The following is a 57,671-nucleotide window of genomic DNA, read 5'->3' as shown; positions in this document are numbered from 1 at the left end:
TGATAGCACTTGTTTGCTTTACAGCGGGCACGTTTGGCGTAGTTTCTGCCTTGGGAGTATTAGGCTTACGGCTGTTGCGGCGCTGTTGTTGTCGACGTGGCTTCTGCTCGCCTTCAGACTTCTGTTCAGTGTTCTGACGCTTACGGTTGTTTGGCTTTCTGTCGTTATTTGACTTATGTTCGTTGTCTGACTTCTGCTCGCCACGAGTTTTTTGTTCGCCACGAGTTTTCTTTTCGTTGCGCGGCTTCTGTTCCTTGTCTGTCTTCTGCTCGTTTGAGTTATTTTGCTCGCCAGTTGTTTCACCGTTCTCTGGTCGGCGGCGTGGCTTGCGGTTGCGCTTGTTGCGCGGCGTCTTCTCGCCATCGGGCTGGGTGTTGTCAGCTTTGTTGTTTGAGTTGTCTGGTTGTTGTGAGTTGCCGGTTGTTGGCTGCTCGGCATTGCCCGTTGTGGTGTTAGCAGACTGCTCAGCGTTGCTGTCAGCATTCTGTGGTTTGCGTCGGCGGTTGTTGCGAGGCTTCTTCTCGCCTTCAGCAGCCTGCTTGTCAGTTGTCGGTTTCTTGCCTCTACCACGGCCACGGTTGTTGCGGTCGGACTTGCCCTTGCCTCGAGGAGCATTGTAGTCGGGTGCTTCGCCCAATCCTTCGGGCAGTGCCACCTTCTCCACCTCGCGATCGAGGAACTTTTCAATCTGCTTAAAGCTGTATATTTCGTCATCGCTTACGAAGGTGATTGCAACACCGTCGCGCTCGGCACGTGCTGTACGTCCAATGCGGTGAACATAGTCTTCAGGGTCGTGTGGTACGTCGAAGTTAATGACCATAGCTATGTCGTCGATGTCGATGCCACGTGCTACGATATCGGTGGCTACGAGTACGTCGATCTGTCCGGTCTTGAACTTATAGAGAATTTCGTCGCGTTCGGCCTGCTCAAGGTCAGAGTGCATCTCACCCGAATTAATCTTCATCTGCTGCAGAGTGCGGTTGATGGCCTTCACCTTCTGCTTCTTGCCAGAGAAAATGATGACACGGTTGAGGTCGCCCTTGCGGAAAAGGTCTTTGATGATGCCAATCTTCTGTGTTTCATAGCAAACGTAGGCTGTCTGCTTGATTTTTTCGGCAGGCTTGCTTACGGCTATCTTCACTTCTACGGGGTTCTTGAGCAGAGTCTTGGCTAGTTCTTCAATCTTCTCGGGCATAGTAGCCGAGAACATGATAGTCTGGCAAGTAGGGGGCAACTTGCTTGCAATCATCTTTATGTCTTCAGAGAATCCCATGTCGAGCATACGGTCTGCCTCGTCGAGAACAAAGAAACTTACGCGGCTGAGGTCGGCAGAACCGAGTGAAATATGGCTGATGAGGCGTCCGGGAGTGGCAATAACCACATCTGCACCCATCTGGAAACTCTTGAGTTCCTGATCGTAGCGGTTGCCGTCGTTGCCGCCATATACAGCCACGCTGCTAACACCATCGAGATAATAGCCGAAGCCTTGCATGGCCTGGTCTATCTGCTGAGCCAACTCACGTGTAGGGCTCATTATGACGCAGTTGATAGCGTCCTTTGGGAATCCGCCGTCATCAAGACGCGAGAGGATAGGCAGCAGATAGGCAGCGGTCTTTCCGGTACCTGTCTGAGCTACGCCAAGAAGGTCGCGACCTTCGAGTATTGGCGGGATACATTGTTCCTGTATGGGAGTACACACGTCGAAGCGCATGTCGTATAGTGCATCAAGCACATGGTCGTTGAGTTGTGTTTCGTCAAAATACATTGTTAGAAATGTTGAGTGTTGAGTGTTGAATGTTGAATAGTTGCGGTATGACCGCAATGTTGAATTTGAAATGTGGAGTGTTGAGTGGCAATTAATTAAATCAACATTGTTTAATTTGTAATCGGCAAAGCCGACAATTCAACACTCCACATTCCTAATTCAACATTTTAATTTGGTGCCTTTCTATAGCAGAAGTATGCTACGATGGCGAATGTGATGTTTGGTATCCATGCTGCAAGCATTGGTGGCATGCCGGCGTTGATGGCAAATGTAGATGACACCGTCTGTAGGAGAATGTAGCCGAAGCTGAGTGCCAGACCGATGCCGAGATACATACCCATACCTCCCTTCCGCTTGCGTGACGACAGCGCGACACCGATTATGGTGAGGATGAATGAAGCGAATGAGGATGCTATTCGTTTGTGATACTCCACCTGATACTGCACTACATTGCTACTGCCTCGGTCTATCTGCTTTGAGATGTACTCCTTAAGTTCAGGCGATGTGAATGTTTCTTGCTGACCCTTTGAGTATACCAGGTCGGTTGGTTCCATTACTATCATGGTGTCGAGCTTTGAGCCGCTGGTGATGTGCTCCTTAAGTCCGCGCATTTCGCGTATCTTCCAGTTGCTTACGGTCCAATGATACTTGGAGTCGCTGATGGTATCATACTGCGCCTCCATAGCTGTGAGGTGGCTTACGAGTTTCTTGTTCTCAAACTTGTCGAGCGAGAATCCGTAGCCTTTCTTGTAGTTGTTGTCATAGTGCTGTATGTAGGCAATCACTCCACGGTCTACTTGCAGCATAACATTGTCGGCTGAGGTGTTGAGCCTCTTGTTCTTGTACATCGACTCGAAATTCTGCTTGACGATTGTGCCGTGTGGGATTATGTAGGATGCAAGGAAGAACGAGAGCGAGGAGATGAGTACACACGAAATCATGTATGGTCGCATGAGTCGCTTGAACGAAACGCCAGCAGCGAGCATAGAGATGATTTCGGAGTTGGACGCCAGTTTTGACGTGAAGAAAATCACGGCAATAAATACGAACAACGGACTGAACAGATTGGCGAAATATGGTACGAAGTTGGCGTAATAGTCGAATACAATGGCCTTAAGTGGCGCATGATATTGCGTAAACTTCGAGAGGTTCTCGTTGACATCGAATACGATACTGATTGATATGATGAGCGCAATGGAGTAGATGTACGTTCCGATGAACTTGCGTATAATATACCAGTCGAGTGTCTTGATGTAGCGCAGCGGATTGAGCACGCCGAGCACACGCAGAAATCTCAGCTTGTGTGCAGTCCACATAGCTGCTCTGCGTATCCATGCCGTGTGCTTGTGCATCCACCGTGCTGCATGCAGCAGGTGGCGCATCCGCTTTATGTTCTTTCTTTTCATCCTACTAAAACTAAATTCTTCTTCCGAGATTGTCTATGACGCTGCGTTTCCACTGCACGAAGTCGCCCTGCTCGATGTGCTGGCGTGCGTCGGTGACGAGTCGCAGATAGAAGGCGAGGTTGTGAATGCTTGCTATCTGCATTGCCAGAAGTTCCTGGGCCTTGAAGAGATGGTGCAGATAAGCCTTTGAGTGCAGACGATCGATGTCGCATCCGTCGGGGTCGATGGGTGAGAAGTCGTTTTCCCATTTCTTGTTGCGCATGTTCATCGTGCCGTTGTAGGTGAAGAGCATGGCATTGCGTCCGTTGCGGGTAGGCATTACGCAGTCGAACATGTCTACTCCGCGTTCTATAGCTTCAAGAATGTTTTGTGGAGTACCGACGCCCATGAGATAGCGTGGACGGTCCTTGGGTAGAATCTCGTTGACCACCTCTATCATCTCGTACATTACCTCTGTAGGTTCGCCTACAGCCAGTCCGCCGATGGCGTTGCCGTCAGCACCCTTGTCGGCTACATACTTGGCTGCATCACGACGCAGGTCTTTATACTTGCATCCCTGCACGATAGGGAAGAGGCTCTGCTTGTGACCGTAGAGCGGTTCGGTCTCGTTGAAACGCTTGAAGCAGCGGTCGAGCCATCGCTGTGTGAGTTGCAGACTCTTGCGGGCATACTCATAGTCGCTTTCACCGGGAGGACACTCGTCGAATGCCATCATGATGTCGGCTCCGATAATGCGCTCAGTGTCCATCACGCTCTCAGGTGTGAATATATGCTTAGAGCCGTCGATGTGTGATCGGAACTCGCATCCCTCCTCATGCAGCTTGCGTATACCGGTGAGCGAGAATACCTGAAAGCCACCCGAGTCGGTAAGAATCGGGCGGTCCCATGTGTTGAACTTATGCAGTCCGCCAGCCTTGCGCAGTGTGTCAAGTCCGGGACGGAGGTACAGGTGGTAGGTGTTGCCCAGTATTATCTGTGCCTTCACCTGCTCGCGCAACTCCTGAAAGTGTACTCCCTTGACCGAGCCAACGGTTCCCACGGGCATAAAGATAGGGGTCTTTATCTGTCCGTGGTCGGTGGTTATGAGTCCGGTACGTGCGTCGCTGCACGGGTCGGTATGTTGTAGTTCAAATGTCATTTGTCTTCTTTCTTTTCGTCGTCAATCTTAAAGCTTACCGGATTGTCTACCAATGTGTCGGTGAGTGCAAACTGCCATACGTCCTGCACGTTCTCGACATAATGGAACTGCACTCCCTTGCGGTAGATTTCGGGTATTTCCTCAATGTCCTTGCGGTTGTCGCGGCACATTACTATATCTGTTATGCCGGCGCGCTTGGCAGCGAGTATCTTCTCCTTTATGCCACCTACGGGCAGTACTTTGCCGCGCAGTGTTATCTCACCGGTCATAGCTGTGTTCTTACGTACCTTACGCTGTGTAAGAGCTGAGGCTATAGAGGTGGCAATAGTAATACCAGCCGACGGTCCGTCCTTTGGTGTTGCGCCTTCGGGTACATGGATATGTATGTTCCAGTTGTCGAATATGCGGTAGTCGACGCCCAAAGTGTCGATGTGTGCCTTTACATATTCGAGGGCTATCACAGCCGACTCTTTCATCACGTCGCCGAGGTTACCGGTGAGTGTCAGCTTGCCAGCCTTGCCCTTGCTGAGCGAAGTCTCGATGAAGAGTATCTCGCCACCTACGCTGGTCCATGCCAGTCCGGTCACTACACCGGCGTAGTCATTGCCCTGATAGATATCGCGATAGAACGGCGGTTTGCCGAGCAGGTCCTCAATCTCGTTTGGAGTAATCTTCTCATATGGCAGTTGTCCGTCGAGTGCCTTGCGATAAGCCAGTTTACGCAGCGCCTTGTTCGTCTGTTTTTCGAGTTGCCGCACACCACTCTCGCGTGTATACTGTTCGATGATTTTCTCTATGGCAGCCTTGTTGAACGTCGGCTTGTCTTCCTTGGCAGCCAGTCCGCAGTTGTCAATCTCGCGCGGAATGAGGTGGCGCTTGGCTATCTCTATCTTCTCCTCAGTGATGTATCCGCTCACCTCAATCAGTTCCATACGGTCGAGCAGTGGCTTTGGTATGCTGCCGAGGTCGTTGGCTGTAGCGATGAAGAGCACCTTCGAGAGGTCGTAGTCAACGTCGAGATAGTTGTCGTGGAAGGCGTTGTTCTGTTCGGGGTCGAGCACTTCGAGCAATGCTGATGACGGGTCGCCGTTGACGGTGTTCTGTGTCACCTTATCAATCTCGTCGAGTATGAATACAGGGTTTGACGAACCTGCCTTCTGTATGTTCTTGATGATACGTCCGGGCATAGCTCCGATGTATGTGCGACGGTGTCCGCGTATCTCGCTCTCGTCATGTAGTCCGCCGAGCGACATGCGTACATACTTGCGCTTCATGGCTGCTGCAATCGATTTGCCGAGCGATGTCTTGCCCACTCCCGGAGGTCCGTAGAGGCAGATAATGGGCGACTTGAGGTCGCCTCTGAGCTTCAGTACAGCCATATATTCGAGTATGCGCTCCTTCACCTTCTCCATTCCGTAATGGTCGCGGTTGAGTATGCGCTGCGCACGCTTCAGGTCAAGATCGTCCTTGGTGTACTCGCCCCAAGGCAAATTGATCATTGTCTGCAGATAGTTGAACTGAATGCTGTAGTCGGGGCTTTGTGGATTGAGCATGTCGAGCTTGTCGAGTTCCTTGCGGAACACTTTCTGCACGTCGTCGCTCCAGAGCTTTGTCTTAGCCTTTTCTTCCAGCTCCTTGCGCTCGGGCGAACCCTCACCGTTGCCCAATTCCTCCTTGATGTTCTTAATCTGCTGCTGCAGGAAGTATTCACGCTGCTGTTCGTCGAGGTCTTCGCGAGTCTTCGAGCGTATGTTCTGCTTGAGTTCGAGCAGCTGCATTTCCTTGTGCATCACGCGCAGCACGCCGATGACGCGCTCCTTGATACTTGATGTAGTGATGAGCGAAATCTTGTCTTCAAGGCTGAATGGCAGGTTTGAGCACACGAAGTCGGCAGCAATCACGTCGTTAGAGATGTTGCTCAGTGCAAACTGCGACTCGTCGGGTAGCTCCTCGTTCATCTGTATGTACTTTACAGTATTTGAGCGCAGGTCATCCATTGCGGTCTTGAACTCGGTGTCGTTCTCGTCGGGCATTTCTTCCATGGCAGGGCTGACCTTGCCGAGAATCATCGGCTTGTTGCTGACGAGTTCGTCGAGGTGGCAACGTCCCAGTCCCTGTATTATGGCTGTCACGTTGTTGCCTGGTCCAGGCATTTCGAGCACCTTCACCAGTTTGGCATATACGCCGTATTCAATGAGGTCGCCTTCACCTGGCAGTTCCACGTTAGGGTCTTTCTGGCAGAACACAGCAAACACGGCATCGCGCTCTTTGCTGATGTCTTTGAGCAACTTCAGACTTTGCTTGCGTCCTACAATGACGGGGCATATCACTCCCGGGAAAATCACCACGTTGCGAGTGGCAAGTACGGGAAGTGTACCCTCAAATTCCACATTGAGCAGGTTCTTTATGTCGCCGTCGTAGTCGGCAATCATTTGTATCGATGTATTGGATCTCTTGTTCATATTATATAATAATGTGTGGCGTACAGATGGTGTACGCTAATAGAGTATAGCAAAATCTGTGCAAAGTTACTCAAAAGTTTTCAGATAGACTTCTATTTTATATAATTTTGCAACGTGTACACCTCCATGGAATTGTTCATGTATTCAAAAGGAGTCGTTTTGGATTGTAAAAGGAGTCGTTTTAGGATGCAAAAGGAGTCCTTTTGGGTTGTAAAAGGAGTCGTTTTGAGCAGCAAAAGGAGTCGTTTTGAAAGTAGTGAGTAAAACAGTCGTTTTACTTACGGCATTATTTGCTTTTACCGCTGAATAAGGTTTTTTACCGCAAAACCGTTATAGATTGGAAAAAATATGCTAACTTTGTACGTGCATATTCTATGCGCAACCTAAATAAGAATGTTAGTAACTAAAACAATGTCAACTAAAACAATAATATGAGAAAAATCTTTTTCAGCGCCAAGAGCATGGTGCTTACATTATGTCTCTGCGCGACGTCGGCTCTGGCATGGGCGGGAGTGAATCCTAAACCTTTTGTAGTTCCCGAACTGAAGGAATGGCACGGTGCCGAGGGTCAGATGACCGTTTCGGGCAAGTATATCGTAAAGGGTGGTAAGGCTGCCACTGAAGTAGGACAGATGTTTGCCGCCGACTATGGCAGTTTGATGGGGGCTCAGCTCACATTGAAGAATGGCAAGCCTTCGAAGGGCGATATTGTACTTGTGCTCAAGGCTGACAAGGCACTTGGTCAGGAAGGCTACCGCATCAATATCGGCGATGTTACTACAGTCAGCGCTGCTACAGTCAAAGGACTGAAGTGGGGCACACGTACTGTGCTGCAGATGGCAGAGCAGAATAAATCCAACGGCGGCTCACTGCCAAAGGGCAATATTGTAGACTCGCCTGAGTATGGTTTGCGTGGATTTATGATGGACTGCGGTCGTAAGTTCATCCCGATGGACTATCTGCGTTCGCTTGTCAAGACCATGGCTTACTATAAGATGAACACCTTGCAGATTCATCTAAACGACAACGGTTTCCGTCAGTTCTTCGACAATGATTGGGACAAGACTCAGGCTGCATTTCGATTGGAGTGTGACACTTATCCCGGACTGACAGCACGCGACGGATCGTACACTAAGAAAGAATTCATCGACCTTCAGAAACTTGCCGAGCAGTATGGCGTCGACATCATTCCTGAGATTGACGTGCCTGCCCATACATTGGCTTTCACTCACTACAAACCGGAAATCGGCTCAAAGGAGTATGGCATGGACCATCTCGATTTGTTCAATCCCGAGACATATAAGTTTGTCGACGGACTCTTCAAGGAGTATCTTGAGGGCAAGAACCCCGTATTCCGTGGCAAGGTGGTGCACATCGGTACCGACGAATACTCGAATGCGAAGAAGGAAGTGGTAGAGAAGTTCCGCTACTTCACCGACCGCTATATTAAATATGTAGAGTCGTTCGGCAAGCAGGCTGCTCTTTGGGGAGCGCTTACTCATGCCAATGGCGACACTAAGGTGAAGTCGGACAATGTGATAATGAGCTGCTGGTACAACGGCTATGCCGACCCTAAGGAGATGAAGCGACAGGGCTATAAGCTCATCAGCATCCCCGACGGACTTACATACATAGTTCCGGCTGCTGGTTACTATTACGACTATCTCAACTGCGAATATCTCTACGACAAATGGACACCGGCACAGATAGGCAACGAGAAGTTTGACGAGCACGACCCGGCTATTCTTGGTGGTATGTTTGCCGTATGGAACGACCATGCCGGCAATGGCATCAGCGTGAAGGACATTCACGACCGTCTGTATCCTGCATTGCAGACTCTTGCTGTGAAGTTCTGGCGTGGAGCCAAGACGTCAATGCCTTATGCCGAGTTCAACACTCTTCGCCACCAGCTCAGCGAGGCACCTGGTGTCAACGTGGCTGCACGATGGACTAAGGGCAAGACATTCAGCATAGCAAAGCTTCAGCCAGGTCAGACTACTGGCGAGACAGAAGTGGGCTATGGCTATCGTGTCGACTTCAATATCAAGGGCGCTGCCGAGGAGAAAGGAACTGTGCTGTTTGAGTCGAAGAATGCCACATTCTATCTTGCCGATCCAGAGGAAGGTAAGTTGGGATTTGCACGCGAGGGCTATCTCAACAAGTTCAATTACAAGATACCCGAAGGCAAGAAGGTGAGCATCTCGATAACCGGCGACAACACCAAGACATGCCTTTATGTAGACGGCAAGCTGAAGGAAGAACTTGGTCCGCTCACCATCTACGCTATGAAGGCATCTGATCGTACTACATTCCAGAACGGCGACAAGAACGCTTGGCAGCCGGTGATGTACAATCCGCAGACCCGAATGTACTATCAGCGCACACTCGTATTCCCCCTTGCCAAGGCTGGAGCGTTCAAGAGCAAGATTACTGATGTGCGCGTGTCGCAGAAGTAATCGTCTGAAATAATTATTGTGAAGTGATGATTTCGTCCATCCTGATGTCGTGTTCCTCGGCTGGGATGGACGTTGTCATTTGAAACGGGAAGCAAACACCTATCTTATATGTATCGGGTATGAGCGGCAGAAAACGGTCGTAGTAGCCTTTACCACGTCCCATACGGTTGCCGTCATGGTCGAAAGCAACGCCAGGCACTATCGCCAGTTCTATGTTGGCATAGTCGGTGAAGAGTTCTCCCGTTGGTTCCATAATGCCGTAGGCTCCAATCTGCAAGTCGTTCGGGCCATTGTATCGGTGCAGTTCCATAGTTCCCTCGCCTGTAACGCGTGGCAGCAGAATGGTTTTGCCGCTCATCAGTAGCGAGTCGACGATGGTGTGGGTGTCCACTTCATCGGGCAGTGAGTGGTAGAGCATTATGGTTTTGGCGGATTTTACACGAGGGTGGGAGAGTAGACGTATGATAACAGCAAACGACAATTCACGCAGCTGCTGGCTGGTGAATTGTCGTTTGCTGTTTTTAATCTCTTTTCTGAGTTGTAGTTTGGTTATCATTTCTTGTTTTTCTTGATGGGCTTTTTGGGGAACGCAGTCTTGTTCTTAAACACCTGAAGAGCCCTTGTTACGGTCGGGTCGTCAAGGTTGAGATATTGTGTCAGTGCCTGTTCGTCGAGCATGTTGTATATCACGAGCTTGTTGAGATAGCGGTTGAGCAGGCTGTGCGACTTGCGTATCATCAGATTGCGGCGCTTCAGTCCGTTCTTGTCGGCATACGTAGCGAACTTGTCCACGAGATTCTGTGTGTTGAGATACTTCACCATGTCCATCATTTCGTGGAAGTTGTTAAGCTTCAGACGGTTGTTGTCGGTGTAAGTATAGGCGAATTGCAGAATCAGACCTGTCATGGCAGCCGCCTTATAGTATGATGTCATGCCCAGAGTATCCTCCGGAATGAATATGTCGGGAGTGATGCCACCACCGCCATACACCGTGCGTCCGATGCTTGTGTGATAAGCCGGGCCGTGGTGCTTGATGCTGTCTTGTGAGAAGAACTCTCCGTGCTGGTAGCGTGCCAGGATGTCTTCCTCATAGTCCTTGTTGTCGCCAGCTCTGAAAGGCTTCTGTATGCAGCGTCCAGAAGGAGTGTAGTAGCGTGCTATGGTGAGTCGTATCATAGAGCCGTCGGGGAATCCGAGCTGCTGCTGGACGAGTCCCTTGCCAAACGAGCGGCGTCCGATGATAGTGGCACGGTCGTTGTCCTGCATGGCTCCGGCAAATATTTCGGATGCTGATGCCGAACCCTCGTTGATAAGAACAATGAGCGGTATCTTCTGGTACGAGCCATGTCCGTCAGAGCGGAAGTCCTGACGTGGCGACTTGCGTCCCTGCATGTACACTATCAGCTTGTTCTTTGGCAAGAACTCGTTCGCCATTTGTACTGCCGAGTTCATGTATCCGCCTGTGTTGTCGCGCAGGTCGATGATGAGATTGCTGAATCCTTCCTGCGACAGTTGGGCAAGCGAGATGAGCATTTCTGGGTAAGTGGTCTCTCCGAAACTCTTCACCTTGATATAGCCAGTGTTCTCGTCGATCATGTATGTTGCCGAGATGCTCTTCTGTGGTATGTCACCACGTGTCACGGTGAAGTATTTTACACCTTTCTGTCCGTAGCGTACAACGCCGATTTTCACCTTTGTATCCTTCGGACCCTTCAGTCTTCGCATGGCTTCTTCCTGCGTAACAATCTTGCCAACGAACATTTTGCCGTCTACGCTTACAATCTTGTCGCCAGCCAGGATGCCTGCCTTCTTGGCAGGTCCGTTCTGCACCACGTTCTGAACATGGATGGTGTCCTTGCGAATGGTGAACTCTATGCCCACACCCGAGAACGAACCCTTAAGGTCGTCTGCCACAGCCTGCGCATCCTTTGCACTTATGTACACCGAGTGCGGGTCGAGGTCGGAGAGTATCTGTGGTATGGCTTGGTCGACGAGCGAGTCGATGTTCACCTTGTCTACATATTGGTCTTCGATGAGGTGGAGCAGATTGGTCAGTCGGTTCGAACCAGAATTGATGATGTTCAGTCGGTTGCCCGAGAAGTGATTGGCGTAGAAAGTGCCAATCAGTATGCCGATGACAACGCACATTGCCATTATCAGCGGCATGAACCGGTTAGACGTTTTCATGTTCATAATCGTCCGGATTTAGATATTTAACTTCTATATTGGCTCTCTTCAGCAGGTCGATACCGTCGGTGAGACGGTATTGTTCGCCATATATCACGCGTTTGATGCCAGCCTGGATTATCAGTTTGGCGCATTCTATGCATGGAGAGGCGGTGACGTAGAGCGTAGCTCCGTCGCTATTGTTCGAGCTGCGTGCCAGTTTTGTGATAGCGTTGGCTTCGGCGTGCAGAACGTAAGGCTTGGTGACGTTCATTTCGTCCTCGCATACGTTTTCAAATCCGCTTGGCGTACCGTTGTAGCCGTCGCTTATTATCATTTTCTCCTTTACGACGAGCGCGCCCACCTTGCGTCGCTGGCAGTAGCTGTTTTCTGCCCATATACGAGCCATACGGAGGTAGCGCAGGTCGAGACTGAGTTGCTTGTCTTTATTGTTTTTTGATTCCATTGCGTTCGAGTAATGCTTCGATTGTTGGTTCTTGTCCGCGGAAGCGCTTATATAGCGTCATAGGATGTTCGGTTCCACCCTTTGAGAGGATGTTGTCACGGAAACTCTGTGCAGTTTTTTGGTCGAATATGCCGTTGTGCTTGAACACGCTGAATGCGTCGGCGTCGAGCACTTCAGCCCATTTGTAGCTGTAGTATCCGGCAGCATATCCGCCCGCCATGATGTGCGAGAACTGTGTTGTCATGCATGTGTCGGGCAGCTGCTTCATCACCTGTGCCTTAGCCCAAGCCTGCTTCTCAAACGGTATGATGTCGTCCTTGAACTCATCCTTCTTTGTATAGTAAGCCATATCGAGCAATCCGAAGCTCACCTGTCGCATACATGCGTATGCTGCCATGAAGTTGCGGCTCTTCACGATGCGTTCTATCAGTTCGTCGGGCATCGGTTCGCCCGTCTGATAGTGGAACGCGAAGGTGCGCAGGAACTCCTTTTCGACAGCATAGTTCTCCATAAACTGAGACGGCAGTTCTACGAAGTCCCACCACACATTGGTACCGCTGAGGCTCTCGAATCGGGTGTTGGCAAACATGCCATGAAGCGAGTGGCCGAACTCGTGCAGGAATGTCTCCACCTCGCCCAGCGTCAGCAGAGCCGGTTTTTCGTCGGTGGGTTTGGTCAGGTTCATCACCACACTTACGTGCGGACGTACGTTCACGCCCTTGCGGTCGATCCACTGACCCTGGAATTCAGTCATCCATGCGCCGCCCTGCTTGCCCTTTCGCGGATGGAAGTCGGCGTAGAACACAGCCAGATACGAGCCGTCCTTGTCAAACACTTCGTATGCCTTTACGTCGGGATGATACACCTGAATGTCCTTGTTCTCCTTGAATGTGATGCCGTATAGGCGTGTGGCGAGTCCGAACACGCCATCAATCACTTTCGACAGTTCGAAGTAGGGGCGCAGCATCTCGGCATCGAGGTTGAACTCGCGCATCTGCAGCTTGTGCGAGTAGAATCCGAAGTCCCACGGTTCGAGTTCGAAGCCGTCGCCCTCGGCATCCTTTGCCTCGCGTTCTATTGCCTTCACCTCCTCAATGGCAGTAGGCTTGTAGGCCTCAATAAGGTCGTCGAGCAGTTTGTATACATTACCCACGTTCGACGCCATGCGATGAACGAGCACATAGTCGGCAAATGTCTCGTAGCCCAGAAGCTGGGCTATCTCGCGGCGCAGATTGATGAGGCGCTTGCATATTTCAAGATTGTTCTCGCTGTTGTCGTGCGTTCCCTCGGTGTTGCGTGCCATATACAGCTGCTTGCGCAGTTCGCGCTGGGTGCTGTAGGTCATGAACGGCGAGAAGCTGGGATAGTCGAGTGTGAAGAGCCATCCCTTCTTGTCAGCCTCTTTGGCTGCAAGGGCGGCAGCCTCGCGGGCCGTTTCAGGCAGACCGTCGAGCTGTTGCTCGTCAGTAATGTTGAGTGTGAAAGCCTTGTTCTCCTTAAGCAGGTTGTGCGAGAACTGCAGCGACAGCATGCCTGCCTCTTCAGTCAGCTTGCGCAGACGTTCCTTGCCCTCGTCGTCTAGCAGTGCACCGCTGCGTACGAATCCGTCGTAGCAGTTGTCGAGAAGCATCTGCTCCTCGGCGGTAAGCTCGCGATGGTGTTCGTATACGTATTTGATGCGCTCAAACAGGCGTCGGTTGAGCTTCACGTCGTTGGCGTGCTTGGTCAGGATAGGGCTGAGTTTTTGCGCCAGTTGGTCCAATTCGTCGCATGTCTCGGCGCTGAGCATGCACGAGAATACGGTCGACACGCGTGATAGCAGGTCGTAATATCCCTCGCCGTTCTCATTGTCAACGCGCACTATGGTGTTCTCGAATGTAGGAGGCTCGGGGTCGTTCACGAGTTTTTCGATAGCCTCGTCGTCGCGTCGGATACCCTCCATGAAGGCTTCCTCGTAGTCAGAAGTCTTGATGCGGTTGAATGGAACTGTATCGTGCGGGGTGTTGTAAGGTTCAAAGAATGGATTCTTTCTCTCCGGAGTATTTGTGTTATTTTCCAACATACTAAATCCTAAAAAATCTGTGTGATATATCAATATGCAAATTTACGGAAAATATTACAGATGCAAATATTGTAGTAGGGGTTTTTAACTTATATTATGTTAGTGCTTCGATATGATTTATTTCGATTATTCCTCGGCTGAATGTTAGCAGGTTTTCGTCTTGCATTGTGTTGAGAATTTCCGACACGGCACGTCTGCCCAGTCCGGTTTCTTGTGCAAGGCGTGTCATTTTGATTCGCATTGTTTTGGGTCCGGTGGGCGATGAGCAGTGTGTCTTGATGAAGTGTACTATCCGGTCGTGTGCGTCGGCTGGTATGGGGTGCCATAGTTTGCGTGTGGTCTTTTGTGACAGAGCCGAGATGTAGTTGACGAGATTCATTCGGAATATGATGAACTCGTCGGATATGCGCATCAGGTCGTCCTTGTCTATCTCCACAATGTCGCATGTAGTAGTGGCTATGAAGGTGCGTGTGTAATGTAGTTGCAGTCCGAACATACATTCGGGTTGCAGCGTATAGGGCGCTGCCACGTTCTCCTCAATCGAGTAGCCGTGGTCGTCGGCGTATGCTATCGACTTGGCTTGTCCGTTGACGACAAGCGCAAGGCGGTTGCATTGTTCGCCCTCTTTCTTTATAATGTCGCCAGCGGCAATCTTGCGGAATGTGAACTTGGTCTGTCCGATGATTTGCAGCAGATTGTCGCTGGTGAGTCCTTGGAATAGGGGCGAACTTTGCAGGCTGTCGTATAGCTTCATTGTCGATACTTGTTTCTATTTCAGAATCTTGCCCTTCATTGATGGCGAGTACCATACCTGCAGCTGTCCCTGATGGTCGCTATATATAAGGTATGCCATGAGTTCGGGATGCTTGTCGAGCACTTTCTTAGCCTTGTCGAGTCCCATCACCATGAATGCCGTGGCGTAGGCATCGGCTTCGGCGCATCGTTTGGCAAGAACGGTGGCTGAGAGTATGTTGTGCTGCACTGGATAGCCCGTCGACGGGTCGATGGTGTGGGCGTATTTCTTGCCTCCACGATAGTAGAAGTTGCGGTAGTTGCCGCTTGTTGCCATAGCCATATCCTTGACGTTCAGCACCGTCTGCAGTTCTTGGTCAACGGCGGTAGAGTCGTCTGTGGGCTTGGTTACGCCAATCTTCCATGGCAATCGTTTCTCGCTGATGCCGTGTGTCACCACTTCGCCGCCAATCTCAATCATGTAGTTTTCGATGCCGCGCCGTTCCAGCAGGTAAGCCACGACGTCGCAGCCGTAGCCTTTGGCAATGGCGCTGAAGTCGAGCATGGTCTTCGGGTTCTGCTTGAATATGCGGTTGTCGCGCAGCATTACTGTCTTGTATCCCACTGCAGAGCGCAGCGAGTCGATGGCGTGTCGGGTGGGAGGGGCGCCCGTCTTGAATCCGAATCCCCACGCGTTGACAAGCGGAGCCACGGTTATGTCGAACGCTCCGTCGGTGTTGTCGGATATTTCTTCAGCCAGCTTGAACACGCGGTTGAACATATTGTTGGTCTCGGCGTTTTCGCCACGGTTGATGCGTGCTATTATCGAGTTCTTGTTGAACATCGACAGCGCATCGTCCACCTTCTTCAGTTCCGCCATGATGTCTCCGTTGAGCGAAGTGTCGTTCTGATAGGTGATGTGGTAGTATGTGCCGAACACCTGTCCTTCGTCGTGCTGATAGGGTGTGTTGCGTTGCTGCAGTACGATGTTGATTGTTGCAATGATGAGAAACAGCAGAAACACAATCCGCCATCCTATTTTCTTCTTGCTCATAAGCTATGCTTTTTTTGTACTTTTTATTCTCAAACGTTTAGAACTCGACAGTCACGTTGAACGTGCCTGCCAGCTTCGACGACCCCTGCTTGCCAAATCCCGGCACATACCATGCGTTGCCCAGCTCTCCGTTGTCGTGAGCCAGTCGTCTGCGCCATCGTGCCGACCATCCCAGTCGGAGCGGTCCCCATATCTTGGCGTCCACGCCGAACACCGCTTCCATCCAGTGGCAGTTGGCCTTCACGCCCTGGGCGCTGAACTCCACGTTGTCACCCCATACCGGATCCTTCAGTCCTTCGGCATTCACGTCATACTTATAGTAGGTCATGGCGTAGCGTGCTCCTACGTATATGCGGTAGTCGTCGTGCTTGTTGCGCGCTATGTTGAAGTCCATTCCCACACGTGCATAGGGTGCCGAGGTTTTGTATTTCAGCCCGGTTGTCACTTCGTCGGCATCGGCTGTGCCGTATCCCACCTCCACTACGGGGAAGAACTTGTCCTTAAGGTTGACACGCAGTTGTGCCTCATACTGTCCGTGACTGCCCAGTATGGTTTCTGCCAGGCCTATCATGTCGGCAGACACGGCAACGCCTCGCAGCAATGGTATTGAGTCGGCCTTGACGGTAGTGTCGGTCTTGCTCTTGGCTGTAGGCTTCTTGCGTGCCGTAGCCGTAGTGGCGAGCAGTAGCAGCAAACTAATTATTGCTGTTCTTGAAATATATGAGTAGATGCGCCTTTGGGTCATTGTATGTCACCTTATTATAATTTACCTTTATGTCTTCGATGGCGTGCTGTGTGAACCGTACGCCTTCGATGTCGTGAAACATAGCCGGACTGCAGTCTACCGACTCAAAATGTTTCTCGTTCTGCTTGCTCACCCATACTGTGTCTACTGTCTTCAGCCGGGTGTCTTTCTGTACGAGTGTCAGGAAGTAGACATCCTCTGTGCGCGAGTAGCTCATAGGTATGGTCAGACTGTCCAGTCCGGTCTGTCGGTTGATGAGCACCGTGTCCTCGTCGGGGTTGTCGGGGGTGCGTTCGGCTGCTATGGTGAGCGTGTCCTCAAGCACCGCCTCGTTGCCGGTAAGCTTCAGCGACATATAGGTGCGGTTGTTGAGCGGACAGTCTATTGACGAACATGCCACTGCCGACATTGCCACGGCTGTTGCAGCTACGATTTTCGTTATCTTGTTTCGCATTGTTCTGTTTGTTGTTTCTGTCGCCGGTATGCGTTGTTGGTTATTCCTCGCATTTCAGCGTCTTCTCTATCTGATAGTCGTTGCGGTTTTGCGACGAGCGGCTCACGAGGTCGCCGATGAATCCGGCCAGGAACATCTGTGTGCCTATCATCATCATCGTGAGGGCTATGAAGAAGTAGGGCGAGTCGGTGATGAGTCGTTGCGGAATACCGTTTGACAGACACCACAGCTTGTCAGCGCCCAGAGCTACTACAGCCAGGAATCCGATGAAGAACATCAGCGTGCCCAGAAATCCGAACACATGCATAGGCTTGCGTCCGAAGCTTGAGAGAAACCACAGCGTGATGAGGTCGAGATAGCCGTTGAAGAAACGGTTCCATCCCATAAATTTCGACTTGCCGAACTTGCGTGCCTGATGGTGTACAGGCTTCTCGCCAATCTTGTCGAATCCGGCATTCTTTGCCAGATAGGGTATGTAGCGGTGCATCTCGCCATACACCTCGATGTTCTTTACCACCTCCTTGCGGTATGCCTTAAGTCCGCAGTTGAAGTCGTGCAGATTGTGTATGCCGCTCACCTTGCGTGCCGTAGCGTTGAAGAGCTTTGTCGGAATGGTCTTCGAGAGAGGGTCGCCTTGCTTGCGGTTCTGCTTATATCCCGACACGAGGTCGTAGCCTTCGTCCATAATCATGTGGTAGAGTCCCGGAATCTCGTCGGGCGAGTCCTGCAGGTCGGCGTCCATTGTTATCACAACGTCGCCCTGCGCTGCCTTGAATCCGCAGAACAGAGCCGGGCTCTTGCCGTAGTTGCGGCGGAACTTGATGCCCTTCACCTCTTCGTGGTCGCGTGCCAGTTGCTCGATTACGTCCCATGAGTGGTCGGTCGAACCGTCGTTGACGAATATCACCTCGTAGGTGAAGTTGTTGCTGTTCATCACGCGTTCGATCCATGCGTACAGTTCGGGGAGCGATTCGTCCTCGTTGTATAGTGGAATTACGACTGTTATATCCATAGTCTGTTGTTTGTTTGTTCGATTTTATTATGTATAGTTTCTATTATTTTCTGCGGCACACAATAGCTATAGGCAGACTTGCCAGTGCTCCGAGGAAGAAGTTCTGTAGCATGAACACGAACGACCATTGTATCGGAGTGAGCTGTGCCAGCATGTCGACGTTCTGGTTCAGTTCGGCACGGCTTATGCCGTTTTGCTCGTAAACCGGTGCCATTGCCTTCATCGTGTCGGTAAGCAGACCGACAAAACCGCCGTTGTCAATGAATCTGAAGTACACGAACTGCACCAGCGCAAAAGCCAATGATGCGTACACGAAGTTGTACAGACTGTATGCATAGGCTCGTCTAAGCGATATTCTGCCGTTCAGAACGTTGTTGCGAAACAGGCATGTGCGCCATCCTATAAAGAAAGGTGTAGCCATTGCAAGGAGATTGCCCATGGTTCCCGCCCCGATCATTGTGACGCATGCGAAGCTCACGGTCCATAGCAGGGTGAGCAAGAGTGCATCCACACGGGCGAAAGCCTTAAGTTGCATGAATTCTTCTATTTTAATCATTAAAATAATGTATGTGTTTTATAAAACTGTTGCAAACTTACTACTTTTTTTCCGAATACCTGTCATATAAGCATTTTTTGACATAATAAGGTTCGAAAGAAATGTTAAATAGGGAGTTTTTTGTGTCTGAAAATTTGCATTGTCAATAAAAAGCCTTACCTTTGCACTCGCTTTTGAAAAGACGGGTAAGTCTTACACGGCCAGCTCCCTTCGAATCCTCCAGGACGGGAACGTAGCAAAGGTAGTTGGTTGTAGCGGCGCGATGTAAGTAGCTTGCCCACCCGCCTCTTTAGCTCAGTTGGCCAGAGCACGTGATTTGTAATCTCGGGGTCGTTGGTTCGAATCCGACAAGAGGCTCAAAACAACACAAGGACAGTACTTCACGATTGAAGTGCTGTCCTTTTTTCGTTATATAAGATTTGGAAATTCAGTTTTCTCGCGATGCTGCAAGATTTTCCTCGCGAGGGAATAATTATTCTCTGCCGAGGAAATGGTTGTGGTTCTTCCGAAATTTGGAACAATACAATAGTTTAATGAATACTTAATCGTAGGAGGTTATGGCGTCCTCGCCATAACCTGAGCAGTCAACCCGCTCAAAGTTTCTAATTGATAATATGTGTCAACAGGCTGCGCAGGCTATGGCGGGGACGCCATAGCCTCCTACGGTTTGCATTGCCAACCATCGGTAGGTGAGTGCTGTTTATAGTGTTGGCAACGGGTAGATTTTCAAAACATTATAATCTTAATCTTCCACGCTCAATATTCCTCATTCCAACACTAAATATACCATATTCCAAAAGGACCCCTTTTGCCCTTCAAAAGGGCTCCTTTTACACAGCAAAAGGACTCCTTTTGCGCTCCAAAACGAGTCCTTTTGGAATGCAAAACGAGTCCTTTTTCTTGGCAACTATATTTTTAACCTGTTTAATACCTTGTTCCGTTAGCTTGCAATTGCGTTACGGAAACTTGTAAGCGCTTGTGCGTTAACTTGTTAGTACTTCTATGGTTGTTTAGAAGTTCACTCCGAAGTTGAACATGACGGCACCGTTGCGCGAACGGTCGAACGTGTCGTGGCAGATGTTGGCAAGTCCGATGTCGTAGGTCAGGTCGGCGTAGAACATGTCGTAACCGATGCCGCAACCTATGCGCAGACCGCCGTCCAGACGGCGGAAGTTGTTGCTGTCGAACGAGCTTTCAGCCTCGCGCTCGGCAAAGTTCTTTATCTTTCCGCCTACGCCCACAGCAAAGTATCCGCCCATGAAGGGTTGCAACGAGAAGTGGTCGTCCACCTCGTACTTGTATTTTACAACCGCCGGAATCTCCAGATAGTTCAAGTCGTAGGTCATCTTCTTGCCGTCGGGCAAATCCTTCTTGCCACCCTTTTCTATATACGACAGTCCCGTCTCAAGATACAGGGGCGCTGTGTCGGTGAGCGGAATGCCTGCCACTACGCCCACGTTGAGGCCCGTCTGCCAGTTGCCGCCGTCGAGACGTTCGTCGTCAGAGTTGACATACGAGAACGACGGACCGATGCGCAGACCGTAGTAGGGCACGCCGTAGCCGTGATGATTGTAGCCGTAGTCGAGTCGTCCGGTCTGTTTGTTGTAGTATCTGCTGTCGCGATAGTGTTGTGCCGAAGCCGGCATAAGAGCCAGGATTAGGGCAGCCATGATGAAAGCTAATCTTTTCATATCCATATTTTTATTGTTTATATATGTTCGTATTTGTGATAAGGCAGCTTATCTTATGCAAAGTTATAAATAAGACATTAATCAATCGTAGTGGAAATCCCTAAATGATAGGGGAGAAACCCTATAAGGTTATTCTCTTTTGGGGTTCATTCGTAATTTGGAGTGATTCAATTATGAACCTATAAGTAGCGGAGGTCTCTGGCCTCCGCATTACCAAGTCGAATACAAATCATCATTACTAATAATAGTATTTGTATCATTGATTGCTACGGAGGCCGGAGACCTCCGCTACTATGTAAACTTGTTACATTATAATAATAAATAATTATTATCACTCCATTTCCGGATGGACTCTTTTTTACCATATGGTTTGGTCGTTTTCTGCTTTTTGTGTAATTTTGTTGGAATAAAAAAACAAAAGCTTTAGATTATGAAAAAGATAGAAGTTTCGGAGTTGACCGACAATGTGTTTACAACAATCGGCAAGGAGTGGATGCTCGTTACGGCGGGCACCAAGGACAAGTTTAATATGATGACAGCATCGTGGGGATGCCTGGGATGGCTGTGGAACAAGCCCGTAGCCGTGATGTTCATTCGTCCCGAACGCTACACCCACGAACTGATAGAGCAGGGCGACAACGTCAGTCTGGTGTTCCTCGGCAACTCGGAGGAGGCTCGCAAGGCCTACGCCTTCTGCGGATCGAAGTCGGGACGCGACCATGACAAGGCTTCAGAATGCGCACTCACACCCGTAGCCACACCCGACGGACACATCACCTTCGGCGAGGCACGACTCACACTCCAGTGCCGCAAGCTGTACAAGACACAGATTCGCCCCGAGGAGATGATAGACAAGAGCATAGAGCAGTGGTATGGCGCCAAGGGCGGATTGCATGACGTGTATGTAATGGAAATAACGGCTGCTTATGAAGGTGAATAAATATAAGGTGCTGGCAACGCTGGTGCGCTCGTTTTTCGACGCTTTCTCGTCGGGCATTATCGACAACAATGCTGCCGACAAGAGCGGTACGCCTGCCGACAGACACATGCCAAAGGCTGTGAAGCAGATGATGCTCGACCACTATGAGCACATTGCGCCAGTATTCATGGACACGATGTTCTTTCCGCTTGCGGCAATGAACTATGAGTACTCCGACATAGAGCGTGTGGTGCGTGAGGCGCAGCAGCGAGGCGACGATATGATGGCACTGGTGCGTACGGCTTGCGGCGACGACGCAATGTACGAGGCAATGGTGAGCGAATACAAGCGCAACTTCGGCAATCTGTTGTCGGGACGCATGGCATCCAATGCCGACCATCTTGCAGCATACACCCGAGGCGGCGACGCTGAGGCTACATTGGCTGCGGAAAGAGCCGTCGAACTGACTGTACGCGTGGTGATGTTTGCCTACGCACGAGGCATGCGACAGAACGCCAAGGGCAAGGTGCAGCTGCGACAGGCCACTCTGTTCCGAATCATGCTCGACGCTATGAACGTACTGCTCAACGATGAGGCGGTTGGTGTGGACGATGCCGATGCTTCCGACTTGGGCACACTCTTCCTCAAGGTATGCCATACGCAGCAGATGTTCACGGCCATGACCGACGAGATGGACCGCACTTACGACGAACTGGTGCGCCGCGAGGGAGTGGAGCAATAATGCTAAAGAAAAACGAGACGCAGCATTACTAAAGTGTGTGAAAAATGTATGTGTTTCGTTTTTTTTCGGTAATTTTGTACAATCTAACATCATATTACGACAATTTTAAAACAATAATAAAACCGAATTAACCGAATGGAACCTAACAAAACTAACGGTCGTAGTCCCATTTCATGGGTGCCTACGCTCTATTTTGCCATGGGTATGCCCTTTGTGGTGCTCAACATGGTGTGCGTACTTATGTTCAAGGGTCTTGACGTGAGCGATGCCCAAATAGCACTTTGGACATCAATCATCATGTTTCCTTGGACGCTGAAACCGCTTTGGAGTCCGCTTCTCGAAATGTACAAGACCAAGAAGTTCTTCGTCATAGTCACCCAGATAGCTACAGGATGCATCTTCGGACTCATAGCGCTGGCTCTGCATCTGCCCGACTTCTTTGCCGTTTGTATCGCATTGCTCTCTGTGATAGCACTGAGTGGTGCCACTCACGACGTGGCTGCCGACGGTGTGTACATGGCTTCGCTCTCAAAGGACGACCAGGCGCGCTACATCGGATGGCAGGGCGCATTCTATAATATCGCCAAGATTGCTGCCACGGGCGGACTCGTTATGCTTGCCGGTGTGCTCATAAAGCACTTCACGGGCGATGTAAGTACGCTCGATGCAGCCGCAGCTGCCGTTGCCAAGCGTCAGGGAACGGTCATGGCATGGACTGTTATCATGGCTGTCATAGGCGTAATAATGGTGTTGCTGGGATTGTACAACGCCAAGTTTGTGCCTGCCGACCGTCGCGACACTTCTACCGAACGCCCTGGACTGAAGGAGACAATGGTGGAGCTGGGCAACGTTTTCGTCGACCTCTTCCGCAAGCGCCACATTATATATTATATATTGTTCATCATCCTCTATCGCTTTGCCGAAGGATTTGTAATGAAGATAGTTCCGCTGTTCCTCAAGGCCGACCGCGCCAATCAGGGATTGGGACTCTCGGAGGAGCAGATAGGATTGTGCTACGGCACGTTCGGAGCCGCAGCCTTCGTCATCGGCAGTATTCTTGCCGGCTATTATGTGGCTCATCGCGGACTGCAGAAGTCACTGTTTTCGCTCTGCTGCGTGTTCAACCTTCCGTTTATCGCCTATACTCTGCTTGCCATTTATCAGCCCGAAAGTCTCTGGCTCATCGGTGGCGGTATCGTGCTGGAGTACTTCGGCTACGGATTCGGATTCGTCGGCTTGACGCTTTTCATGATGCAGCAGATTGCACCGGGCAAGCATCAGATGGCACACTATGCCTTCGCGTCGGGCATCATGAATCTCGGCGTAATGCTGCCTGGCATGCTTAGCGGATACGTAAGCGACTGGTTGGGCTATCGCGACTTCTTCATCTTCGTGCTCGTTTGCACCATCCCGGCATTCCTCATCACGTGGTTTGTGCCGTTTACTTATCCGGATAAGAAGTAGAAAGCCCCATAACACCTCCGTAAAGCCCACAAAGCCCCACCCCCGACCCCTCCCCCGTAGGGAGGGGATTGATGTGCAAATTAGGCTATAGAATTAATCATTGCAAATTGAACGTTAATAATTACATGATTAATCATTGATAATTGAACATTAATAATTACACAATTAATCATTGCAAATTGAACATTAATAATTACATATTTAATAATTAAAACAATGAGCAAACTAATCATTTCTGGCAATCCTCTGCCCAATATGCCTTGGGAAGAGCGTCCTGAAGGTCAGCGCACTCCGCTGTGGCGCTGCTCGAAGAACCCGATTATTCCGCGCGACTTGCTGCCTACCAGCAACAGTATATTCAATAGTGCCGTAGTTCCTTTCGGCGAAGGCTTCGCAGGAGTTTTCCGTTGCGACGACACCAACCGCCGTATGGTGCTGCACGTTGGCTTCTCTAAGGACGGAGTCAACTGGAACATTAACGAGGAACCGCTGCGCTTCGAGTGCGACAACAAGGAGATTGGCGAGTGGGTGTACGGCTACGACCCGCGCGTGTGCTTCATCGAGGACCGCTACTATGTGACATGGTGCAATGGTTATCATGGTCCTACAATCGGTGTGGCTTGGACTAAGGACTTCAAGACATTCCATCAGCTCGAAAACGCATTCCTTCCCTACAACCGCAACGGTGTGCTCTTCCCTGAGAAAATCAACGGCCGCTTCGCAATGTTGTCGCGTCCGAGCGACACAGGTCACACTCCGTTTGGTGACATCTTCTACAGCGAGTCGCCCGACATGGAGTTCTGGGGACGCCATCGCCACGTTATGGCTCCTGCAGCATTCGAGTTGTCAGCATGGCAGTGCATGAAGATCGGTGCAGGTCCGGTGCCCGTTAAGACATCTGAGGGCTGGCTGCTGTTCTATCACGGCGTACTCCGCTCATGCAACGGCTACGTTTACGCATTCGGTTCGGCTCTGCTCGACCTCGAACAGCCCTGGAAGGCAACCCATCGTTCGGGTCCTTACCTCATCTCTCCGCAGACTCCCTACGAGTGTATGGGCGATGTACCTAACGTTTGCTTCCCCTGCGCCGAAGTACACGACCCCGAGACAGGTCGGATAGCTGTATATTATGGCTGCGCCGACACCGTTACCGGTCTCGCCTTCGGATACATTCCCGAAATCGTGGAGTGGACAAAGAAGAACAGCATCATCTAATTGATGATATGCACTCAATAGGAGGCTACGGCATCCACACCAGTAACCAGCGCAAACTACAATACAATAACATAGAAACTTGCGCAGGCTACGGCGAGGACTCTATAGCCTCCTTTTTTAGCAACTATATTTTTAAATTCTCAACTATACACTTCAAAATACTCATTACAGACCGCTGAATATTGTTTTCTGCAAATAAACTTTGATGTAAATGTATATTTTTTCATCAAATATCATTAACTTTGCAACACAAATCTTTTATAAAACACATCTGAAATTTTATGGGAGGCATATTCGGCACCATTTCCAAGAAAAGCTGTGTGACAGACGTTTTCTATGGAACTGACTACAATTCACATCTCGGAACGCGACGTGGCGGTTTGGCGATGTACAGTAAGGAGAAAGGATTCGTCCGCTCCATCCACAATCTGGAGAATTCGTATTTCCGCTCCAAGTTCGAATCGACGCTCGACCGATTCGAGGGAAGTACTGCGGGTATTGGTGTAATCAGCGACACCGATGCGCAACCACTTGTGATAAACTCGCATCTCGGACGATTTGCAATCTGCACTGTGGCAAAGATTGTAAATATCGAGGAGCTGACCAAACAACTGCTTGAGAAGAACATGCATTTTGCCGAATTGTCGCAAAGTGCTACCAACCCAACTGAACTTATAGCCTTGCTGCTTATTCAAGGCAAAACGTTCAAGGAAGGTATAGAGAACGTATACCATAACATCAAGGGCTCTTGCACCATGATGATTCTTAAGGAAGACTCGCTTATCTGCGCCCGCGACGCATGGGGACGCACTCCATTAATAATAGGTAAGAAGGAGGATGCTTACGCAGCTTCGAGTGAGTCTACTTCATTCCCGAATCTTGATTTCGAAACTGTTTATAATATCGCACCGGGTGAGATTATTGAGCTTAAAGCCGATAGCATGACACAGATACGCAAGCCTAACAAGAAGATGCAGGTTTGCTCGTTCCTGTGGGTTTACTATGGTTTCCCGACCTCAACATACGAGGGCAAGAACGTGGAGGAGGCTCGTTTCAGCAACGGTTTCAATCTTGCTAAGACCGACGATGTTGAGGTGGACTGCTGTTCGGGCATTCCCGACTCGGGCACAGGTATGGCTATGGGTTATGCTGCAGGCAAAGGCGTGCCTTATCAGCGCTGCATTGCCAAGTATACTCCGACATGGCCGCGCTCGTTCACACCGTCAAATCAGGCTATGCGTTCGCTTGTTGCCAAGATGAAACTCATACCTAACAAGGCTATGATCAATGGCAAGCGCGTGCTGTTCTGCGACGACTCTATCGTACGTGGCACTCAGTTGCGCGACAATGTGAAGGGTTTGTTTGATGCAGGACTTAAGGAATTCCATATGCGTATAGCTTGTCCGCCTCTGGTTTACGGCTGTCCGTTCATCAATTTCACATCTGCCAAGAGCGATATGGAGCTTATCACACGTCGCATTATCGAGAAGTTTGAGGGAGATGCCAATAAGGATCTCGACAAATATGCAACCACCGACTCACCGCAGTACACCAAGATGGTGGACGAGATACGTCGTCAGTTGGGACTGACCACGCTGAAGTTCAACACCATCAAGCAGCTTATCAAGGCTATCGGATTGCCCAAGTGTCAGGTGTGTACACACTGTTTCGACGGCTCAAGCAAGTATACGCTTGAGGAGCAGGCTGATGAAGATTAATGTTGATGCGATTGTTTTTAGTCGTATTTCGATAGGGATTGAATCCCCTATAAACCATATCCAGACCACCGTTGGTGGTGTGTGGGGCAATTAATGCATAACGTCCTGGAAGGGTAAAGCGCCAAAATGTTTCGCTTTTGCCTTTGCAGGGGCGTCTTAGTTTGTGTACGCTTTATCAGCAATTGATTTTTTTTAGTTTCGCAAGCTGAGGTAGTTAAGAAGCTAAGAGTTTTTCGCGTCCTATGGTCGCTAAGGTGTCAAGCCATTGTTTTTTTTGCTTAATTTATGGCATGAAGAGCATTAGGCTTAACTCCTTAACTTCTTTAACTTCTGAATTATTGTACTTTGCGAAAGTTCAGTTAATTATTTATTGATTTCACTATGAATAAAAAGGAACTCTGCTATATATTGATTGTAGTTTTACTGGGAGTGTCGCTGCTGTTGGGATTTGCCGTTGAAGTGTTCGGCATCGACTTGGGACCGGCTGCTTGGGTGGCAGGTTGGGTGTCGTCGCCAGTTGCTTTGGCTGTAGGTTTTGCGTTTGCAATGCTGTTTGGCAAGGCGTTTCCCGACTTCAACAAGACAATGTCGAAGAAGCTGTTGCAATACTCTGTCATCGGATTGGGCTTCGGCATGAACGTCGACAAGGCACTGGCATCGGGCAGCGAGGGTATGGTGTTCACCATCGTCAGCGTGTTTGGCACTCTTGCACTTGGTTGGTTGATAGGTCGTAAACTTCTTGGTGTCGACTCACACACCAGCTATCTGCTTTCGTCGGGAACCGCAATATGCGGCGGTTCGGCAATCGCTGCTGTCGGCCCGATAATAAAGGCACGTTCCGAAAGCATGTCTGTGGCACTGGGCGTAGTGTTTATTCTCAATGCCATAGCTCTGTTTGTGTTTCCTGTTATAGGCGATGCGTTGTCAATGACAATGAAACAGTTTGGCATGTGGTCTGCCATTGCCATCCACGACACCTCATCGGTGGTTGGCGCAGGAGCCGCTTACGACCAGATGTACCCCGAATTGGTGGCTTCGCAGGGTGTAAGTGCATTGGAAGTGGCTACAACTATCAAGCTCACACGAGCCTTGTGGATAGTAGTGCTTGCCCTTGTCACACCCTTCTTCTTCCGCAAGTCGCTTGCAAATACAGCTGATGGACAGTCGAAACCGTGGTATAACAGTGTGCCGCGATTCATCATCTGGTTTATTGTTGCAATACTTTTCAACACCTATATCCTCAGTAATGCTTCGCTGTTAGGCGACGGTACGGCTGCAATGGGTGCGCAATTTAGTGGTGCAGTCAACAAGTTGGCGAAGCATCTCATCACGCTTTCGTTGTTCTTCATCGGAGCTTCGCTCACTCGTGAGACATTACGTAGCGTCGGATTGCGTCCTCTTGTTCAGGGAATTTTGCTTTGGGTGAGCATAAGCTGTGTAAGTCTGGCGTATATATTCTGGCTGGAATAGGAAGAAAACGTTGATACATGTCATCTTATTGTTCCAAAAGTTAGTTTTCTTCTCCAATTGGGGGGTAAATATTAGAATCTTATTGTTATATTTGTTGTATTCGGGTTATTTGTACTATCTTTGCAAACAAAAGTGTAAAATACTGTTTTTGCAATTTGATTAATCTGAGGTCAAACATATATAAAGGTATAAGGAGTGTCCGCTTATTATGTGCGGATTATAGTCCTTAATATAAAAGGAACATACGGAAAGGTCATTATGAAATTCTTTTGTAAATTATCAAACTGGTATTTCTCCAGCAAGTCGCTTCCTTATTGGGGAGTGTTGTTCTTAGATTGTTTAATAGTGTTCTTCGCGGGATACGTTAGTGGCTATCTTGAACATGGTGGATTGGAATTTGCTCAGCATTTTTGGAGCATCACGGCAGGCAATATTTTATGCGTGCTGCTATTCGCTGTGGCTTTCCGTTTGTTTCATACTTATTCCGGAATATTGCGTTATTCGTCGCTTGTCGACCTCGAACGAGTAGGCATGGCATCATTCGTAGGTGTCTGCATGTCGTACGTTTTGGGTGCAGTTCTTGATGCGTTTGATGTTGAAAACGTTGTTATGCCTTCACTGTTCGGCTGCACCGTGATGTTTGTTTGTGCTTCAATGTTGATGTGGGTGGAACGAATGTTCGTTCGTGCAATGTTCGATGTGTTCAAATCGGACAAAGCTTTGCCCGTTGCAATATATGGAACGCAGAACGGAGGTGTAAGTCTTGCCAACAGCATCATGCTTATGAAGGACCAGCCTTATATGCTTCAGGCTTTCATAAGCGACGGCGACGATATGCGAAAGACCTATCTTCTCGGCAAAAAAGTATTTCTTAATCAGAAGGGAATAGCCGGTATTATGAAGGCATTGCACGTTAAGGTGCTGTTTGTTTCGCCTCTTAAGTCGGATGATTTCCGCAACAATCAGCAGATGGTTGACGAATTCGTGCAGGCTGGTATAAAGATAATGATGATGACGGCAGCCGAAGAATGGGACGGAAAATCAGACCTTTCGTTCAACCAGCTGCATGAGATTGAAATCGAAGACTTGCTGCCTCGTGACAAGATAGAGGTAGACATGAATGCCATTGGAGCTATGCTTAAGGGCAAGCGCGTGCTCATTACAGGTGCGGCAGGCTCAATTGGTTCGGAAATGGTGCGCCAGGTGGCTGTTTACAAGCCTGCCGAACTCACCCTTATCGACCAGGCTGAAACTCCTATGCACTCTGTACGCTTGACTATGGCTCGTCAGTTTGCCGATGTCAAGAACGAGACTATAGTTGGAAGCATCACCGACAAGGCTTTCATGGAGAAGATATTCGCAGATCATCGTCCCGAATACGTGTTCCATGCAGCGGCTTACAAGCATGTGCCGATGATGGAAGACAATCCTGCAATGGCTGTGCGCAACAACGTGAACGGCACTCGTATCATCGCCGACCTTGCCGTGAAGTACGGCACCAAGAAGTTTGTGATGATTTCAACCGACAAGGCTGTAAATCCTACAAACGTAATGGGATGTTCAAAGCGTATCTGCGAGATTTACTGCCAGTCGCTCAATAAGGCTATTGTTGATGGTAGAGTGAAGGGTGTGACACAGTTTGTTACAACCCGTTTTGGCAATGTGCTCGGTTCGAACGGTTCGGTTATACCTATATTCAAGGAACTTATACGCAAGGGTGGACCCGTTACTGTGACCCATCCCGACATAATACGCTACTTCATGCTCATCCCTGAGGCTTGTAAGCTGGTGCTTGAGGCAGGCACAATGGGCAAGGGAGGCGAGATATTTGTGTTCGATATGGGCAAGCCGGTGAAGATTGTTGACCTGGCAAGACGAATGATTTCGCTCTCTGGAGCCAAGAATATTGAGATTAAGTTCACTGGACTTCGCGACGGCGAAAAGCTCTATGAGGAGCTGCTTTCGACCAAGGAGAACACTATCCCTACGCAGAACCGCAAGATTATGGTTGCCAAAGTGCATGAGTACGATTATGAAGAAGCCAAGAAGAATGAAGACGAATTGCTCCAGATATCGTACACCCACGACGACATGGCGATAGTAAAGAAGATGAAGGAGATTGTGCCTGAATACAAATCGCAGGTCAGCAAGTATCAAGTGCTGGATAAATAGGGAAACAAATAGACATCCCCAAAACAATAAATAGACAATAAAAAACAACAATAACAACATTGTTTTCACATTTACTAATGTGCATTTACAATGTTGTTATTGTTGTTTTTGTGTATATAATTAATTACAAGGAAGTACATTCTGGCTGCTCAGGCTATGGCGGGGACGCCATAGCCTCCTACAATTATAACTTCCTTTTATTCCTTTATTATTTTCTTTTCATTCCTTTGTATACCAGGAATGCTATAACAATCGCTGCAAGACCCAGCAATACATATCCTATTTCGTGGCTGTATTTCACGGCTTGCAGATAGACATCTTGCGTTGTCTTGTAGTTGGTATACTTGTATATTCCCCAACCGATAAGAGCGAGCACCGTGTTCCAGCATCCTGCACCGAGTGTGGTGTATGTGAGGAACTTGCCAATAGGCATGCCCGAGAGTCCGGCAGGAATACTGATGAGCTGTCGCACGGCAGGAACCAGACGGCCGAAGAATGTAGACGCAGCTCCATGTTCGCGGAAGAAGGCTTCTGACTTCTCCACCTTCTCGCGGTCGATGAGGCACATATGGCCTATACGACTGTCGGCAAAGCGGTATATAATGGGTCGTCCGAGCCATTTGGCGAGATAGTAGTTGATGAGTGCTCCAATGTTGGCGCCTACAGTAGCGAATACAATCACCAGTATGAAGGTCATTCCGCTGTCTGGGTCCATGGATTTCCATGCAGCCGGTGGCACAATAACTTCAGACGGGAATGGAATGAACGAACTCTCTATAGCCATAAATAGCGTCACAACCCAATAGTTGAGGTTGTTGAGAATCCACAGGAAAAGATCGGCAGAATTCATTTTTGTATAGCGTTAATTATTAGTATTGTTACCCTTTAAGTATTAATTTTTTTGTCCATCCGACATAAGTCTCATCTCATAGTCGTAATAATCCTTCGGATCGAGCGTTTCGGGATAGAATTCGCCCAGAACCTTTTTGGTTTCAGCCGGATTGCGTTGGCATGCTATTTTAAGGCATTCGATGTATTCGGCTTTCTTGTTGAGCGTCTTGAGGCATGCTGCGAGATACGCCATTCCTTCGTCGCCGTGATTGTCGTGCATGTCGGTGTACGACTTGAACATGCGATAGGCGATGGCAGGATAGCCACAGTCGTATACCGAGATGGCAATGCGGAAGAATATGTCGTGCGAGAACGACGTAGACTGCAAGGCACCCAGAAAACAGCGTATTGCCTCCTTGACGTGTCCATGTTCCAATTGTATGTGTCCTTTCACAATCGTTATCTCGTCCTTATTGGCATCGGGCTGCTTCATAGCCTCGTCGATACACGCCAGCGCTTCGTCGCGTTGGTCGAGTTGTGAGTATGTGAACGCCAGGCATTGCAGCACTTCGGTAGTGCCAAGATTCTGTTTTTTCAATGCTTCGAGCGCCTCCTTGTAATATTGTAGTGCCTTCTCGGTTTGTCCGATATTGAGCAGACAGTTGCCGATAAACATCGTTGCGGCTCCTTCATCGGGACAAAGCTGGTGGAATCTTTCGTAAAACTTGAGCGCTTCGTTGAAGTTTCCCAGTGAGAACAGGCCGTTGGCTTTGTTGAGCAGAGCCTCCTCGTCGTTCGGGTTGATGGCAATGGAGTATTCGCTCGATGTTATCGAGTCGTTGATACGGTTGCCCATGAACTGCGTCGAGGCCAGCGAGTTCCAGTAACGACCCGAGTAAGGGTCTTCGTCGAGCAACTGTTCAAACAGCTGTTCGCTCTGTTCGTAGTCGCCTTTGGCAAAAGCGATGCGCGCCTTTATCTCGCGATAGTCCTGCAAGTCGTCCTCGTCAGACATGGTGAGCCATTCGGCTGAGATGTCAGGCAGTCCGTAGTCGATGAATATGGTAGCCACATCGAGCACAAAGTCGGGCACATCGTCCTCGTCAATGTTGTCCATAGCGTTGCGCAGGAAGCTGTTTGCCTCCTCCGGTTTGTCTTCGGCTATCAATATTTCGGCTTTCAGATAGAGGCAGTCGATGTCGTACGCGTCGCTGATGAGCGAAGCATAGTAGCGGGCTTTTTCAATGTCCTTCTCGTCGATGAGCGCTATGCGTGCCTTAAAAACAAGTGGAAGCACGGCTCCAGGGTGCAGCCGCATAGCATAGTCGAGAACGTATTCTGCCCTTGGTTTGTCTTTTTTGTCGTAGTAGTATTCGGCAATATCCGACAGTTCGTCGCTCTCGAAATATTCGTCCTTGCCCATTTGCAGGGAGCGTTCGTAGCGTTGCAGCAGTCGTCCGAATTCTGGACTGTCAAAATATTTCTTGTTGTTGTCCATCTAAACAATGTTTAATGAAAAATGTTTAATGTTTAATGTTATAACAGGTGTGCCCAATTAAACATTAAACATTAAACACTAAACATTAAGAAGTATTATTTATTTTGTTTTGCCCAAGTATCCTTCAGTCCGACAGTCTTGTTGAATATCAGGTTGTCGGCAGTAGAATCGAGGTCGGCCATGAAGTATCCGATGCGCTGGAACTGCAGGTATTCGCCCGGTTTGCGTTCGGCAGCATAGTTCTCCACGTAGCAGTTGTCGATAGTCTTGAGGCTGTCGGGGTTGAGCAGTTCGTGGAATTCGCGCTCATCAGCACCGAGGTCAGCCACGGTGAAGAGTCGGTCGTAGATGCGTACCTGCGCCTTCTGGCAGTGGTCTGCCGAAACCCAGTGCAGGGTTCCCTTCACCTTGCGGTTGGCACCCTCCATTCCGCTCTTGCTTGTCGGGTCGTATTCTGCTTGAATCTCGATGATATTGCCCTCAGCATCCTTAGTGCATCCGGTACACTTCACGATATATGCGTTCTTCAGACGTACCTCCTTGCCCGGAGTCATACGGAAGAACTTCTTCGGAGCGTCCTCCATGAAGTCGTCGCGCTCAATCCAAAGATTCTTCGAGAAGGTAATGGTGTGAGTGCCGTCAGCCTCGTTTTCGGGATTGTTGATAGCTTCCATCTCCTCGGTCTGACCGTCGGGATAGTTGGTGATGACGAGTTTGACGGGGTCGAGCACAGCCGACACGCGCAGCGAGCGCTTGTTCAGGTCGTCGCGAACGGCAGCTTCGAGCAGCGCCATGTCGTTAAGGGCGTCGAACTTGGTGTAGCCGATTGAGTCGATAAACTTGCGTATAGACTCAGGCGAGTATCCGCGGCGGCGCATACCCGACAGTGTCGGCATACGTGGGTCGTCCCATCCTGACACGACTCCTTCGTTGACGAGAGCCAGAAGCTTACGCTTCGACATCATAGTGTATGTGAGGTTGAGTCGGTTGAACTCGATCTGACGCGGGCGGAAGTCGTGTATGTTCTCAGTCTCGCCGCGCATCTCCTTCAGGTAGTCGATAAACTTGTCGTACAGTGGACGGTGTGGCACAAACTCCAGGGTACAAATAGAGTGGGTAACGCCCTCGAAGAAGTCGCTCTGTCCGTGAGCGAAGTCGTACATGGGGTAAGCGTTCCACTTGGTTCCGGTACGGTGGTGTGGTGTATGAATGATGCGATAGATGATAGGATCGCGGAAGTGCATGTTGGGGTTGGCCATGTCGAGCTTGGCGCGCAGCACCATACTGCCCTCAACAGCCTCCGGAGTGTTCATCTTGTTAAACAGTTCGAGGTTCTCCTCAACCGGACGGTCGCGGTATGGCGAGTTGGTTCCGGGAGTAGTAGGAGTGCCCTTCTGCTCGGCTATCTGCTCGGCAGTCTGTTCGTCGATATATGCGTGTCCGTTCTTGATCATCCAGATGGCAAACTCCCACAGCTTGTCGAAGTAGTCGGAAGCGTAGTATATGTTGCCCCACTTGAATCCGAGCCATGCAATATCGTTAAGGATGTTCTCTACATATTCGTTGTTCTCCTTTGTAGGATTGGTGTCGTCGAATCGCAGGTTGCACACGCCGTTGTACTTTTCGGCAATACCGAAGTCCATGCAGATGGCTTTGGCGTGTCCGATGTGCAGGTATCCGTTAGGCTCAGGCGGGAATCGTGTCTGTATGCGTCCGCCGTTCTTCCCCTCGGCAAGGTCCTGCTCAACGAGCTGCTCAACAAAGCTGAGGCTCTTCTTTTCCTCAATCGTTTTTTCTTCTGTAACTGACATAATATATTGTTTTTTTTGTTTTATACATATTATTATTATAGTAGTTTCAGCAGGGTTTTGACGTTGGTTTTCAAATGTAGTCCTTTTGGCTTGCAAAAGGAGTCCTTTTACTCTCCAAAAGGAGTCCTTTTAGCCTTCAAAAGGAGTCCTTTTGCAAGCCAAAAGGGCTACATTTGCCGAGCCATGCCATTCGGTTGGCCGAAACATAGTATTTATTATGTGCAAAGTTAAGCAAAAAACGTGGATTGAGCGTTATTCCTGTACGATTATTTTGTTTTCATAACTCTCAACCCTCAACTCTCAACTCACAACTCTCAACTACAGCAGTCGTCCCTGCCACGTGCCCCTTCGCGTCATCTCATTGACCAGTCGGTTGGTGAATTCATAGTTCTTCAGTCCCCACTTGGGGGCGATGAGCATGTCGGCAGGCGACTGGCTTACAAATCGTTCTACAATAATATCGTTGCGCAGCCGTTCAAGATAGCGTATGCAAAGGTCGATGTATTCGTCGGCGGAGTATAGCTTGAACGGCTCGCGGCAATATTCTTCGGCAAGCTGCGTGCCCTTTATAATCTGCAGCTGATGAAGCTTCAGAATGTCGAGCTTCAAATTTGACACCACCTCCGATTGCCTTATGTTCTCCTCGGCAGATTCGCCCGGCAATCCTAATATTATATGTCCGCACGTCAGAATGCCACGGTCGTGAGTCTCGGCAATGGCACGGCGTGAACACTCGAAGTCGTGTCCGCGGTTGACACGCAGCAAAGTCTGGTCCGACACTGACTCAATGCCATACTCCACAATCATAAAAGTCTGGCGGTTCAGTCGCTCCAGATAGTCCATCACATCGCTGCCTACGCAGTCGGGTCGAGTACCTATTATTATACCCACAACATCATCCTGGCTCAAAGCCTCTTCGTATCGGCGCTTCAATGTTTCTACCGAAGCGTAGGTGTTGCTGTAAGCCTGAAAGTATGCCAGATACTTCATTCCCGTATATTTGCGTGCAAAGAACGCCTTGCCCTCGCTTATCTGTTCGGCTATCGACTTCGATGGCTGGCAATAAGAGGGGTTGAACGTGCGGTTGTCGCAGAATGTGCATCCGCCGATGCCTACATGTCCGTCGCGGTTGGGGCATGCAAATCCGGCATCAATGGATATTTTCTGCACACGAAACGGGAACTTGCTGCGTATCCAAGCCCCATAGTCGTTGTATAATTGTGGTGTCATAGTCAAAACTTATTGGTTTAGGAGTGCAAATGTACGGAAAAAATTATAACTTTGCAAAATATAGATGTGCGGCTCGATGCAACGCTCCAGCCGACATCTATCAGCCCATAAAGACAATACAATTAATAATCAATAACTAATAATTAATAATTAATGAAGCGTTTAATCCTTATCTGTACAACATTCCTTATGATGTTTGTATCTTCAGTGTCGGCTGCCCAGAAGATTACTCTGGCAGACGTTACAGGCAGTAAGTTTGCGCCAAAGGTGGTGTCGGGCATCAATCCCATTGAGGGAACCGATACCTACGCCCGCATCAGCGACGACGGCAAGCGCATTGTCACTTATTCGTTCAAGACCGGACGCGAGCAGTCTGTACTCTTCGATGTAAACAACACGATGGGCGAGAAAATCTCTTCGTTCGACGGCTATACCATGTCGCCCGATGGAACACGTCTGCTCATACAGACCAAGACCAACTATATATACCGCCGCTCATACACCGCCGTACACTATATCTACACCATCGCCTCGCGCAAACTGGAGCGTCTGTCTGACGGCGGACCTCAGCAGGTGCCCACATGGTCGTCTGACGGTCAGCAGGTGGCATTCGTTCGCGAAGGCAACATCTTCCTTGTCAAGCTGCTCTACGACAATGCCGAGATACAGGTGACTAAGGACGGCAAGTTCAACGAGGTCATCAACGGTATTCCCGATTGGGTGAATGAGGAGGAATTCGGATTCAACCGCGCCCTCACCTTCAACGCCGACGGCACCATGCTTTGCTGGATTCGCTACGACGAGTCGAAGGTAAAGACCTATTCGTTGCAGATGTACAAGGGTATGCGTCCCGAACATTCGGAGTATACCGACTATCCCGGATTCTACTCTTACAAGTATCCCAAGGCAGGTCAGGACAACAGCGTCGTTACAGCGTGGAGTTACGACATCAAGAGTCGCAAGATAAATCGCCTTAATGTGCCCATCGATGCCGACGGATACATGCCTCGCATCAAGTCGACAGTCGATCCCAACCGCATCGTAGTGTACACTATGAACCGTCATCAGGACCAGCTCTGTCTCTATGCTGTCAATCCTCGCACCACCGTAGCCCAGCTTCTCATCAAGGAGTCGGTGCCCAAGTATGTGCAGGAGTCGGCAGTTGAAGCCATCAAGTTCGTTGGCAACAACATCATTCTGCCCAGCGACCGCTCTGGATACATGAATCTGTACATATATAATATGAACGGTCAGTTGCAGCGCACCATCGGTGGCAAGTTCGATATTACCGAAGTGTATGGCTACGATGCCAAGACAGGCGACGTATATTATCAGGCTGCCGCTCTTGCACCAACCGACCGTCAGGTATACGTAAATCATAAGAACGGCAAGACTGAGCGTCTCACCGATGCTGAGGGATGGAACTCGGCACTCTTCTCGGGCGACTATCAGTACTTCATCAACACTTGGAGCGACTACAATACACCTTATGTATATACTACACGCACACGTGCCGGCAAGGTGATATCTACGCTTCAGGACAACAGTCAGCTGCGTCAGACCATAAAGGAATACGGATTCTGCAAGCGCGAGGCTTTCTCGTTCACCACTTCTGAGGGCGTCACACTCAACGGATGGATGCTTCGTCCGCTCGACTTTGATGCTTCCAAGCGCTATCCGGTCATAATGCATCAGTATAGCGGCCCCGGCAGCCAGCAGGTCAAGAACGCTTGGAGCGCAGGTTCGATGGGTCAGGGCGGTGCTTACGACTCATATCTCGCACAGCAGGGCTTCATCGTAGTGAGCGTTGACGGACGTGGCACAGGCGGACGTGGCGCCGAATTCGAGAAGTGCACATATCTCAACCTCGGCGATTTAGAGTCGCGCGACCAGGTAGAGACAGCTCTCTATCTCGGAACGCTTCCTTATGTAGACAAGGATCGCATCGGTATATGGGGATGGAGTTATGGCGGATTCAACACTCTTATGAGTATGAGTGAGGGTCGTCCCGTATTCCGTGCCGGAGTTTCAATAGCTCCTCCAACCAACTGGCGCTTCTACGACTCGGTATATACCGAACGCTACATGCGTACTCCTAAGGAGAACCCCGACGGATATGCTACCAACCCGATAGAGCGTGCCTCTAAACTGCACGGAGCATTGCTTCTCTGCCACGGAACTGCCGATGACAACGTTCATCCGCAGAACATGTACGAATATTCGGAGGCTTTGGTTCAGGCAGACAAGGACTTCCGCGAACTGCTCTACACCAACCGCAACCACGGCATTTATGGTGGCAACACACGCAATCACCTGCTTCGTCAGGTGGCACAGTTCTTTATGACAGAGCTGAAGTAAAAAACAGCTTGCTGAACTTATTTCAATAAATAAACGGCAGACTCTCTGATGGGAGTCTGCCGTTTTATATATAGTATGTTATTGTTTCACCAATAAATATTCAATATAATACTTGTGTAATATCTCGAAAAGGTGTATTTTTGCATTGTAATAAATCTCAAAAAGGTGTATTACGTAATGATTGAATATCTCAAAAAAGTGTAAAGAGGTTACTATGAAGCGAAAAATATATCAACAACTCCTTGAGTGGAAAGAGAAAAGAAACGGTGAAGTGGCACTACTCGTAGAGGGTGCGCGGCGCATAGGTAAGAGTTATATCGTAGAGGAGTTTGCCAGGAATGAATATGAGTCATATATCCTCATCGACTTTAACAAGGCTCCACAGATGGTCAGAGACTGGTTCGACCTGTATCTGGAAGACCTTGATATGCTGTTTCTCTATCTGAGTCAGCACTATAAGGTAAGGCTACATGAACGCAAGTCGCTTATCGTTCTTGACGAGGTACAGTTGTGTCCCAGGGCGAGAGCTGCCATCAAGTTTCTGGTAAAAGATGGTCGATACGATTACATAGAGACAGGATCGCTGGTAAGTATTAAGAAAAATACACAGGGTATTGTGCTACCATCGGAAGAACGCCCTATACAGATGTATCCAATGGACTTTGAAGAGTTTCTTTGGGCTACCGGTAATGACATGCTGATGGACTTGATACGTAAGATGTATGCAGAAAAGAAGCCCATGGGACAAGCTTTCCATCGTCAGGCTATGGATGCATTTCGTCTCTATATGATAGTGGGAGGTATGCCACAAGCCGTCAAGAAGTATGTTGAGACGAAAGATTTCGATGCCGTAGATGCCGCCAAGCGCGATGTACTGACCATTTACCGTAATGACATCTTCAATTATGCAAGTGAGATAGCCGATAAGGTGGCTTCTATATTCGATCAGATTCCTCCTCAGCTGTCTAAGCATGAGAAGAAGTTCCGGCTGTCTGCTCTAAAACCTGGTGCTAAATATCGTGATTGGGACGATGCTTTCTTCTGGCTGAAGGATGCAAGAGTCGTCAACATATGCTACAACTCGACTGAGCCTAACATCGGACTGAAGATGAACGAAGACCGCACTACTCTGAAGTGCTATATGAACGATACGGGCTTGTTGATCAGTCACGCTTTTGATGAAAAGGGTATTGTATCGTCAGAGATTTATCAGAAACTGCTCTTTGGAAAGCTGGAGGTGAATGAAGGGATGCTCATTGAGAATGTCGTGGCACAAATGTTGACAGCCAGCGGCAATAAGCTCTTTTTCTATAGTAAGTCATCAGAAGAAGCCGAAAATCGTATGGAGATAGATTTCTTGCTTCAAAAGGACAAAGTGACAACACGTCATAATATTCGCCCGATAGAAGTCAAAAGTGGCAAGAACTACACGTTGTCTTCCATAACAAAGTGTATGAATAAGTTTGGAGAATATATGATCTCTCCTACTGTTTTACATGCAGCCGATTATAAGGTTGTTGATGGTATCACCTATCTTCCGCTTTATATGACCCCCTTATTATAAGTATAAGGAGTGTAATATATTTAGAAATCTTGGTAATATATTCCGCAATCGTGGTATAGCATTAATGTAATAATGTTAGTATCTTTGCAACGTGAAACAGTAACGAACAAATAAATCAATCAATAAACGATGTATATAGAGAAGATACAGAGTCCTGCCGACTTGAAAGGCATGGACATCGCGACACTTAATATTGTAGCCGACGAAGTGCGTCAGGCTGTGCTCAATCGTGTTAGCAAGCATGGCGGACACATAGGTCCTAACCTCGGATTTGTAGAAGCAACGGTAGCTTTGCACTATGTGTTCAATGCGCCAGAGGATAAGTTTGTGTTTGACGTCAGCCACCAGTGCTATCCGCATAAGGTACTTACGGGTCGTGCAGCCGGATTTCTTGGCAACGTAGACGACATGAATGCCATATCGGGCTATTCTTCTCCTGCAGAATGTCCAGAGTACGACAACTTTGAGGTAGGCCACACTTCCACATCCATCAGTCTTGCCACCGGACTGCAGAAGGCACGTGACGTGAAGGGAACCAAGGAGAATATCATAGCCGTAATAGGTGACGGTTCGCTGTCGGGCGGTGAAGCATTCGAAGGACTCGATGAGGCTTCGGAGCTTGGCACGGGCATCATCATCATTGTAAACGACAACGAGATGTCTATTGCCGAGAACCATGGCGGTATATACAAAAATCTGCGTGCGCTTCGCGAGAGCTGTGGCGAGTGCGAGCACAACTGGTTTAAGGCTTGGGGATTTGAGTATAAGTATCTGGAGGAAGGCAACGACATAGAGCGTCTCATTGAAGTTTTCCGTAGTGTCAAGGATACCAACCGCCCTACAGTTGTTCATATCCACACAGAAAAAGGTCATGGCTATGCCCCTGCCGTAAAGAATAAGGAAGCTTGGCATTGGGGAATGCCGTTCAATCTTGATGACGGTAGTCGCCCGGTTCGCAATGCCGATGGAACTGTGCCTGAGGTGAAACCATGCGAGACATATCCCGAACTCTTCTCTGACTGGATGCTGAGCGAGATGAAGAAGGACAAGACACTAATCGCCGTAACAGCCGGAACTCCTACAGCAGCAGGCTTTACTGCCGACAAGCGCAAGGAGGCTGGCTCGCAACATCTTGACATGGGCATTGCCGAAGAGCAGGCTGTCGCTATGATTTCGGGTATGGCTAAGGGTGGACTGCGTCCGGTATGGACAGTATACAGCACGTTCATCCAGCGCACCTACGACCAGATAGCACAGGATCTTTGCATCAACTCCAACCCAGCCGTAATCAATGTAGTAGGAGGCGGAGTGAACTCGATGAACGACATCACCCACATCTGCCTCTTCGACATACCTATGCTTTGCAGCATTCCGGGACTCATCTATCTCGCTCCTACCACATGCGAGGAATATTTTGCCATGATGCGTTGGGCAATACTTCAGGACAAGAAGCCTATAGCCATTCGTGTGCCGAGCAACGGAGTGGTGCATACAACAGAGAATGTGGACGAAGAGTATAGCTACGAGTCAAAATATAAGGTGATGCACGAAGGTTCGAAGGTGGCAATCATTGCTGCTGGTTCATTCTATCAGAAGGGCGAGAACGTAGTACGCCTGCTTGCCGATAAGGGTATTGATGCAACGCTCGTCAATCCACGCTATCTGAATGAGGTGGATGCCGATTCGCTCGAAGCGTTGAAGACGAACCATAAGCTTGTGGTAATACTTGAAGACGGCTGCAAGGACGGTGGCTTTGGCGAGCGCATAGCCTCTTCTTACGGTACATCGGATATGAAGGTGCTTGTATGTGGCATCAAGAAGGGACTCTACGACAGATACGATGTGGAGCAGTTGCTTAAGGACAACCGCTTGCTCGACGAACAAATCGTGGAGGATGTGTTGGCGTTAATATAAACAGCATATCATAACTCTCAATTCTCAACTCTCAACTAAAAAATATGGCATTATCAAATATAGAGAAACATTACAACAAGCATCCCGAAGACCTTCGCTTGCAGCGTAGGCACGGCATTGTTGAGTTTGAAACCACAATGCATCATTTGCGTAGGTATATCAATCCCGACATGCAGCTGCTTGACATAGGTGCAGGAACCGGTCGCTACACATCGGCTCTTATGGCAGAAGGCTATAATGTGAAGGCTGTAGAACTGGTGCGTCGCAATATCGAGGTGTTCCTGAAGCGTGAGCCTACAGCCGACGTTGTGCAGGGCGACGCACGCAACATGCCGTTCCTGCCTACAGCAATGGCAGATGTGACGCTGTTGCTCGGTCCGCTATATCATCTCATTGGCGATGAGGAGAAACTTAAGGCTCTTAACGAGGCAAAGCGCGTCACCAAACCTGGCGGACTGATATTCGTGGCTTACCTGATGAACGAGTACAGCATACTGTCATATTGCTTCGACGAAGACCGTATAGAAGGATTGTTGGAACGTGGTGCTGTCGATGAGAACTTCCATATACAGGCATCGGCAGACGAACTCTACGACTATGTGCGTATTGATGATATTAACCGACTGGACGAATGTGCCGGCTTGGAACGTGTCACTATCTTCTCGCCCGACGGAGCTTCCGACTATATGCGCACACGACTCAACCGTATGAACGACGAGACATTTGCCCGTTTCATAGAATATCAGAAGTGCATCTCAGAGCGTGCCGACTTGATAGGAGCAGGTAGCCATGTGGTAGATGTAGTGAGAGTTCCATAATAATGTATACGAGTCAATGAAAAAAGCAATAGTAACAGGAGCCACTTCGGGTATAGGACTCGAAGTGGCTCGTCTTCTTGCCGAGCGAGGATACATTGTCGGTGTAGCCGGACGACGTGTTGATAGACTTGAAGCTATAGTCAAGTCAAACGAGAACATCAAGGCTTATCGACAGATAGATGTAACTGATGCGTCTGCGCCACAGCAGCTCAATGAACTTATAGCAGAGCTTGGCGGTATGGATCTCTATTTCCATAGTTCGGGAATAGGGTGGGAGAACTGCGAGCTTGATATAGACCGCGAGATGAAGACCGTGGAGACCAACGGCTTGGGCTTCACACGTATGGTTACGGCAGCATACAGTTGGTTTGCCAATAATAATAAAGGTGGACAGATAGCTTGCATCACCTCCATAGCACGCACACGTGGATTGGGAGCAGCACCGGCTTATTCAGCCACCAAGCGTTTCCAGTCGCACTATCTTGAATGTCTTGCACAGCAGTCGCGCATGCGCCGATTGAATATTCATATCACCGACATCCGTCCCGGCTTTGTAGCTACCGACCTTATTGCCGGAAGTCATTTCCCCTTGCAACTCTCGGCTAATAGTGTTGCACGCTCCATAGTAAAGGCTGTGATGCAAGGCAAAGAGACAGTCACAATCGACTGGCGCTATCGCATGCTTGTAGCTGCATGGGCAATGATACCACGGTGGTTGTGGACAAGGCTGAGGTTTGTGAAGTAGTTTTATTGTATGATTTTGAAAAAATACAAAATAGATTCTTTCTTTTTATACACAAAAGTGTAATTCTTAAGCCAATTGTATCTGAAATACACTTTTGTGTCAAAGTCTTTTTTATCATTTCCTTTACTTTTGCCCTCAGAAAAACATAAGTAAAGGGATTATGTACAAGAAACTGATTATAACAGCGTTGTGCCTCTCGGCTATGACTCCGATGATGGCACAGAATATCATCGGCAAGGTGATGAATACCAAGGGAGAACCTTTGGCGTTTGCCAATGTAGTATTATTGAATAGAACAGACTCGGCTTTCGTCAAGGGCGCTGTGAGTGGAGAAGATGGCAGCTTTGCCATCGATTCTTCCTGCAACGGCGGAATCATCAAGGTGACATCCGTAGGCTATAAGACCGTCTGTAAGGATTGCGATAGCGAGAACATAGGCATTATCAAGATGAAAGAGGATAGTGAGACGCTTGGTGAAGTAGTCGTAAAATCATCCCTGCCTAAGACTATCTTGAAGAATGGCGGAATGACGACAACCGTTGTCGGTTCTATACTTGAGAAGGCAGGAACAATGGAGAACCTGCTCGACCGCATCCCTAACGTGTCTGCCCAGAATGGCAGCATCAAGGTCTTCGGACGCGGTGAGCCTGTTATCTATATCAATGGCCGACAGATGAGAGACAAGAGCGAGCTTGACCGTTTGCATTCCGACAACATCAAGTCGGTGGAAGTCATCACCAATCCTGGTGCTCGTTACGCAGCCAGCACCAAGGCGGTCATCCGTATCACAACGAAGAAGATACAAGGCGAGGGCTTCGGATTTGATGCCTCAACCACAGGTGAATATGATGAGGAGAAAAACTTCGGTGGATATAGCCAATTGAATATGAGCTATCGCAAGAACGGATTGGAACTGGGCGCATACGCCTTTGGAGCAAAGCAGTACCAGCCAAACAATCAAGACTTACAGCAGAAGACTTATCTTGACAAGACCTGGAACCAGAAGAGTGTAAACAGACAAGTAACTATTGTAGAAGCCATGAACTTCCGCCTGGATGCCAGCTACCAGTTGGATGCCAACAACTCTATAGGTGCCAACTTTGGCTTTCTGAGAAATCCGAAACAGACCTGCGAAGCCAATATGGCTACAGAAATATGGCAAGACGACGAGCAGACGGAAAGCTCTGACAGCCACGCTAATTTCTTCGAGCAGAAGAGCACTCTTTCAAGCAATGTTTACTATGTAGGAAAGATTGGCAAGCTCGGCATCGATTTCAATACCGACTGGCTTTGGTCGAAGAATAACGAGGACGTTGTTACCAAAGAGCAATACCAGGAAGTGGGGATGGACGCGCAGAGCCAGACGGTTCATTGTCTTACTGACAAGAAATATCGTTTGTTGGCTTCCAAGTTGGTGCTTTCCTATCCTTTGTTGGGTGGTGAGTTATCTTTGGGTGGTGAATATTCCAACACGCATCGCACATCCAAGTATCAGGTTGTGCCAACCAACTTCGTGCCGGATGATTACAGCCGTATAACAGAAAGCATGGCATCTTCATTCTTGGCATATTCAAGGGATTTCGGAAACGTGAGCATGGAGGCAGGACTGAGATACGAGTACATCGACTTCAACTACTATGAATATGGCAAGTATGTGCCTGGGCAAAGCAAGTCGTATGGCAATTGGTTCCCATCCATCAGCTTATCGATGCCTGTGGGCAAGGTGCAGATGCAGCTGAGCTATGCTACCGACATCGATCGTCCTTCCTATAATTACTTGCGTAGCGGTATTCAGTATGACAACCGCTACACGTATGAAACCGGAAATCCATTCTTAGTGTCTGAGATAAGCAAAAATCTCAACTACGAGTTGGCTTACAAATGGTTGACTTTCGATATGACCTACAGCCATACTTCGCATACGATGATGTCGAATGTGGAGACTTACAAAGACAATCCTGCAATAGGACTGCTTAAGCCTGTGAATGGAAAGGCATATAATCATGTAGAAGCATCCGTCAACTTACGCCCTTCGTTTGGCATTTGGCATCCTTCATTTACGGCATCTGTGACAAAACAGTGGCTTGATATGGATGCACATGATGGCAAAATATCCAACAATCCTATGGCTGTATTTCGCTTTAATAACACCTTCAACACCAAGTTGGCAATGTTAACGTGGATGATGTCGTATGTCACAAAAGGATATGAGAGAAACATATGTTTGTATAAGCCAAGATTTTGTACCAATGTATCTGTATATAAGGCTTTCTTGAAGGAACGTTTGTCGTTCCAGCTCTTTGTCTATGATTTGTTTGGAACAGACGATATTCACATGAGTGCGCATTATGGCAAAATGAAGGACATGATTGTTGATCAACAGTCAACCAGCAAAGTGTCGCTTACTGTAAGGTATAAATTCAACACTACAAGAAGCAAATATAAGGGTACAGGAGCAGGAGAAAGTCAGAAGAACAGAATGTAGTTTGTCCGTCTGTTGCATTCAGTAATGGTGTAATGACAAAAAATCTCTTTATAAATGAACAACCCGATAAAAATGTTGATTAGTGGCGCAGACATGGGAAGTTTGATAGCCTCCTGTGCTTTGCACCATGACTTCCATGAAAGCTCTCGGCAGGAAGATAAATTTCAAATCTATCGCATAGAAAAGGATACGCTGACGATGGAAGATGTGGATGCATGCGACTTGTCGGGCGTCCGGTATGCGGTGAATGCAACCTTACATGACAACGAAGCCTCTTTCGCTTTCGATGAGAAATGTAAGGAGCAGGGCATCACAGTTATCCATGCCGTCAATCTTGGCAAGACTGCCTTTCTCGCTGTAGAGAAACCGAAAGGCTATCCATTCAGCGAAGTAGTGAAAAAAGGAACGGATGATTTCCGTTGCTCACTGGGCAAGTATATCTCGCAGTACGGCATGTTCTGGCAGATGCCTGTGCCTTGGGTGGATGAAGCCATCATGCATTATTCCAAGGAGTCTTTCACGCAACAGGGCATCGGGGCATACATAGCCGCCGGCTATTGTGACAACATCCTCGTAAATCTTGCGGAAGGCAAGGAGGTGAAATACTTCCCCAAGTTCTATCTCTCGCCATTGTTGGAAGAGATATGATACTTGTGTTATGGGGTTTATTGGTTTTTGCTTGGTGGTTTCAGAAATAAAACGTATTTTTGCTGATGAAAAATCAACCTTTTTCGTTAAACCAAATGGGCAGAACCGAGTTTGCTCTAGTTATGCCATGGCGAGAAAAGGTGCCATGTAATGGAATGTATATTTTAAAAAAGGAGTAATTATGAATACTTCAGTAATAAATGAACCGCAGCTTTTGGTAACTGTATCTGATCCTGCTATGTTGACAAAGCTGAAAAACGCCATCAAAATGTTGAATGGTGTTAGTTCTATTTCTATTCTGAGACCTAAGAAGACAGATTTGGAACTTGCCGAAGAGGACAAGGCGAAAGGTAGAGTAACCCAATGGAATTCTGTTGACGAAATGTTTGACACTGTTTTAGGGGAATGATGTATAAGTTTGGTACAACCAAAAGATTTGACAAGGCTTTAAGCTTTGCAAAAAGCGTGGCTATCCAATAGAAGAACTAAGAAAGGCCATAGCCATATTGGTAGAAAATGGTAGCCTGCCATCAGAATATAAACCACACATCCTTCATGGCAACCATGAAGGTGAATGGGAGGCGCATATAAAACCAGACTGGCTGTTAGTTTGGGAACAGAATGATGATGAATTGACTCTCTTGATGCTGACAACAGGTACACATTCCGATGTGTTTGGCAAAACAAGAAGATAATATTGAGTCGGCTATTAAATTATATCATCTGATAGTTCGTGGCATGAAACAGCGCCTCGGCAATGTTCTTCACGCCCATCTTGGCGAAAAGGTTACGCTTGCAAGCCTTTATCGTATCCACCGACTTGCACAGTCGGTCGGCAATATCATTCATCGTATAGCCTTGTGCCGACAATCTCAACACCTCGCGCTCCGTTTCGCTCAAGGTTATGCCTTCTTTCTTTTCCCACTTGTGGCGCGAGGTGGAATATTCATAATAGCTGCGCTCACCATTCTTCTGTATTATGATATGTCCCGGTTCATCGGTTGCTGCCAATGATACGGTGCAGAGGGCAAGCCAGATTCTTCCATCATCAGAAAGAAGTATCGGAGTGAGGTGATGATGAATCAATCGGCTTTGGCGGCCATTGATAAGATGAAAGTCGTACGAGATGGTATAGTCCAGACGGTCGCCCACAGGCAATTCATTGAAAAGATCAAAACCTTTTTTGTTCACTTCGAGCAGCATCTGCAGGTCGGCATCCGGAACATGGTCTATATACATCTGATAACCGGCTTCCATCAACTGCTCCGGTTCCAATCCGCAGAGATAAGCGAGGTTGTCTGATGCATAGATGAAGTCCTGATGAAAATAGTCAATGATATAGACGCACTGGTAGGTGCTGCGAGCAAAAGCCTTTGCCGCATTCACCAATAATTCTATCTTGTCGTAATCTTGTCTGTTGATATGATTCACCTCGTTGGAATGGAGGAAGAAATCGTGCTTTTCTTTATTCATAAGCTCTTCTGATTATTTGGTTGCAAAAGTACATTATTTTATTTGATTTTTATTTTACCTTTGCCTATGTTTTCAAAAATAATCATTGTTTTGCTTAGTTTTTTGCTTTGCTCAACTGTATATAGAGTATATGACACAGGAAAAGGACATAGAACAGATGTTTCGCCGGCATTATGAGAAGATGTACAATCTGGCCAGATACATTCTCTCGGATGACGACGAAAGCAAGGATGTGGTGAGCGAAGTGTTCACGCAGATTCTTGCAGATGATATGGTTCTATTGCCTGAGAGCGAGGAAGGCTATTTGATGCGAAGCGTACGCAACCGATGTCTTAACCTAATTGCTCACAAGAGCGTGAAGGAAAGGGTGGCGAGATTGCTGACTGATGATGCCGACGTTATTCTATCTGAAGATACGGACGAGCGTCTTGATCAGCTGTTGCTTCTCATCGACGACCTTGAGCCTCCAATCCGTAAGCTTATCTTCAGTCTGCGCTATCTACAAGACAAGTCGTATCAGGAGGTGGCTGATGAAGTGGAAGTGAGCAAGGTGACGGTGTTCAACCATCTCTCTAAGGCAATGGACTGGATTAGGGAACATATAAAATGAGCAAAACAATGACTAACATGAACAAAGACGAAAAACGGCTTATGCTCTTTGACATACAGGAGCATCCCGAGAAATATACCGACGAGCAGGTGGAGCACCTGCTTGCCGATGAGGAAGTGAAGGAGTTTCTACGCGACTTGGCTATGGCAAGAATGGCTGGCAAGAAAGCCACGCCAAAAAAGGTTGATGTGGATAAGGCTTGGAAGGAGTTTTCCAATGGTTCTTATCGCAACCGAATGAAGATTGCAGCATCCATCGTTGGCATCATCTTTCTTTCGGGTGTGGCCTTGGCTGCTGTGCAGAACGGTTGGTTTAAACTCTCTTCTTCTGACAAAGTAGTGGAAGAAAAAGCTGCTACAGAACAGACAGCCAACTCTAAACAATTAGCCAATGACAGTCTTAAAGCTATAACGACAGAGCCTAAAGACTCGCTCGACATGAATCCTGTGGTGTTTGACAATGCTGAATTGGGAACAGTTCTTATGCAGATGGCTGACTTCTACCACGTCAAGGTGGAGTATATGAATGCCAACACACAGCACGTGCGCCTCTTCTTCAATTGGAACAAGACGAAGACTTTGAAGCAGAATATGGAGCTGTTGAATGCTTTCGACCGCATACAGATAGAGTATGCCGATGGCACATTGATGGTGAAATAAGAAGGGAGGACATCTTATGAAAAACATATTCAAGACTACACCCAACAACGGTAAGACCATCAGCCTGTTCCTCCTCTTCTTCCTGCTGATTTTGGTTCAGCATTCTTACGCCCAACGCATCACCCGACAATATAATAATGTGTCGTTCTCTGAGGCATTGAAGGACTTGAATGCACGTCAGCATAAGTACACCATCAACTTTGTGTATGATGAGTTGGAGGACTTTAAGGTGACCAAGAGCATCCGCAACCAGAATGTTCCTAATGCCATTATGCAGTTGATAGGCTTCTATCCTATCAGGATGACGCAGGTGGAGAATAATATTATGGTGGAATGCACACAGAAGTCAACATTTCGTTATAAGGGACGTATTGTTGACGAGAGAGGTAATGCCGCTGAATACGCAACTATAGCCTTGCTGTCGCCCATTGACTCCACAATCGTAGGACATGGAGTGAGCAATGAGAATGGCAGTTTTGTAATTCCTTGCAATTTCCGAAAAGTGTTGGCACGTATCACATACATTGGTTATAAGACTGTCAACCGCATATACAACAATACGGATATGGGCATCATCAAACTACAACCCAAAACCATGATTGTCAAAGGCGTTGTGGTGAAGGGTGACAGACCTCAGTATAAGATGTTGTCTGGAGGAATGGAAGTTGCTGTAGAGCACACATTACTCTCTAAAATGGCAAACACTTTTGAGGTCCTGAGTCTGTTGCCACGTGTCTCTGTTGATGGACAAAAGATATCCGTGTTTGGTAAAGGCGCACCGATTATCTATATTAACAACAAGCGTGTGAATGACAATAATGAGATTGTAAACATCACTCCCGACAACATCAAGTCGATTTCGGTGATAACAAGTCCTGGAGCAGAATATGATGCCGAGGTGGAGTCGGTAATTCGTATCCGCACCAAAGAGCGGCGTGCCAATGGGTTCAGCTTGCGTGCAGATGCTTTTGGTAAATACAACAAATGGATGTCGGATTACGAGCTTGTCAGCACCCGGTATCAGACCAAGAAATTTGAGATAGCCAATAGTTTATGGACTATGGGTACACATGACGGGGAGGATAATAATTTGATTACCGATATCTATTTGCCCGACAAGCATTATTACAATGACCAGCTGATTCATTTGGATACTAACAACCGCTTCTTGTCGGAAAAACTCTCAGCCGATTATTCGCTTAATGATAGCAATTCTGTTGGTGGCTCTTATCGCTACTACGGTATGTTGAAAGGTAGGACGAATAGTGTTAGCCGACAGGATGTATTGCTGAATGGTATGGCACAGGGTAGCATTGATCAGAATGAGGTTATGAAGCCTTCTCTTAGCCTGCATCAGGCCGATGTGTATTATGTGGGAAAAGTTGGACATGTAGGTGTTGATTTTAACGCCACATATTATGCTGTCAAAAACAGGCGTAATGATGAGGGCTTTGAAATCAGCAAGGAGTTGGGCAATCAGGAGGTACACTCAAGCAATCGCCAGAATAGCGATATGTGGGCAGGCAAGTTGGTTGTGAACATTCCTTTGTGGAAAGGAAATATGTCTGTAGGAACGGAGATGTCGAAGACAGACTCGCACGGAACGTTTCTAAATGAAGAGCAGTTGGTGCCATCCACAAAGACGGATATCCATGAAAGGAATATTGCCGGCTTTGCACAGTACGGACTGGTTCTCAACAAGTGGACTGTAGGACTTGGTGTGCGTTACGAGAATATCGTCCGTGATTATCTGTCTGATGGAGTTAAGCAGGACGATGTTAGTAGAAAGTATAACAACTTTTTTCCTAATCTCAGCGTTTCATGGAACAAGGGCAACTGGCATTGGCAACTGAATGCCAACGAGAAGATACACCGTCCAAGCTATCGGCAGTTGAGTAATTTCATGCAGTATGACAACCGTTTCTTGTATGAAGGTGGAAATCCTACCTTGCAACCAGAAAAGGTTTTCAATGCTGAGACCATGATAATGTACAAGTGGTTGAATATTTCCATTGGATATAAATATCTAAAGGATGTGATGGTGTGGACAAAGTATGTCTATCCAGGAAAGGAGTTTGCTTATACCACAGTATTGAATTTCGACCGTAACCAGCTGCTTTATGCTTCTGTAAATGTTTCGCCAAAGTTCGGAATTTTCCGTCCTAAGTGGAAGTTCAATTACAGTCAGCAGTTCTTCGATACTGAGAAGTATGGCTCAAGTAAGGCATTAAGCAAACCCTTGCTATCGTGCTCGCTCAACAATAATTTCGCTCTTTCAGAAACCATGAACGCAGCTATCAGCCTGAATGCAGCAACACCCAATGCAGATGGATTTCTTATGAGGAAGAGTAATTACAGCGTCAATCTGCAGTTTGACAAGTCGTTTGCCAACCGCACATGGATAATTTATCTTTCTGCAAATGACATCTTCAAGACTACAAAGGAACGTTGGACGATGTACGGACTGGGAGCGGGTACCACAAAAGACTGCTACAACTACACACGCAACATCTCCTTGCAGGTTACGTATAATTTCAATGCCAAGCGCAGTAAGTACAAGGGTACGGGTGCAGGCAATGAGGAGAAGAGCCGCTTGTAGCTTTGGGTTTATGGAAACTCTCTCTTAACATAAATAAATGACAATAGGTCAAGCGAAGTGTTATCAACGGAAGGTTGACGAACCACTTTGCTTGACCGATACTTTTAATTGAAACAATCTGTACCATCGAGAGAACCTGCAAAACTATGTGGCAAATAAATTCTTGGGAAAGCCGTAGTTTATATTTTTGAGGCGAAATGAACGTTTTTAATGTTGTAGGTGTTTGTCAACTCAGATTTAATGCTTAATTTTGTGTTAGTGATTATACCTTGAAGTTGAATCTATATAAAAATTACAACAAATGACTCTATCAATGCTTTTAATCTCCCTCTTCACATTCGTAGAACTCAACTGCGAGAATCTTTTCGACTGTAGGCACGATTCGTTGAAGAACGACACGGAGTTTCTGCCAGATGGAGCGTATCATTGGACACGTACTCGCTATTGGCAGAAGCTTGATAGGATAGGGCAGACCATCTTGTCGTGTGGTGTAAAGGAGCAGACGTGGCAGTTGCCCGATATGGTGGCTCTATGCGAGGTAGAGAACGATAGTGTGCTGCATGATTTGACACGACGCAGCCTGTTGCGCAATGCCAGATACGACTATGTGATGACCAATTCGCCCGACGAGCGTGGCATTGATGTGGCGCTTATGTATTCGCCCTATTCGTTCAGATTGATAGGAAGTCATAGCGTCAGAGTGAAGCCCATAAAGGGCATGCGGCCAACTCGCGACATCCTTTATGCTTCGGGTGTGACAGCTTCGGGCGACACCTTGCATGTCATAGTGGCGCACTTGCCGAGCCGTCGTGGTGGCGAGAAGTATTCTCGTCCGTTCCGTATGATGGCAGCACGGCAAGTGGCAGCCGTGATAGACTCTATATATAATAAGGTGTCGGCAGAAGCAAAGATAATCGTTGCTGGCGACTTCAATGACTATAGCAATTCGGAGAGTATGCAGTTGTTGTGTAGCAAGCGTATGATTGGGGTATCGAAAGGTGCCAAGGGACACAATGGTGCCAAGGGAACTTATCGCTATCAAGGCTTGTGGGGTAGTCTTGACCATATACTTGTGAGTATACCTTTGGCTGATATAGCAACAGAGTGTTATGTCAATGATGCCGAATTTCTGATAGAAAGAGATGAAAAATATGGCGGTGTGAAACCGCGTCGCAATTATCTCGGACCTCGATATCTAAATGGTTTTAGCGACCATTTGCCTCTTGTTGCAAGGTTTCAGTGGTAAAGCGCATTGCTTACAAAACGAAAGTGATTGTATGTAATAATAAACTCAAGTTTCGGATTTAGACTTCGAGGTTGAGATAATAAGTTCTTTGCCAGTACCACATAAGTAACACTTCAGTACCATATAAGTGAAACTCCAGTACCACCTATATGAAACTCCAGTATCAGTTGGGTGATACTGAAAACGGTACTGGAAGCGTGCGTCAAGCTTATTGTATATGACATTCTACTGGTGTACTATTGTAAGACAAATAACGACGAAAATGTCACTTTTCGGGATTATATTGAACTTGCCGCTATATTCGGCACTTCCTTCCAATCAACCAATCCTTTTCCCTTCTCATCCAGTTCTATGGCAATAGCAACGACTTTTCGTTTGTCAGCTTTGAATGGCTCGGTATATTGCTTGGCTCTGATTTGTTCGGTTGCTGAGTCAATACCACCATTGTTGCTTAGCTTCAATTCAAGGACATAGATGAAGTTGGTTGTTTCCACCACCATGTCTATTCTGCCCGTAGCAATCATCTTCTCTACTTCCACCCTACAACCGATGGCATTAAAGATGGTGCTCAATATCAGGCGGTAGCGCTCCTCCATGTCCATGCAGGCAAGCTTCTTGTTGCTGTAAGGCACATCAGCAATAAGGGCTTTCAAGCTTTTCATGGCTTCGTGGAGATTGCCAAGATTCAGAGAATACAACAACATGTTTTGAGTAGTTATTACTTGTGCATTCGATTGCATTGTCAAGGCGGGCAATACAATCTTGTATAGAGCCTTGCGAACTTCATAGTTTGGAATGCCAAGCATATAGATGCCTTCTGTATAACTTTTTATTGTAAGATATCCCGATTGGTAGAGGAATAGTTCAGCACCGCCTCCTGTCACATCCGAAGTCTCCAATGTGTCACAATCTATTGGACAATCTTCAAAATTCTTCATTTTTATCTCAATGTCATCCACAAACTTAGGAAGCAACGAGGTTGCACCTGACGAAGCCCAATAATTCTTCAAGTCAGAATCTGTCAAAGCATTGATGAGGCTGAATGGATTGAATACATCTACCATGTTGCGGCGACTGAAATGATAGCCATCATAATATGCAGTCAACTGTGCTACGGCATCATCGAATGTCCAACATTCATATTCTGCCAACTTGTTGATTTCAGGCTTGAAGTCACGCAGCACTTCTTCTTTGGTAATACCGCAGATGGCAGCATATTCCGGGTCAAAGCTGATGTTGCTCAGATTGTTGAGCACAGAGAATAGCGAGATCTGTGTAAATTTGGTGATGCCTGTGATAAAGACAAACTTTTCGTATTTGTCGTCGGCTTTCAATATGGCAAACACTTCTCTATAGATAGCGGTGCATGCTTCGTGGTGTGGAGTCTTCCATGAATGTTGCAAAGGGGAGTCGTATTCGTCTATGAGAATAGCCACCTGTTGTCCAGTCTGCTCATACGAACCAACGATTATTGCATCGAAGCGGTCGGCAAGACTATCAGTAGGGGCAGGAACCAATGAATATTCTTTTTCGTATTGTCTGAAAATATTATTGAGATAAGAGCGCAAGGTATCAGGCTCTGCTCCTGCACGACTCATATCAAGTCGGATGACAGGTCGCTTCACCCATTCCTTCTCCATTTCCATTATATTCAATCCCTCGAACAGTTCCTTCTTACCCATGAAGTATGCTTCGAGAGTATCTACCAGCACCGACTTGCCAAAGCGGCGTGGGCGGCTCAGGTAATTATACTTCTTTCCTTCATTGGCAAGTTGCCAGATAATATCTGTCTTGTCAACATAAAGGTATCCTTCCTTTCTTATTTCCTCAAAAGACTGGATGCCTACGGGAAATCTTCTATTGTTTGTCTCTACCATAGCTATGGATTTTTGTTTCTTATTGCAAAGATACAATGGTTTTTCCAAATATCCATGTTTTACCGCTCTTCTTTGAGTATAAATTATGCCTTAATGCTTTCGTTTAAAGATAATAGCATTGACCGATTGTAGTTTTTATTCGGCATGAGCCTTCAACCATTCCAATCTGCGCTGATCTGGCAAATGCTTTACTTGGAAATTCTCAAACTTTGCCTTGAAGCCTTCGCCATCAGGACAAGCTGTAGCCAAACCAACCATGACGGGAGTATTGTCCTGCATCCAGCAGTTGCGCATCATGGTATAGGTCTTGTCGTCGAAAGAATAGAATATCTCAATAGCATCCAAACGGCGGACGACCTTAATCCATACGAAGTCAACAGGCTTGTCGAGTGAGATAACACTCCAGTCGCTGGTGTGATGAGTGACAACACAACTCAAATTGTATTTGCCGTCAACATACTCAATACCAGCCTTCAACCAGTTCTCCTTATCTATTCTGATCATAAGGCCAGCCTGATCGAAGCGCACCTTGTAATCGCCCGAAACCTTAACCTTAGCCTCAAACTCACCACCATAAGTGTTGTAATAGAAAGGGGCGTCGTCCACCGTAAAGCCATAGTGCGAGATGCGCCAATAATCGCAATGACCAGGAACATCCATAATTATGGTATTGTTCTTGATTTCATAACTTGACGGCTCATTAAACCATGTCATTTTCTCTAATTTTTGTGCATGCAATGGCAGGGCTAATGCCGCAGTCATCACACAATTCATAATCTTCTTCATTATTATCTCTTTAATTTAGTCTACTACCAATAACAGTTGTTTTGCTTTGTGGCAGGCTTCTGTCATATTGGATGCCTGCATCTTGTTGATGATGTTCTGACGATGGCGGTCTACGGTATTCTTGCTGATGTCAAGTTTGGAGGCAATAATTTTGCTTGACAAGCCTTGACTTACCAATTTGATGATGGTTATTTCGCGCTCACTCAATAGCTGCTTTTCGTCAATGTCTATCTGACGTTCCTCACCCGTGAGTGTGTTCTTCATGACAGCCACTTTGCTTGTTTTGACAGCAAGGTTGAATAGACAAATGGCATAGCTTACACCTCGTTGGCCCTTGCCTTGGAAATAGAAAATACGATGGAGTGTGTTCAGATATTTACCGCTCTTGTCTGCCATACGCATGGTGTTCTCCATATACCAGTCGAATGCGTTGTCAGTATGTGATGCAATGACGAAATGATTGTATGCCAATTCCTGCAGATTGCGGCGACGCTGGTCGTCTGGGTGAATGCGACACAGAATCTTCTCTTCCCAAATAGAATCTATTTTTTCATAGCTTCCTGCGGGCTCAAAGCCTAAGACGTTGCTCGTCCTACCATAATATATATAACTTTTGTCAGTACGCAGATTGCTAAGCACGGCAATGGAGTTCTCGCACATAGCATACGATTTTGCGATGAGGCGAAATCGCTGTTCCTCGTCCTCATCAAACAGGCCATCCATCTGTTGGCGCAATTTCTCATTCAGTTTGTCGTCAATCTCACTCATAACTAATATGATTATGAGTGCAAAATTAGACTAAGAAAATTATAATCACAAATAACTAATAGAAAATATCACTCCTAATGGTTATTTATCAGTATGGCACTTCTTTTAGAAGTCTTTAAATAACATATTTAACTGATGGCAAGGAAGCGAGCATCTTGAGAATATAAAACCAAGGCTACCTTTGCTTTTCGCATTGGAAACTGTGGGCGAGCATATCATCGCAGAACTGCTGACACAGAACAGACAAGACGTAGTGGAGAAGCTATGGACAAAACAAGCGGCAAAATATACAACGAGCAATAGCAAATACTCGCCAAGCAAGCTTGCCGCTCTTTATGCCATAGAACTGTTGCATAACAAAGACGAATAGAAAGCCTTGCAACTATATGAAGAACTGCAAAGACGCAAAGCCATGTTCTATCTGTCAGGTGAAACGACTATGGCACTAAACGTTGCTGAGCAAATAGCAAAGTTATAGTCAGTTGTAAACAAAGGTTAATTGTTAGCTATTTTATTGCAAATCATTTGGTTTATAAAATAAACTAAGCTAAATTTGCAACCGTAATCATTAGTGTTAGAAGAGAATAATGCTGGCTAAAGCAAGTGAGAGTCGACCTCCTTGCTTCTCTTTTTCCAAAGATGGTTTATAAAATAAACTAAGTGTTTAACCTGGCACATCGCGTTTGATATAGGCAATAAGTGTGTCGCAATAAAGTAAGAAAAAATGGAAGAGAAGAAGATTTCGGAGCAGGAGAGTCTTGAGCTTATCACTCGGATGATAAATCAGACAAAGAAGGATTTGTCTGTAGGCAATGGTGACAGTTTCCTTATGTGGGGCTACCTTAGTGCAGCAATATCGGTGGCAGTAATCGTCATGCTGCTCGCAACCAACGACCCAAGATTTGCTTGGCTGTACATGGCCATACCAATAACGGGATTCACAGCCTCAGGCATAAAGACCTACAAGGCAAAGCGCAAGAGTCATGTGGCAAGCACTTATGCAAGCAACACTATAAATAATGTGTGGGCTATTATTAGTGCCGTGTTTGCAGTCTACGCCATTAGCTGCCTTTTACATTTCGGAGAAGTAAGGAGTTGGATTGGAATGTTTTTGTTGGGTATGTTGTTGCCGGGTATTGGCACATACACCACAGGCGTAATACTTAAGGAGAAGTCGATACAGATGTGCGGACTTCTTGGTGTAGTGATTGGCACAGGACTGCTTCGCGACTTTGTTTGTGGTGAACAAGTTATCAGTATTATGCAGATGGGACAGATGGTCTTGTCCTTTGTCGTTACCCTTATCATCCCCGGACATATCCTTAACTTCAAAGCAAAAAAGCAACAATAATGAAAGAGTTGGATCCATTACTCCATAGCCAGTTGCGTCTTGCCGTAATGTCAATTCTGCTGAATGTAGAGGAAGCAGACTTCAACTATATCAAGGAAAAGACAGAATCGACGGCAGGCAACCTTAGTGTACAGTTGGACAAACTGGTCACAGCAGGCTATATATCAAAGACTACAGATGGTTCGGGCGTAAAACCCCGAACCATCTGCAAGATGACAGACATGGGGCGCAATGCCATGATGAAATATGTGGAGGCATTGAAGACGTATTTTGCAGGGTTGTAATCCTTTGCCTATAAAAACAATAAGTGATAAAAATTATGAAGATCCTGCTTTCTTAGCACGTCCTTGTCTATGGAGATGTAGACTGGCTCATGTATCATCTTGCCTGCCTTTGAGGGCCATGCCTGATGATGGTCGATTTCTGATTGGCAGTTGTGTTTTCATAAATGCAAGAATATTTACTCAAGTTTCGGATTTAGAATTCAAGCCGTTTGAGCATACTCTCTAAGTGCAGCCAATCTCTTGTCATTCTC

The 57,671-nt window shown here is 47.7% G+C and carries 47 protein-coding genes, 1 tRNA gene and 1 other RNA gene (1 of these 49 running past the window's edge); 26 read left to right on the top strand and 23 right to left on the bottom strand.

Annotated features, from left to right (window positions below):
• The 4 genes from I6E49_RS05465 to lon all read right to left on the bottom strand — a co-directional run.
• Positions 1 to 1,765 carry the 5' portion of a DEAD/DEAH box helicase gene (locus tag I6E49_RS05465; protein WP_235400901.1) on the bottom strand. 59 nt of this gene lie to the left of the window's left edge, so only the first 1,765 of its 1,824 coding nucleotides appear in the window; the start codon lies at positions 1,763 to 1,765; its stop codon lies beyond the left edge, outside the window.
• A gap of 167 nt (positions 1,766 to 1,932) precedes the next feature.
• Positions 1,933 to 3,171 carry an LptF/LptG family permease gene (locus tag I6E49_RS05460; protein ID WP_235400898.1) on the bottom strand — a complete coding sequence of 413 codons (1,239 nt, stop codon included), beginning with the start codon at positions 3,169 to 3,171 and terminating at the stop codon, positions 1,933 to 1,935.
• Positions 3,172 to 3,181: 10 nt separating this feature from the next.
• Positions 3,182 to 4,309, bottom strand: a complete 1,128-nt coding sequence (gene tgt / locus I6E49_RS05455; protein ID WP_235400897.1) for a tRNA guanosine(34) transglycosylase Tgt — start codon at positions 4,307 to 4,309, stop codon at positions 3,182 to 3,184.
• Positions 4,306 to 6,771 carry an endopeptidase La gene (gene lon, locus I6E49_RS05450; protein ID WP_235400896.1) on the bottom strand — a complete coding sequence of 822 codons (2,466 nt, stop codon included), beginning with the start codon at positions 6,769 to 6,771 and terminating at the stop codon, positions 4,306 to 4,308. The genes tgt and lon overlap by 4 nt, the downstream gene beginning before the upstream one ends.
• 431 nt (positions 6,772 to 7,202) lie before the next feature.
• Between lon and I6E49_RS05445 the strand changes: the two genes are divergently transcribed.
• Positions 7,203 to 9,227, top strand: a complete 2,025-nt coding sequence (locus I6E49_RS05445) for a family 20 glycosylhydrolase (RefSeq protein WP_441006961.1) — start codon at positions 7,203 to 7,205, stop codon at positions 9,225 to 9,227.
• Positions 9,228 to 9,240: 13 nt separating this feature from the next.
• Here the strand turns inward: I6E49_RS05445 and I6E49_RS05440 are convergent, their stop codons facing one another.
• The 10 genes from I6E49_RS05440 to I6E49_RS05395 all read right to left on the bottom strand — a co-directional run bounded on the left by I6E49_RS05440 (position 9,241) and on the right by I6E49_RS05395 (position 18,474).
• Positions 9,241 to 9,780 (bottom strand): 5-formyltetrahydrofolate cyclo-ligase, encoded by a 540-nt coding sequence (locus I6E49_RS05440; protein ID WP_235393520.1) that lies wholly within the window; start codon positions 9,778 to 9,780, stop codon positions 9,241 to 9,243.
• Positions 9,780 to 11,420 carry a S41 family peptidase gene (locus I6E49_RS05435; RefSeq protein WP_235400895.1) on the bottom strand — a complete coding sequence of 547 codons (1,641 nt, stop codon included), beginning with the start codon at positions 11,418 to 11,420 and terminating at the stop codon, positions 9,780 to 9,782. The genes I6E49_RS05440 and I6E49_RS05435 overlap by 1 nt, the downstream gene beginning before the upstream one ends.
• Complete coding sequence (locus tag I6E49_RS05430; protein WP_235400894.1) at positions 11,401 to 11,859, bottom strand: dCMP deaminase family protein; 459 nt, start codon at positions 11,857 to 11,859, stop codon at positions 11,401 to 11,403. The genes I6E49_RS05435 and I6E49_RS05430 overlap by 20 nt, the downstream gene beginning before the upstream one ends.
• Complete coding sequence (locus tag I6E49_RS05425; protein WP_235400893.1) at positions 11,840 to 13,921, bottom strand: M3 family metallopeptidase; 2,082 nt, start codon at positions 13,919 to 13,921, stop codon at positions 11,840 to 11,842. Before I6E49_RS05425 ends, I6E49_RS05430 begins: the two co-directional genes overlap by 20 nt.
• A gap of 94 nt (positions 13,922 to 14,015) precedes the next feature.
• Positions 14,016 to 14,675, bottom strand: coding sequence for a Crp/Fnr family transcriptional regulator (locus I6E49_RS05420; RefSeq protein ID WP_235400892.1), 660 nt, complete (start codon positions 14,673 to 14,675; stop codon positions 14,016 to 14,018).
• Positions 14,676 to 14,690: 15 nt separating this feature from the next.
• Positions 14,691 to 15,707 (bottom strand): FAD:protein FMN transferase, encoded by a 1,017-nt coding sequence (locus I6E49_RS05415; protein ID WP_235400891.1) that lies wholly within the window; start codon positions 15,705 to 15,707, stop codon positions 14,691 to 14,693.
• A 37-nt stretch (positions 15,708 to 15,744) separates the two neighbouring features.
• Complete coding sequence (locus I6E49_RS05410) at positions 15,745 to 16,401, bottom strand: DUF6048 family protein (protein ID WP_308231939.1); 657 nt, start codon at positions 16,399 to 16,401, stop codon at positions 15,745 to 15,747.
• A gap of 1 nt (position 16,402) precedes the next feature.
• The gene (locus I6E49_RS05405; RefSeq protein ID WP_235400889.1) at positions 16,403 to 16,906 is read right to left on the bottom strand and encodes a DUF6452 family protein; all 504 of its coding nucleotides are present in this window, start codon (positions 16,904 to 16,906) and stop codon (positions 16,403 to 16,405) included.
• Positions 16,907 to 16,946: 40 nt separating this feature from the next.
• Positions 16,947 to 17,918, bottom strand: coding sequence for a glycosyltransferase family 2 protein (locus I6E49_RS05400; protein ID WP_235400888.1), 972 nt, complete (start codon positions 17,916 to 17,918; stop codon positions 16,947 to 16,949).
• Positions 17,919 to 17,961: 43 nt separating this feature from the next.
• A complete protein-coding gene (locus tag I6E49_RS05395; protein WP_235400887.1) occupies positions 17,962 to 18,474 on the bottom strand; it encodes a DUF4199 domain-containing protein in 513 nt (170 codons plus the stop codon).
• A 183-nt stretch (positions 18,475 to 18,657) separates the two neighbouring features.
• On the opposite strand from I6E49_RS05395, the gene ffs reads away from it, so the two are divergent.
• Both ffs and I6E49_RS05385 read left to right on the top strand, forming a co-directional pair.
• Positions 18,658 to 18,756, top strand: an RNA gene (ffs, locus tag I6E49_RS05390) — signal recognition particle sRNA small type.
• Position 18,757: 1 nt separating this feature from the next.
• Positions 18,758 to 18,831 (top strand) — tRNA-Thr (locus tag I6E49_RS05385).
• A 653-nt stretch (positions 18,832 to 19,484) separates the two neighbouring features.
• On the opposite strand, the gene I6E49_RS05380 is transcribed toward I6E49_RS05385, so the two are convergent.
• Positions 19,485 to 20,165, bottom strand: a complete 681-nt coding sequence (locus tag I6E49_RS05380; protein ID WP_235400885.1) for a porin family protein — start codon at positions 20,163 to 20,165, stop codon at positions 19,485 to 19,487.
• Positions 20,166 to 20,595: 430 nt separating this feature from the next.
• Here I6E49_RS05380 and I6E49_RS05375 point away from each other — a divergent pair, with 430 nt between their 5' ends.
• The 7 genes from I6E49_RS05375 (at position 20,596) to I6E49_RS05345 (ending at position 29,865) form a co-directional block, all read left to right on the top strand.
• Positions 20,596 to 21,105: a flavin reductase gene (locus I6E49_RS05375; RefSeq protein ID WP_235400883.1), complete on the top strand. Its 510-nt coding sequence runs from the start codon at positions 20,596 to 20,598 to the stop codon at positions 21,103 to 21,105.
• Positions 21,092 to 21,826, top strand: coding sequence for a hypothetical protein (locus I6E49_RS05370; protein ID WP_235400881.1), 735 nt, complete (start codon positions 21,092 to 21,094; stop codon positions 21,824 to 21,826). The genes I6E49_RS05375 and I6E49_RS05370 overlap by 14 nt, the downstream gene beginning before the upstream one ends.
• Before the next feature lie 135 nt (positions 21,827 to 21,961).
• A complete protein-coding gene (locus tag I6E49_RS05365) occupies positions 21,962 to 23,290 on the top strand; it encodes an MFS transporter (RefSeq protein ID WP_235400880.1) in 1,329 nt (442 codons plus the stop codon).
• 216 nt (positions 23,291 to 23,506) lie between these two features.
• On the top strand, positions 23,507 to 24,505 hold the full coding sequence (locus tag I6E49_RS05360) for a glycoside hydrolase family 130 protein (protein WP_235400879.1): 999 nt from the start codon (positions 23,507 to 23,509) through the stop codon (positions 24,503 to 24,505).
• A 281-nt stretch (positions 24,506 to 24,786) separates the two neighbouring features.
• Positions 24,787 to 26,223 carry an amidophosphoribosyltransferase gene (locus tag I6E49_RS05355; protein WP_235400878.1) on the top strand — a complete coding sequence of 479 codons (1,437 nt, stop codon included), beginning with the start codon at positions 24,787 to 24,789 and terminating at the stop codon, positions 26,221 to 26,223.
• A gap of 381 nt (positions 26,224 to 26,604) precedes the next feature.
• Positions 26,605 to 27,693 carry a YeiH family protein gene (locus I6E49_RS05350; protein ID WP_235400877.1) on the top strand — a complete coding sequence of 363 codons (1,089 nt, stop codon included), beginning with the start codon at positions 26,605 to 26,607 and terminating at the stop codon, positions 27,691 to 27,693.
• Positions 27,694 to 27,951: 258 nt separating this feature from the next.
• Positions 27,952 to 29,865 (top strand): polysaccharide biosynthesis protein, encoded by a 1,914-nt coding sequence (locus tag I6E49_RS05345; protein WP_235400876.1) that lies wholly within the window; start codon positions 27,952 to 27,954, stop codon positions 29,863 to 29,865.
• 208 nt (positions 29,866 to 30,073) lie between these two features.
• Here I6E49_RS05345 and I6E49_RS05340 read toward each other — a convergent pair whose 3' ends face one another.
• The 4 genes from I6E49_RS05340 to I6E49_RS05325 all read right to left on the bottom strand — a co-directional run bounded on the left by I6E49_RS05340 (position 30,074) and on the right by I6E49_RS05325 (position 35,235).
• Positions 30,074 to 30,715: a DedA family protein gene (locus tag I6E49_RS05340; RefSeq protein WP_235400875.1), complete on the bottom strand. Its 642-nt coding sequence runs from the start codon at positions 30,713 to 30,715 to the stop codon at positions 30,074 to 30,076.
• A gap of 42 nt (positions 30,716 to 30,757) precedes the next feature.
• On the bottom strand, positions 30,758 to 32,194 hold the full coding sequence (locus tag I6E49_RS05335) for a tetratricopeptide repeat protein (RefSeq protein ID WP_235400873.1): 1,437 nt from the start codon (positions 32,192 to 32,194) through the stop codon (positions 30,758 to 30,760).
• Between the two features lie 95 nt (positions 32,195 to 32,289).
• On the bottom strand, positions 32,290 to 34,005 hold the full coding sequence (locus I6E49_RS05330; protein WP_235400871.1) for a glutamine--tRNA ligase/YqeY domain fusion protein: 1,716 nt from the start codon (positions 34,003 to 34,005) through the stop codon (positions 32,290 to 32,292).
• A gap of 318 nt (positions 34,006 to 34,323) precedes the next feature.
• Positions 34,324 to 35,235, bottom strand: coding sequence for a TIGR01212 family radical SAM protein (locus tag I6E49_RS05325; protein WP_235400870.1), 912 nt, complete (start codon positions 35,233 to 35,235; stop codon positions 34,324 to 34,326).
• A gap of 153 nt (positions 35,236 to 35,388) precedes the next feature.
• Here I6E49_RS05325 and I6E49_RS05320 point away from each other — a divergent pair, with 153 nt between their 5' ends.
• The 9 genes from I6E49_RS05320 to I6E49_RS05280 all read left to right on the top strand — a co-directional run bounded on the left by I6E49_RS05320 (position 35,389) and on the right by I6E49_RS05280 (position 46,462).
• Complete coding sequence (locus I6E49_RS05320; protein WP_235400869.1) at positions 35,389 to 37,593, top strand: DPP IV N-terminal domain-containing protein; 2,205 nt, start codon at positions 35,389 to 35,391, stop codon at positions 37,591 to 37,593.
• A gap of 214 nt (positions 37,594 to 37,807) precedes the next feature.
• Complete coding sequence (locus I6E49_RS05315) at positions 37,808 to 39,157, top strand: ATP-binding protein (protein ID WP_235400868.1); 1,350 nt, start codon at positions 37,808 to 37,810, stop codon at positions 39,155 to 39,157.
• A gap of 129 nt (positions 39,158 to 39,286) precedes the next feature.
• The gene (locus I6E49_RS05310) at positions 39,287 to 41,071 is read left to right on the top strand and encodes a 1-deoxy-D-xylulose-5-phosphate synthase (RefSeq protein WP_235400867.1); all 1,785 of its coding nucleotides are present in this window, start codon (positions 39,287 to 39,289) and stop codon (positions 41,069 to 41,071) included.
• A 44-nt stretch (positions 41,072 to 41,115) separates the two neighbouring features.
• Positions 41,116 to 41,889, top strand: a complete 774-nt coding sequence (locus I6E49_RS05305; RefSeq protein WP_235400866.1) for a class I SAM-dependent methyltransferase — start codon at positions 41,116 to 41,118, stop codon at positions 41,887 to 41,889.
• 16 nt (positions 41,890 to 41,905) lie between these two features.
• Positions 41,906 to 42,634, top strand: a complete 729-nt coding sequence (locus tag I6E49_RS05300; RefSeq protein WP_235400864.1) for an SDR family NAD(P)-dependent oxidoreductase — start codon at positions 41,906 to 41,908, stop codon at positions 42,632 to 42,634.
• A gap of 160 nt (positions 42,635 to 42,794) precedes the next feature.
• A complete protein-coding gene (locus I6E49_RS05295; protein ID WP_235400862.1) occupies positions 42,795 to 45,119 on the top strand; it encodes a TonB-dependent receptor domain-containing protein in 2,325 nt (774 codons plus the stop codon).
• A gap of 93 nt (positions 45,120 to 45,212) precedes the next feature.
• The gene (locus I6E49_RS05290) at positions 45,213 to 45,767 is read left to right on the top strand and encodes a hypothetical protein (protein WP_235400860.1); all 555 of its coding nucleotides are present in this window, start codon (positions 45,213 to 45,215) and stop codon (positions 45,765 to 45,767) included.
• Positions 45,768 to 45,948: 181 nt separating this feature from the next.
• Positions 45,949 to 46,176 carry a hypothetical protein gene (locus tag I6E49_RS05285; RefSeq protein WP_044065003.1) on the top strand — a complete coding sequence of 76 codons (228 nt, stop codon included), beginning with the start codon at positions 45,949 to 45,951 and terminating at the stop codon, positions 46,174 to 46,176.
• Between the two features lie 97 nt (positions 46,177 to 46,273).
• Positions 46,274 to 46,462, top strand: coding sequence for a type II toxin-antitoxin system mRNA interferase toxin, RelE/StbE family (locus I6E49_RS05280; RefSeq protein ID WP_441006960.1), 189 nt, complete (start codon positions 46,274 to 46,276; stop codon positions 46,460 to 46,462).
• 19 nt (positions 46,463 to 46,481) lie between these two features.
• On the opposite strand, the gene I6E49_RS05275 is transcribed toward I6E49_RS05280, so the two are convergent.
• Positions 46,482 to 47,240, bottom strand: coding sequence for a helix-turn-helix transcriptional regulator (locus tag I6E49_RS05275; protein ID WP_235400859.1), 759 nt, complete (start codon positions 47,238 to 47,240; stop codon positions 46,482 to 46,484).
• A gap of 130 nt (positions 47,241 to 47,370) precedes the next feature.
• Here I6E49_RS05275 and I6E49_RS05270 point away from each other — a divergent pair, with 130 nt between their 5' ends.
• The 4 genes from I6E49_RS05270 (at position 47,371) to I6E49_RS05255 (ending at position 52,354) form a co-directional block, all read left to right on the top strand.
• Positions 47,371 to 47,850 (top strand): sigma-70 family RNA polymerase sigma factor, encoded by a 480-nt coding sequence (locus I6E49_RS05270; protein WP_235400858.1) that lies wholly within the window; start codon positions 47,371 to 47,373, stop codon positions 47,848 to 47,850.
• Between the two features lie 17 nt (positions 47,851 to 47,867).
• Positions 47,868 to 48,509, top strand: coding sequence for a DUF4974 domain-containing protein (locus I6E49_RS05265; RefSeq protein ID WP_235400857.1), 642 nt, complete (start codon positions 47,868 to 47,870; stop codon positions 48,507 to 48,509).
• A gap of 16 nt (positions 48,510 to 48,525) precedes the next feature.
• Positions 48,526 to 51,108 carry a TonB-dependent receptor domain-containing protein gene (locus I6E49_RS05260; protein ID WP_235400856.1) on the top strand — a complete coding sequence of 861 codons (2,583 nt, stop codon included), beginning with the start codon at positions 48,526 to 48,528 and terminating at the stop codon, positions 51,106 to 51,108.
• 301 nt (positions 51,109 to 51,409) lie between these two features.
• Positions 51,410 to 52,354 carry an endonuclease/exonuclease/phosphatase family protein gene (locus tag I6E49_RS05255; protein ID WP_235400855.1) on the top strand — a complete coding sequence of 315 codons (945 nt, stop codon included), beginning with the start codon at positions 51,410 to 51,412 and terminating at the stop codon, positions 52,352 to 52,354.
• Between the two features lie 278 nt (positions 52,355 to 52,632).
• On the opposite strand, the gene I6E49_RS05250 is transcribed toward I6E49_RS05255, so the two are convergent.
• The 3 genes from I6E49_RS05250 to I6E49_RS05240 form a co-directional block, all read right to left on the bottom strand.
• Entirely contained in the window at positions 52,633 to 54,231 is a 1,599-nt protein-coding gene (locus tag I6E49_RS05250) for an ATP-binding protein (protein WP_235400854.1), read from the bottom strand.
• Positions 54,232 to 54,366: 135 nt separating this feature from the next.
• Positions 54,367 to 55,017, bottom strand: a complete 651-nt coding sequence (locus tag I6E49_RS05245) for a DUF1349 domain-containing protein (protein WP_235400853.1) — start codon at positions 55,015 to 55,017, stop codon at positions 54,367 to 54,369.
• 15 nt (positions 55,018 to 55,032) lie between these two features.
• Complete coding sequence (locus I6E49_RS05240; protein ID WP_235400852.1) at positions 55,033 to 55,785, bottom strand: response regulator transcription factor; 753 nt, start codon at positions 55,783 to 55,785, stop codon at positions 55,033 to 55,035.
• 181 nt (positions 55,786 to 55,966) lie between these two features.
• Here I6E49_RS05240 and I6E49_RS05235 point away from each other — a divergent pair, with 181 nt between their 5' ends.
• The 3 genes from I6E49_RS05235 (at position 55,967) to I6E49_RS05225 (ending at position 57,420) form a co-directional block, all read left to right on the top strand.
• Positions 55,967 to 56,155, top strand: coding sequence for a hypothetical protein (locus I6E49_RS05235; RefSeq protein ID WP_235400851.1), 189 nt, complete (start codon positions 55,967 to 55,969; stop codon positions 56,153 to 56,155).
• A 354-nt stretch (positions 56,156 to 56,509) separates the two neighbouring features.
• Entirely contained in the window at positions 56,510 to 57,136 is a 627-nt protein-coding gene (locus I6E49_RS05230; protein ID WP_235400850.1) for a hypothetical protein, read from the top strand.
• Positions 57,133 to 57,420 carry a winged helix-turn-helix domain-containing protein gene (locus I6E49_RS05225; RefSeq protein WP_235400912.1) on the top strand — a complete coding sequence of 96 codons (288 nt, stop codon included), beginning with the start codon at positions 57,133 to 57,135 and terminating at the stop codon, positions 57,418 to 57,420. Before I6E49_RS05230 ends, I6E49_RS05225 begins: the two co-directional genes overlap by 4 nt.
• The last annotated feature ends 251 nt before the right edge of the window (positions 57,421 to 57,671 follow it).

It is taken from the genome of Leyella stercorea, from assembly GCF_021531655.1.
Note: the sequence above shows the minus strand (reverse complement) of the source record. Positions and strands in the feature narration are given on the sequence as shown.

Bases quoted from the DNA above. Each gene is read 5' to 3' on its own strand.
- I6E49_RS05290 (WP_235400860.1), top strand. From the start codon at position 45,213: ATGGGAAGTTTGATAGCCTCCTGTGCTTTGCACCATGACTTCCATGAA.
- I6E49_RS05340 (WP_235400875.1), bottom strand. From the start codon at position 30,715: ATGAATTCTGCCGATCTTTTCCTGTGGATTCTCAACAACCTCAACTAT.
- I6E49_RS05255 (WP_235400855.1), top strand. From the start codon at position 51,410: ATGACTCTATCAATGCTTTTAATCTCCCTCTTCACATTCGTAGAACTC.
- I6E49_RS05325 (WP_235400870.1), bottom strand. From the start codon at position 35,235: ATGACACCACAATTATACAACGACTATGGGGCTTGGATACGCAGCAAG.
- I6E49_RS05360 (WP_235400879.1), top strand. From the start codon at position 23,507: ATGAGCAAACTAATCATTTCTGGCAATCCTCTGCCCAATATGCCTTGG.
- I6E49_RS05245 (WP_235400853.1), bottom strand. From the start codon at position 55,017: ATGAAGAAGATTATGAATTGTGTGATGACTGCGGCATTAGCCCTGCCA.
- I6E49_RS05310 (WP_235400867.1), top strand. From the start codon at position 39,287: ATGTATATAGAGAAGATACAGAGTCCTGCCGACTTGAAAGGCATGGAC.
- I6E49_RS05370 (WP_235400881.1), top strand. From the start codon at position 21,092: ATGAAGGTGAATAAATATAAGGTGCTGGCAACGCTGGTGCGCTCGTTT.
- I6E49_RS05320 (WP_235400869.1), top strand. From the start codon at position 35,389: ATGAAGCGTTTAATCCTTATCTGTACAACATTCCTTATGATGTTTGTA.
- I6E49_RS05380 (WP_235400885.1), bottom strand. From the start codon at position 20,165: ATGAAAAGATTAGCTTTCATCATGGCTGCCCTAATCCTGGCTCTTATG.
- I6E49_RS05275 (WP_235400859.1), bottom strand. From the start codon at position 47,240: ATGAATAAAGAAAAGCACGATTTCTTCCTCCATTCCAACGAGGTGAAT.
- I6E49_RS05345 (WP_235400876.1), top strand. From the start codon at position 27,952: ATGAAATTCTTTTGTAAATTATCAAACTGGTATTTCTCCAGCAAGTCG.
- I6E49_RS05335 (WP_235400873.1), bottom strand. From the start codon at position 32,194: ATGGACAACAACAAGAAATATTTTGACAGTCCAGAATTCGGACGACTG.
- I6E49_RS05315 (WP_235400868.1), top strand. From the start codon at position 37,808: ATGAAGCGAAAAATATATCAACAACTCCTTGAGTGGAAAGAGAAAAGA.
- I6E49_RS05330 (WP_235400871.1), bottom strand. From the start codon at position 34,005: ATGTCAGTTACAGAAGAAAAAACGATTGAGGAAAAGAAGAGCCTCAGC.
- I6E49_RS05300 (WP_235400864.1), top strand. From the start codon at position 41,906: ATGAAAAAAGCAATAGTAACAGGAGCCACTTCGGGTATAGGACTCGAA.
- lon (WP_235400896.1), bottom strand. From the start codon at position 6,771: ATGAACAAGAGATCCAATACATCGATACAAATGATTGCCGACTACGAC.
- I6E49_RS05460 (WP_235400898.1), bottom strand. From the start codon at position 3,171: ATGAAAAGAAAGAACATAAAGCGGATGCGCCACCTGCTGCATGCAGCA.
- I6E49_RS05355 (WP_235400878.1), top strand. From the start codon at position 24,787: ATGGGAGGCATATTCGGCACCATTTCCAAGAAAAGCTGTGTGACAGAC.
- I6E49_RS05395 (WP_235400887.1), bottom strand. From the start codon at position 18,474: ATGATTAAAATAGAAGAATTCATGCAACTTAAGGCTTTCGCCCGTGTG.
- I6E49_RS05435 (WP_235400895.1), bottom strand. From the start codon at position 11,420: ATGAACATGAAAACGTCTAACCGGTTCATGCCGCTGATAATGGCAATG.
- I6E49_RS05305 (WP_235400866.1), top strand. From the start codon at position 41,116: ATGGCATTATCAAATATAGAGAAACATTACAACAAGCATCCCGAAGAC.
- I6E49_RS05425 (WP_235400893.1), bottom strand. From the start codon at position 13,921: ATGTTGGAAAATAACACAAATACTCCGGAGAGAAAGAATCCATTCTTT.
- I6E49_RS05265 (WP_235400857.1), top strand. From the start codon at position 47,868: ATGAACAAAGACGAAAAACGGCTTATGCTCTTTGACATACAGGAGCAT.
- I6E49_RS05420 (WP_235400892.1), bottom strand. From the start codon at position 14,675: ATGAAGCTATACGACAGCCTGCAAAGTTCGCCCCTATTCCAAGGACTC.
- I6E49_RS05295 (WP_235400862.1), top strand. From the start codon at position 42,795: ATGTACAAGAAACTGATTATAACAGCGTTGTGCCTCTCGGCTATGACT.
- I6E49_RS05260 (WP_235400856.1), top strand. From the start codon at position 48,526: ATGAAAAACATATTCAAGACTACACCCAACAACGGTAAGACCATCAGC.
- tgt (WP_235400897.1), bottom strand. From the start codon at position 4,309: ATGACATTTGAACTACAACATACCGACCCGTGCAGCGACGCACGTACC.
- I6E49_RS05400 (WP_235400888.1), bottom strand. From the start codon at position 17,918: ATGGATATAACAGTCGTAATTCCACTATACAACGAGGACGAATCGCTC.
- I6E49_RS05375 (WP_235400883.1), top strand. From the start codon at position 20,596: ATGAAAAAGATAGAAGTTTCGGAGTTGACCGACAATGTGTTTACAACA.
- I6E49_RS05415 (WP_235400891.1), bottom strand. From the start codon at position 15,707: ATGAGCAAGAAGAAAATAGGATGGCGGATTGTGTTTCTGCTGTTTCTC.
- I6E49_RS05405 (WP_235400889.1), bottom strand. From the start codon at position 16,906: ATGCGAAACAAGATAACGAAAATCGTAGCTGCAACAGCCGTGGCAATG.
- I6E49_RS05350 (WP_235400877.1), top strand. From the start codon at position 26,605: ATGAATAAAAAGGAACTCTGCTATATATTGATTGTAGTTTTACTGGGA.
- I6E49_RS05250 (WP_235400854.1), bottom strand. From the start codon at position 54,231: ATGGTAGAGACAAACAATAGAAGATTTCCCGTAGGCATCCAGTCTTTT.
- I6E49_RS05240 (WP_235400852.1), bottom strand. From the start codon at position 55,785: ATGAGTGAGATTGACGACAAACTGAATGAGAAATTGCGCCAACAGATG.
- I6E49_RS05365 (WP_235400880.1), top strand. From the start codon at position 21,962: ATGGAACCTAACAAAACTAACGGTCGTAGTCCCATTTCATGGGTGCCT.
- I6E49_RS05270 (WP_235400858.1), top strand. From the start codon at position 47,371: ATGACACAGGAAAAGGACATAGAACAGATGTTTCGCCGGCATTATGAG.
- I6E49_RS05230 (WP_235400850.1), top strand. From the start codon at position 56,510: ATGGAAGAGAAGAAGATTTCGGAGCAGGAGAGTCTTGAGCTTATCACT.
- I6E49_RS05430 (WP_235400894.1), bottom strand. From the start codon at position 11,859: ATGGAATCAAAAAACAATAAAGACAAGCAACTCAGTCTCGACCTGCGC.
- I6E49_RS05445 (WP_441006961.1), top strand. From the start codon at position 7,203: ATGAGAAAAATCTTTTTCAGCGCCAAGAGCATGGTGCTTACATTATGT.
- I6E49_RS05285 (WP_044065003.1), top strand. From the start codon at position 45,949: ATGAATACTTCAGTAATAAATGAACCGCAGCTTTTGGTAACTGTATCT.